Origin of the sequence: Lentibacillus daqui (assembly GCF_027186265.1) — a bacterium.
GTDB lineage: Bacteria > Bacillota > Bacilli > Bacillales > Amphibacillaceae > Lentibacillus_C > Lentibacillus_C daqui.
On record NZ_CP114176.1, the window covers coordinates 346,029 to 403,699 of the forward strand.

Sequence of the window (57,671 nt, forward strand, 5' to 3'; positions counted from 1 at the left end):
GATCATAACAGCGGGGGCTGGGCCAAGTATGATGGCTGCCAGCACATTCACCGCATGCTGTACTGGATAGGCTTTAGCAACTCCTGCAGGAAACCAGAGAATTTGGGATCCAATTGTTCCAATGGCTACAAAAACAGCCATCGTTGTTAATAAACGTGTCCGGTTCATCCAATTCCTCCTTTCCATGTTTCCATGGCATATAAAAAAAGCTAGATCCTTATGATGGACCCAGCTTGCGTAGAGAAAAGTTTATCGTGATTTGTCACAACTACTTCCCTCCGCTGGTATTAGCCAGATCAGGTCCATAAGGGTCGGAAAGAAATGCAACTTTCCTCTCAGCCCGCATGCGGGGCACCCCTAGTAGTGTAAATACTATGAAATTTGCCTGTTGCAATAATCTTAACAGAGAAGGATTGGTTTGTCACTTATGAATCACGTTTTATAATGTGAAGAAAAATTGTAACTTCTACCTCTATCTTGCCTGGCGGTTGGAGGGAGTTAAAATATGTTGTTACATTAGATGTAAGCGCAGCCTTAAAACAAGTAAAGGCGCAAACCTGCATAAGCTTCATTTTAAGGTTAAAAACCTGTTGACACTCCAAAATCATGAGCGTATAATATCATCTTGTTATCAAATTGTTTAGTGATAAGATATTTTTTAGTGAGATAATATTTATATAAGGAGGGAAGTCATGAAGAAGGATGATTTCCTTGAGTTGGAGGGCATTTTCCGGAAAATCACGAAGAAAATCCCCGGAGAATGGAGAAAGCATACGAAATCGGCTTTCTCCAGAACAGAAGCACTTGTCCTTTATAAATTATATTATGAGGGACAACAACGTGCTTCTGAGCTAGCAATGGTTCTTTCCATCACTACTGGCGGCTTGACAGGTCTTACCGATAAGCTTGTTGAGGGCGGATATGTGGAAAGGAAACGGACGGAAGAAGATCGCCGGGTTGTTTACCTGTCCATTACCGATAGCGGAAAGGAAATGGTCAAGGCTATGAATGCTGCCCGAAAAGCATTTATTGAAAAATTGTTCAATGGGATATCAACGGAAGAGTTAAATCAGTTTAAGAACACAGCCGCAAAATTATTACGGAATTTTGAGGATGTGGAAAATCAATAACTTAGGGAATAGGAGATGAAAGAAAAGCATGACTGAAACAACTACAAGTAATGCAACGAATATAAAAAAAGGCCCCATTCTTGCGGTTATTATTCTTGGTGCGTTTGTATCGCTGTTGAATCAAACGTTAATGAATGTGGCCTTGCCTTCGATCATGGAGGACCTGGATATAGGGGAAAGCACTGCACAGTGGATTACGACCGGATTTATGCTGGTTAATGGTGTGCTGATCCCAATTACTGCATTTTTAATGGAGAAGTTTTCAACCAGACAGCTATTTATAACTGCAATTAGCTTATTTGCTGCAGGTACATTAATCTGTGCCATTTCACCAACTTTTATTATCTTAATGACTGGCCGCGTTATTCAGGCAGTTGGCGCAGGGATTATTATGCCACTATTAACAACGGTTGTATTGGCTTTGTTCCCGGTTGAAAAGCGTGGTGGTGCAATGGGGATTATTGGGATTGCCATTATTTTTGCACCAGCTGTAGGCCCAACACTGTCAGGGTTTGTAGTACAAAATTATTCATGGCGGTTATTGTTCTGGATTATATTTCCAATTGCTGTATTAACAATTATCTTCTCGGTTATTTTCTTAAAGAATGTAACCAAACAGACATTTCCAGACATCGACATCCTGGCAATTGTTCTCTCAACACTTGGTTTTGGCGGTATCCTGTACGGTTTCAGTACTGCAGGTACAAACGGCTGGACCAATGCATCGGTGATCATTGGATTGATTGTTGGCTTTGTCGGCCTTGCCTTGTTTATTTGGCGCGAATTGGTTATGGAAGTTCCAATGCTGGATTTCCGGGTATTTAAGAGCGGAATTTTTTCGCTTACTACGGTCATTAATGTGGCACTTACGGTCGCTATGTTTGCGCCAATGCTTTTGATCCCGATTTATTTGCAGAATATCCTGGGTATTTCACCAATGAATTCCGGTTTAATGCTGATGCCAGGCGCAATCGTGATGGGAATTATGTCACCGATCACTGGTAAAGTATTTGATAAAATAGGTGCGCGGCCATTAGCAGTGTTTGGATTGGCCATTACAGTAGTAACAACGTATTTGTTCACCCAGCTAACCGACTCAACAGGCTATCTGTATCTGATTATTATATACACCATTCGCATGTTTGGTATGTCCATGATTATGATGCCAATTATGACGGCCGGGCTTAATCAGTTGCCGCAGCGACTTTATCCACATGGTACAGCAATGGTTAATACTGTTCGTGCTGTAGCTGGTGCGATTGGTACGGCATTCCTGGTTACCATCATGACGAACCAGGCAAAAAATAGTATTAAAGATATTATTATCAACAATCATTTTGACCCGAATAACGAGCAAGATATGTTACATGCTGCCAATCTTGCCCAGGTTCAGGGAATCAATGACGCATTTATGGTATCCACTGTATTTGCTGTGGTTGCATTGATCCTGTCATTCTTCATTAAACGTGGAAGAACAACACAAGAAGAAGAACCAGAGGTATCAGGAAAACGGAAACTCTCAACGGAAAGAGGGTAATGATAAGGGGACTGCACTCCACTACATTAAGATGTTAAAGTGGTGGGGATGTCCCCATTTTTATGCTCCCGTCCGTAAGCGCTTGTTTTTGGGAAGGCGCAATGCTAATACAATGACCAACACGCAAAATACAAGGCTGATGGTTGCAACAAGATGAAGATGCGCGATATCCAAATGACTGTTAAAGGCAATTCCCAATAAACAGGAAGAAAGAATCGACCCCAGATAGCGGCTGGTTTGGAACAGTCCTGATGCTGATCCAGTTTCCTCGGGTTTTACCTGTTCATAAAGCGCCGTTTGGGTAGAAATATTATTAAAACCATTGCTCATTCCAAGAACTGACATAATCACTAAAAACCAGATTAACGGCGAATTTTCCCGGAATGTAAGTAATAGGGCGGTACCAACGAATAAGAGCAAGGCACCGGTGACAAGCGGTAACTTGGAACCAAACCGGTCAATCATCTGGCCGGCGATCGGTGCGACAATGACACTAAAACCAGCCAAAGCCAGCATGATGATTCCAGTATGTTTCTCGCTATAACCTTGAACCTGTTGCAAAAATGTCGGGAACCCAAAAAAGTAACAATAATAGATCAGGTTAATGCTGGTAAATTGTAGATAAATCATGGTTACTGCAGGATTCTGCTTAAGTGATACCAAATCAATAAATGGCTCCCGTTGTCTGTTTTCCCAGAAGTAAAAGCCTGTAGCGGCAAGCAAGAAAATAATAAGTGCCAACCAATGGATCTTGTTTTCCAATGACAACAGGAATAATATTAAGCTGACCATTACGACAATAAACAAAGCGATTCCCACAAAATCAATCCGCTTTAATTCAAATTTCCCTTGTCCTTTTGCTGGCAGGATAAAGATAGCCATCACAAACGAGAGAATGATAAATGGGAAGTTAATCAGAAATATCGATGGCCAATCCCATGATGCGATCAAAAAGCCGCCAATGGATGGTCCAAATGCTGCTGACGTTGATGCGAAAATGGATAACATCGACAATGCTTTCCCTTGCCCCTTAGTTATATTGGTCCGAACCATACTCATCCCACTTGGAAATAAGGTGGAACTGCCAATTGCCTGAAGTGCACGGCACCCTAAGAGAAACGGGTAATTGGGTGAAAAAGGAGCTAAGATAGATGAACCAGCAACCAAAACCAGCCCGGTTAGAAATAGCCGTTTGGGTCCGAACATATCACTTAATTTACCCATAACCGGCTGGGCGGCGGCACTAGCCAAATAAAATATTGAAATCAGCCATGACGCATCCGCAAAATTTAAAGCGAATTCATGTTGCAATCTGGTCAATGCAACCGATATCATTGATGAATTTAATGGATTAAGCAGTGTCCCAAGACCAATCGTTAGCACAAGCAGCCACGGTTTCTGTAATGACTTTATCATGTGAATCACCTGTTCATCGTGTATGTAAAAGCAAGGAAATATAACCCATCTTGAATATCATTCCGAATATCTTTAATCATATGCTAAAGTAGAAATAGGCGAAAATATTTTGCTCAGAAACAGCTAATCAATGGATTCGGGGTGATTGTTATGGATGCAAACGGTAGCAAATTAACGAAGCGCATGCTAAATTGGGTGATAGACGCAATAGATAGAAGAAAAGCCGAGGTAGTCATGATTGAACAGCTAAAGGGTAGTACTTCATCGACACTGTTTCGGATTTCTTTACGGATGAATCGATGTTTACGACATGTTGTATTTCGTTTGTTTGATAACCAAGATTGGCTGGAGGAGGAACCTGATTTAGTACTGCATGAAGCTATGAGTTTGCGCTGTGCAGCAAAGACGGATATCGCCACACCAAACATCATTGCCTGGGATGAAACCGGCGAAATATGCGGATTCCCGGCAGTTCTGATGACCATGCTGGATGGCACTGTCCAGCTAAAACCGAATAATTTGGAAAAATGGCTGCGGAGTTTGGCATCAGCACTAGGCAAAATTCATGCCATTGATGCCAATGATTTCAATTGGGAATATTTCACCTACAATGATATTTCCTCCTTGGAAACCCCACCATGGACAAGCATTCCACAAGCATGGGAAAGAGCAATCGAAATTGTAAAATGTCCAAGGCCATCCGTTCACGAATGCTTCATCCATCGTGATTATCACCCCGCTAATGTTTTATATCTTGATGGAAAGGTGACCGGGGTAGTTGATTGGGTAAATGCTTGTAAAGGCCCCGCTGGTATTGATGTCGGACACTGCAGAGTGAATCTGGCAATGCTATATAATGTAGCAACCGCAGATCAATTCTTGGCAGCATACCAGCAAGATCAGGGTAGCAAATTTGTTTATGATGTGTACTGGGATGTTGTTTCGTTAATTGATATTCTTTCCGGTCCACCGGTAGTTTATCCGGGTTGGGAAGCATTTGGCGTTACTGGGCTTACGGATACGATGATGCGGGAGAGGCTGGATAAATATGTTGTAAGTTTGTTGGAGCGAGCTTCTTGAGTGGCGATGTGTAACTGCGATGATCAAATAAAAGCCACCATCTTTACTAGTAAAGTGGACCCCTTGTCAAGGACACTTTGAAAAAAACCACTAACTTTTTTTGCTTGTTCCTCTTATGCTTGCTTCATAGGAGGAGCGGTGGCAAGTCCAAGCATACGCTCAAAACTAAGAGCGTGTGCTTTTGTCATCCACTAAAAATATGAAGAGACATTGTTTATCAAGTTTGGAAGCATTAGAGTTTTCTGTTTTTCAAGATGAACATGCGTTACGAATTTTCCCTAATTGGATGGTAAGATATTTTGAATCTCTCACAGAAAAGGAACAATGGCAATATTTTCTAGCCTATCGAAAAGTTGCCGATCAAATGCTATCCGAATCATATCTTATTGATCAATTAAAATGGATATTAAAGTATCCATCCATCGAATTAGAGTATGATCTATATGTGAAAGCTCGAATAGACCCTGATTTTTATGAGGAGGAAGTCTTTCTACCAGAGAAATGGACCGAACTACAAGAAAAATACGAGACACGATTCCAACAAGCAATTAGTCTTTTAGAGGAACAACAACGGGAAGATCAGGTGTCTTCACAAGATGAGCCAGAGGATACACTCCCGTTTTAATGAATTCTGCATATTGATTGGGGGATAACTTTGCGAGACCCCATTGATAGCGTTCGTTGTTGTAGTAATCCATATAGTCATCAATTTTGATAGAAAGATCCGAAAAAGTAATTATGTAGCCAAGATTCCCTAAATCATCTTTCATGTGACCAAAGAAAGATTCTTGCGGTGCATTGTCCCAACAATTCCCTCGGCGTGACATGGATTGCCGTAATTCTTTATCATTCAGTAGCGATTGAAATTGCATACTAGTGTAGTGTACGCCCTGGTCGGAATGGATCAGGGTTTTCTGTTTTTTAGGAATCGCATGATGTTCAATTAAGTATTCAATCATTTCCAAAACAAAATCCACTTCTAACGATTCACTAAGTGCATAAGAAAGAATTTGATTGGTAAACGCATCTTTTATGGTAGATAAATAGGCTTTCTGACCTCGTCCAAAGTAGAGATAGGTAATATCCGTAAGCAAGACCGTTTTGGGACCATGAGCTTTAAATTGACGATTTAAATGATTAGGCTTCGTTGCATGTTCTTGCCTGGCTTTTGCCATTCGTTTGTAAGGATTAGGTTTCCTAATCGGACATATGAGATTATATTTATTCATCAGTCGTTGAATCTTCTTGCGGTTCATGACGATTCCTGTTTGAAGAAAGCGCATATAAATGCTTCTTGATCCCTTTGCATATCCGCGATATTGATAGACTTCTAGAATCAATTCAAAATCAGTGCGATCTTGTTTCTCACGCTCCTTACGCTTCTCTTCCTGCTTAAACCATGCATAATAACCTGAACGAGAAACCTGAGCAATCTCACATAACCACCTGATATTCAAGAGGTTATGATCTCTTTCCGTTAATGTTTGGATGAGTTGATATTTTTCTTGGGCAAAGCTTTGGCTGCTTTGCGATGGATAAAATTCATTTTTTTTAAAGCATCAATTTGTTGTTTTTGCAAAGCGACTTTATGTTTGAGATAGGCGATTTCTTCATCAGGTGTGCGTTCTTTCGTTTGACGGCGCCCAGAATGTTGCGTACGTAAATCCGTAAAACCTTCTGTTCTATCCGCCATTTTTCGTATCCTGCGAGAGAAACTCTTGATTCTTTCTTTCCCTATCACTTGTGTATCAAACCCTGCTTCTCTAAAGATTTGTGTAGGAAATTTCCCTTGATCTAATTCATGCATGAAATGTCGCTTATAGGCTTCAGAATAGGTAATAGCTTTGTTAGAGACCTTATCCACATAAGGATTCCTTTTTAGTTCTTCTATCTGTTTATCCGAAAAATAATGCACACCCATGTGATCAACTCCCACTTATAATATTTTAAAATGATTATTCAGATGAAATGAACCATTTATGCATAGTTTTGAGCCATAGGTTGCAGAAAATGGAGCCCCCTAATGGAAAACCACTCTTTTAAGAAGAGATTCAGAGCCACAGCGAAAGCTGCTTGCCATTGACTGTAACGCCCGATTCTTTGCATTTGATGGAAGGGGTCGGGGGCCCCGCCAGCAAATGCTTAGAATCGGTTTGTCCGTGTTATCATATTTGAGCAGGTGTGCCTATTTGGCATTATTTATGACAGACCTGCGATTATTCCTCAACACGGACAAAAGTTAAGTCAATGGTGGCGGACTATAGTATTTATGCTAGTTATGTGGCCGTGTCTCTCCTTTCCACAGTTATTGGCTCAAACATCCGCATTCAGTGGATCAAAAGTCCGCACTGCTGGCTCAAACTGGTCGCAATACTCATAAAATAAGTATACGACAAAGAACCCTATAAAACGGAACGGATAAGTAGTTTTTTATCCGTGTCTGTTTTATAGGGTTCAGTTTACTAGAATAGATGGTGGTTTTTATTTGATGGAGCATGCGGGGCTCGAACCCGCGACCTCTTGCATGCCATGCAAGCACTCTCCCGGCTGAGCTAATGCCCCATTTACTATAATCTGAACACATTAATTAATTATAGACCCTTCCCTATTATTTTTCAAGTGAAATTCCACAATTGAACCACTACAGCGTGATTAAAAAAACTAAACAAACCAAAATGTATACGTTACTCTAACAGTAGAGGACCCGGATGGCGATACAATCGTCTTTGTTTTCGTATTCTCAAAAATGACAAAAGGAACTTACACCAAAAGGAACTTACAATGAAATTAAAAACAAATATTTACAATACAGATGATACACCAATTGTTGCAGATCTTTACCTGGTGAAATCATCTTTAACCATAGAACAAGTAAGCCGTGGTGAACATGAATCCTTGTGGAATCAACTTGTCCAGGCTTACCATTACCTTGGACATCAAAAAATTATTAGACCACGTATGAAATACTTGATTTGGCTAGACGACCGCCACGTCAGTGCGATTAGTTTTAACCAGGCCGCATACAAGATGGCGGCCAGGGATCGCTTTATGGATTGGAAGGATGAAAAGAGGCAGGAACAATTCATTCCGTACTCCTACTCCGATAGCTGTCTTCCTGTTGGGTGGGAAACGTTATTCCTCAATGTCGTAATCAAATTTAATTCCAAAAAACTTGTTCAACTTCTCGCCCAACCTAATACATTCTATACATACCGTGTGATCTAGGATAGGTATACTTAAATCCAAATTGTTCATAAAGATTGTTGGCTGGATCATCGGCTATTAGACTCACAAAAGAGCCAGGGTACGTATTTTCATCGAGATAATCCATTATTTCCTTCATAACCCTTTTTCCAAGACCTTGCCCTTGGTAATTTGGCTTTACTACGATATCAACTATCTGAAATGAGGTACCACCATCGCCGATTACACGTCCCATACCAATTAAAGTTTTTTCATCATAAATACAAACTGCAAACAATGAATTTTTTAAGCCAACCGTTGCGGCCTCTTGTGACTTACCACTTATGCCTCCCTCTAGTCGTAATTCGTTGTATTCAGTAGGCCTCGGTGGTTCATGGATAATAGTGAAATTGTCATTCATTTTATATTCCTCCGATTACTAGTTTATAGTTCTATGAAAAGAGATTAGTTTCCTATTACTCTGAAATATACCCTTTAAAAAAGTCTACCTTAGCTTATGTTTGATTGCTTTTAATATAAGTTTTTACAGCTGGTGGTTGGTAAGTATGAAATTTTTCAATTAAAGATTCAGGTGATGAATCCACAAGGGCCATAGAACGGTACTTTTCATCTAAAAATTGCTGATCTGCCATATGATTAAAAAGAGAAACGAGAGGATCATAGTAGTGGTTAATGTTAAAGAGTCCACAAGGTTTTTGATGCAATCCTAGTTGAGCCCACGTGAATATTTCCATAAACTCCTCTAGCGTCCCTGGTCCTCCCGGCAAGGCAATAAATCCATCTGCCAAATCAGCCATTTTTGATTTTCGTTCGTGCATGGATTGGACAACAAATATTTCAGTTAAATTAGGGTGTGCAATTTCTCTATCCTCTAACACTTCTGGAATCACCCCAATTACTTGTCCACCGTTTTCTAAGACTGTATTTGCCACTGCTCCCATCAATCCAACGCTTGCACCACCATACACAAGTGTTATTCCTCTGTTCGCCAACTCCTTTCCCAACTAAATAGCACCTTTTTTATATGTATCAGAGGCTCCGTCACTAGACCCACAAAAAACAGCTAACCTTTTCACTTTCATCTCCTCCATATCGATTGAATCATCTGTTACTATTATATAGATTTTTTTGTCAAACTTAAATAGGAAGAGAGGGTTAACATTTTGAATACTACTGAATTTCAATCATGGATCAAAGAATATTACGAAACAAGAGGTTGGACCGAACTTGATATTTTCATACGTATAGGTTTTCTAACCGAAGAGACAGGAGAAGTGGCAAGGGCAATAAGAGCTTTGGAAGTTGGTCGTGATAGACCTGATAAGAAAACTGAAACATATGAAGATTTAACTCGAGAGCTGGTCGAAGAATTGGACGATGTTTTGGTAACATTATTGTTATTGCAATAAACTATGACATACCCCTTGAAGATATTTTTCAATCTCACCGATACAAGTTACAAAAACGTTATGAGAAAAGTAATCAATAATTCATTTTGTTTTTTAAAATTAAGCTTACAACCTATGTATTAAATAATCTCAAATTGGCTTGAAATGCTCCCGGAACGAGCAGTAAAAATTACAAAAGCAGGTGAAAATAGTTTATATGAAACTCTGGACATTGCAATATCAACGAATCCTCTATTTTACAGCTAGTTTTTTGCCTTTTTTGCTATAGGTTGCACCAATTCATCATTCATTCCCTTGTAAGATGACGTAACATATCGTGTCACGTAAATATACAGGGAGGAATGATTGCTTATGCTTGGCTTTGCAATGGTTCAGCTGGCTCGGCGTATGGGAGACAAACTGGATAGGAATATGCGGCAGGAATTGGTAAAATTATGTCATCCTTTTCGCTCTATCCCATGTTTTTTACACCGGCCAGTAGAACATATAAGGAAGAAGACGAAGCGGTTACCTGTTGTCATTGATTTTCATAACCAATCTTACCAACATGGTCTAAACGATTTTAAAAAAATTACCCGCATGTCTCCTCGTCCATTCCATTCGATTTGCAGCTGTTCAACCAAATTGTCCATTGATAAACTGGAACGACTGCTTGACAACTGCCAACATATCAAAAAGATTCATTATGATAGAAAGATGACAATATTACTTGATACTGCTTCTCCTGCAATTCGCTCTAACCAGTTACAAAAATCTGGTTTAACGGGAAAAGATATTACCGTTGCTGTGATTGATACAGGAATTCATCCACACCAGGATTTAAAAGGGCGAATCATTGCATTTAAGGATTTGGTGAAAAATAAAACCAAACCTTACGATGATAATGGACATGGTACCCATTGTGCAGGGGATGTAGCGGGGGATGGCTCTGCATCAAATGGAAAATATCGAGGACCTGCACCAGAAGCAAACTTGGTCGGTGTCAAAGTACTGAATAAAAAAGGTTCCGGATCTCTTTCCACTGTCATCGAAGGTATCGATTGGTGTATCCAAAACCAATCAAGGTATAACATTAACGTACTTTCGCTATCCCTTGGGTCCAAAGCACAGCAATCGGCAGAGAATGATCCAGCAGTGAGAGTCGTTGACAAAGCGTGGAACAACGGGATTGTTGTTTGTGTGGCGGCTGGTAATGAAGGACCTGAGGAACGAACTATTTCAAGCCCAGGAATCAGTCCTAAAGTTATTACGGTAGGTGCTGTTAACGATAACGATACCATTGATCGATCTGATGATGTGGTAGCTGACTTTTCCAGTCGGGGTCCAACCGTGAATGGTTTGGTTAAACCTGATTTGTTAACACCTGGTGTGAATATCATTTCACTTCGGTCGCCGGGGTCTTATCTTGATCGAATATATTTCGGTGCACGTGTTGGGAAAAATTATTTTTCTTTATCAGGGACGTCGATGGCAACACCAATTTTTGCAGGTGTAGTTGCACAGATTTTGCAAAAGGAAACAAATCTCACCCCGGATCAAGTGAAGCAAAAGGTCATACAGGCATGTGAAGATATCGGACAGCCCCCTAACGTTCAAGGTAATGGCTATTTAAATGCTGAAAAACTATTCGGATAATGAGAAGCGAGGCTGGGACATAACTAGCCAAAAATAGTAAATAAAAAGGTTCCAAGCAAATCAAAAGTTTGCTTGGAACCTTTTTTGTGGAGTTGTTTCTATCTTCCGGTACTAATTTACTGTTCGTGGCGGTGTACTTTCTCAAGTTCACCGCCATCAATGCGAAGGCTAATTCATTTTTCACTTTCTGTTTTCCTCTGACAGAAAAACGAGTGAAACCCAAATTAGCCTTCAAGAAACCGAACGCTGGTTCTACGTCAATTTTACGTTTTCCGTAAATTTCACCAGTTTTCTCGTCTGAAAGCTTCGCACGTACATATTCTTTTTGGGATTCCCACTTTTCATTCATGTAGACTTTTCGGTTGTTTCCTTCTTTTGCTTTCGTACATAAATCGCGGAGTGGACAGCCCGAACAGTCCTCACATTCGTACACTTTAAATTCACGGGTGAATCCGTACCTGTCTGTTCGTTTGGAATGATGACTAAACCGTATTTTCCGTCCATTTGGGCACAGAAAAGTATCTTCGTCCTCATTATAATCCCAATTATCTACATGAAAAGCGTTGTTCTTATGCTTCTTTTTCTTCTCCTTTCGATATTGATTGTATGTAATAAGTGGCGTTCGATTTCGATTCTCGATGATATCTTCATAATTCTGTTCACTGCCATATCCGGCATCCGCGACAATGTGTTCCGGCAGTTCGAAAAAGTTTTCTTCAATCGAGTCGAGAAAAGGAATTAAAGTGCGTGTATCCGTCGGGTTTGGGAAAACATCGTAAGCGAGCGCGTATTGACCTTCCGTTGCAATCTGGACATTGTAACCAGCTTTCAATTGACCGTTCTTCATGTAGTCGTCCTTCATGCGCATAAACGTCGCATCCGGATCTGTCTTTGAATAACTGTTACGGTCCCCGAATTTCTCCATATCGTTTTGATACTTTTGCTTACGAGTGATGAAATCGTTAAACTGCTTGCGAGCTTGTTTTGGAAATTTACGTTCGGAACGGATTTTCTTTCGTTCGCTACCAACTTCACAAGCTTCGATTTTTTTATCGTATTCCTCAACCTTTTCATCTAACTTTTCGACTACTTCTTCCATTTCTTTAACGGAAAGTTTCTCTTCTGTTTCTCGCTCTATTGCCGGGATGATCTCCTTCTCCAACAGCTCATCATACAGTTGATTGGACTTTTCGATTAGCTTATCACTATATTTTTCAACGGATTTCCGCCACACAAAGGTGAACTTATTGGCGTTCGCTTCAATTTTTGTACCATCAATAAAAATGGCTTCCTCTTCAATCAATTCCTTTTCCACAAGCTGATTCCGGAACTGGACAAAGCATTCACGTAGTATGTTTTCGATGAGTGGATGAGAACGGAAACGATTGATGGTGCGATAGCTGGGTTCGTGTCCTTGAGCCAACCACATCATGCGGATACTATCCTGTAATAAAGCTTCTATTTTACGACCAGAAAACACGGATTGCGTATACCCACACAAAATGATTTTCAACATCATGCGAGGATGGTACGCAGGACGGCCGGTTTGTCGTATTAAGTCATCGAAAACCTCTTCGGGAATACTCTCGACAAGATCATTGATCGCAAAAGCAATATCATTCTCTTTCAATTTAATTTCTAAATCTAGCGGCAAAACTACCTGATTCATGGTATAATGTTTAAACATAAGGACACCTCCAAAATTATTGTCAGGTAACTTTAATTTTATCAAAAGGTGTCCTTTTTGTTTACTAAAATAATGTCAAAAAAGGCGTGGGGCCTACACTTTTTTTAGTGTAAGCTCCTACGCCTTAATTTTTATTTACTGGAGTTTTGTCCCAGCCTCTTATATTATTCCAGTAGAAACATGGTACGGGTTATGAATTTATCATTGCTATGTTATAAAATAGAAGTGTTACAGGATCTTATGTGGGGGATTTCGTATGCAGCCATTTACAACTGATGTCATTAAAATCGTATCCAACATACCTGAAGGGCGGGTCATGACCTATGGACAAATTGCCAAAATCGCCGGTAGTCCCAGGGCAGCAAGACAAGTGGCTCGTGTTCTACATTCCATGAGCAGGAAGTATCATCTTCCATGGCATCGGGTTGTTAATGCGCAAGGCATCATTAGCATCAAAAATGAAGAATTACACGAAATACAAAAACTCTCTCTGGAAAGCGAAGGGGTCATTGTTGACAAGCAAGGTAAAATTGATTTGCGAATCTACCTACATAATCATACGTGTTAACCATGATTGGAATACATTATTTTCTGACTGGAATATTAACACGCCATATGGAGCAGATGGCGTGTTAATATTTTGAGTAAGCTAATAAATAGTTGGACAGAGCATGTTCTTCCTGCCCTGTCCTATATGTCTGTCTCTACACGATAAAGAAAACAATCACAGATAAACAAACGGATGTAATGGTCATCGCGATTAATGGCTTTAATGCCTTCGTCCGCAGATCACGCAAGCTGACATTTAATCCAAGGCCGACCATCGCAGCGGTGAGCAACCATGTCGTAATGTTGAAGACCGCATTCATAACGCTATCTGATACAGGGATGGAATGACCAAATACATAACTTCCTAACAAACTTAAAATAATAAATCCAACTAAAAACCATGGGAATTCAATTTTTGCATCTGACTGTTCAGATCCTTTGTTTTTCCGTTTCATTATATAGATGAAGATGAAGCAAAGTGGTACAAGTAAAAACACACGGCCCAATTTTGCGAGTAAAGCAATAGCTGTTGCCTGATCTCCAGCTGGTTCGGCTGCCAGGGCTACATGGGCAACTTCATGTAAACTCGAACCCGACCATATGCCATACTGAATAGCATCCAATGGCAAAAATGGACGTAATATGGTATAGCCCATCGCAAACACCGTACCCATGAGAGCGATAATTCCCACACCAATCGCCGTATCTTCATCCTTTGATTTTACAATCGGTGCAACTGCGGCAATGGCAGCGGCTCCGCAGATGCCAGTTCCAACTCCCAATAATAAGGAAATGTTTTTGTCCGCCTTGAATAACTTAGCAATCCAGATCGTTGCAAGGATGGCAAAAATAATCACCCCGGCATCACGGACAAGCAAGCCAATCCCGTCATGAAGTACAGTATCGATATTTAATTTCAGACCATATAAAATAATTGCCGCACGCAGCAGTCGTTTGGATGAAAAGGCAATACCTGACCGTAATGCTTCCGGATAACCAAAAATTTGTCGATAAACGACTGCAATAATAATGGCACATGCCAGCTGCCCAACATGGTCAAATCCAGGCACCAACGCTAAAAGGAAGCCCAATAAGGCAATCAAAAAAGTAAATGCAACACCACCAATCCATTTCCAAATTGGTGATGGTTCTGGTTTTTTTTCTTGTTGGATTGCCTCCGAAGATTCCTCAACTTCCTCTTGTCGCAAATTTTCCAATGCCATATCAACACCTCCTAGTATTAGCATAGGGTATTCCTTTCAATAAGGAAAATAAATCATTATAATAGGTATAATAAGTAAATTTATATAATAGAAAATGGGGTGGTGATGAGGTGTGGATCAACATTTACAAGTATTTGTAACAGTAGCTGAAAAGAAAAATTTTTCCCGGACAGCAGAGGAGCTCCATATGACCCAGCCGGCGGTAAGCCAGTATATCCGCACATTTGAGCAGAATCTCGGAACAAGATTGCTAGAGCGGACGAATAAATATGTTCGCTTGAATAAGGCTGGCGAGATTGTATACCATCATGCAAAGGAAATCCTTGGATTATATACGAACATGCAGCATTTGGTGGATGATTTGGTGAATAAAGCCAATGGTCCATTATCAATTGGGGCGAGCTATACGTTTGGTGAATATGTGTTGCCGCGTATTATTGCCAAGTTATTGGAGACATACCCGGATATTCAACCGGAAGTTACGATTGGCAATACATCGGAAATTGCCGATTTGGTGGCAACCCATCAGTTGGATGTTGGCATTGTCGAGGGCCATTTTAAGGATCAGCATTTGATGGTAGAGGAGTTTGCTGAGGATTACATGGTTGTTGTTGCTCCGGCAAATCATCCCCTGGCGACAAAGGAAAAGGTCAACATCCACGATTTGGAACAGGAGACATGGATTGTCCGTGAACAAGGGTCGGGTACAAGAGAAGCAACAGAGAACATGTTTCATCGTTTTGAACTCACGCCTGGAAAATTAATGAATTTTGGCAGTACCCAGCCGATTAAGGAAGCGGTGGAAGCAGGCTTGGGGATCAGCTTATTATCACAATGGGCCATCCAGAAGGAATTGAATCATGGGGTTCTCAAAATCATTCCATTGAAAGGACTGCCATTTACCCGCCAATTTTCGATCGTGACGAAATCGCCTTTTCAAACAAAAGCTTTAGAGGTGTTCATTCGTTTATTGCGTCATAACCGAGCACTGACCACGTTAGATGACAAATAATGGCTGGAACTGTGAATGCGTTTTGGCTCAGATATTTTTTTCATGTTGGCAGATCAGTATGTTTCGCTGGAGTTCGACAAAAAAACGCTACAGTTTGCCATAAAAAAGCTGGCCCCGGCAACGATTTCGCTGAAATTCACAATTTCAGCGAAAATATAAAAAACCACAGGCTAATCTGTGGTTTTTTAGGTCGTTATTTTATAGTTTTCATTTGTTCGTCGGCGAATCTGATAAAGTAATCCAGTGATTTCGGATTGGCCAATGATCCTTTGTTTACAACCTGCTCAACGTCTTTTCCCATTAATATTTTTTTGATAGGGACTTCAAGTTTTTTTCCATTCAATGTTTTGGGAACATCCGGAACTTGATAAATCGCTGTTGGCACGTGTCTTGGTGAACACTGTTCCTTAATTTGCCGTTTTATTTGTTGTTTGATATCCTCTGTCAATTCATAGCCATCCTTCATGATCACGAATAAAGGCACAAATGAATTACCTTGGGTGTCTGGAATATCAACTATTAAACTATCGGCTACAGATGACACCTGATCAACAGCCCGATAGATTTCACTTGTGCCCATTCGTACGCCCCCACGGTTAATCGTTGCATCTGAACGGCCATAAATGACACATGTGTGCCGATCGGTTATTTTTAGATAGTCACCGTGTCGCCAAATCCCAGGGAATTCATCAAAGTAACTGTCGTGCAGGCGGCTGCCATCGGGATCGTTCCAGAAATAAATTGGCATTGATGGAAATGGTTCCGTTAAGACGAGCTCACCAACTTCGTTCATGTGCGGCTTGCCCTGCTCATCGTAGCTTTCAATTTTTGCTCCCAACCCGCGACATTGCAGTTCCCCTGCATAAACAGGCAGGATTGGAAGGCCAAGGATAAATGCGGTACATATATCCGTTCCGCCACTAACGGAAGCAATCCACAAATCATGTTTTACATGGTCATAACACCATTGAAAACCTTCTGGCGGTAACGGTGAGCCAGTTGAACTAATGTTTTGCAAATGGCTTAAATCAAAATCTTTACCAGGTGTGATGCCGTCTTTCATACAACCGGTGATAAAGCTGGCACTTGTTCCAAACACGGTCATTTTGGTTTGTTCGGCAAATTCCCAAAGCATATTTTTGTCCGGATAACCAGGACTGCCATCATATAAAATAATCGTACTGCCGGTTAATAGTCCGCCAACAAGGAAATTCCACATCATCCATCCGGTTGTTGTAAACCAAAAGAATCGATCCTGTTCTCCAAGGTCGGCATGAAAAGTCAGTGCCTTTAGATGTTCCAGTAAAATACCACCCTGACTTTGAACAATCGGTTTCGGTTTTCCGGTTGTACCAGATGAGAATAACACCCACAGCGGGTCATTGAACGGAACATACTCATAGGTCAAGCTTAACTCCAGGCTTGTAGTGACAGCTTCTGCCCACATGGTTACATTTGTTAGTGTATCTGTTTGTGGATTGTCCTGTAAATAAGGGATCATAATGGTTGCCGCTAATGTGGGCAGTTCCGACTGAATATTCTCAACGACATTCGTACGGTCAAATTCCTTTCCGCCAAAACGGTATCCGTCGATTGTAATCATGACTTTAGGTTCGATTTGTTTAAAACGGTCAATCACACTTTGAGTTCCAAATTCGGGGGAAGCGCTGGACCAGATTGCACCAAGGCTGGCTGTGGCTAAAAATGCGACAACCGCTTCATAGATGTTGGGAACATATGCAACGACCCGATCTCCTTTTTGTACACCAAGGTGTTGCAATGTCCGCTGTAATGATGCTGTATCCTGATAAAGTGTATCCCAGGTAACTTCAGAGGTTGCACGTAACTCGGAGGAATGAATAATAGCTGGTTTATTTTTATCATAGTTTCTGAAAATATGTTCCGTATAATTAATCGTAGCACCTGAGAACCATTTCGCGCCTGGCATTTGATGCGTAGTTAAAACCTGTTCATATGGCTGTTTGGCCTGAATATCAAAATATTCCCAAATGGTTTCCCAGAATGATTCCAGTTCTGTTACCGACCAATTCCATAAGGAGTGATAATCCGGGAAATCCAAATTTTTATCTTGTTTAAGCCAGTTCATATAGGTATTGATATTGGAATGTTGTTTTCTGCTTGCATCAGGTTCCCATAGTAAGGTCCCTTCTTTGATTGTTGCCATTAAAAATTCCCCCTGTGAAAAAAGTGTTTACTAGAGGATGTTCAAAAAGTCCGGTAAAAATGACATGCCCCTTTAAAAGGGGTATGCCGACGCCTGAGCGCAAGCCCGTTTTTAGTCGGCCTTCCTTTGAAGCTCGTTAGCTTGCTTTTCCGCTCCTCATGTACCTTTTATGTACACTCCGGTGCTCAACGCTGCGCCGCCTAGAACTTCTCGGTCCTTTTTATCCTCTTTTTGAACACGCACTACTATATATTATAGGTAAACGCTTACCAGGTGTAAAGCAAATGCTCTATGCATGAAACCGAATAGCTTCAATCGTAGTGTCACGTTGAGGGGAAAAACCATTCTTTCATTCTCGTAAAGAAAGACTGTGGTTCATCTTTCTTGTTATTTTCGATTGCTTCATCATCATCGACAAAAATATTCTCTTTGTCGATAGCATAATCATAGGTTAAAACGGCGCCAATGTCAGAATCAGACTGCTCGTTTGTTACATTTGAATAGGGGATATGATATTTTAAAGCCAATTCCTTTTCCCGTTCAAAAAAACGGTAGGGGATATGCCCATTTAGTAATAATTTGGTATCCGGGTGTTCTTGCATGGCTTGTTCCAATTGCCGGATTGCTTTATCCGACATGACTTGTCCCTTCGTTAAGACCAGGACAACGCGTTCCCGTAATGTACCCAAATAGTGAATCCGCTCGTCCTGTTTTGGCATACGAACACCATACATTCCATCATTGAGATAGTCTTCCACTTTTTTCATTGTTATCATCCCAGACCAATGTTGTTACTTTTATTGTACAAAGGGAACAACTGCTTATACAAGTAGTATGTCATTCTTTCACAATAATGTCATTACTTCCGGGATTTCACCCATCGTATGCAGCAAATTTGCTAAATGTCTGTTCATCTTCTATCAATCCGCAAACACCGCATTGAACTCTAAATTCCGGACCATTATAATTAACATGATAAATCTCTACTTCATCGTCTGTATAATCATTGATTATGTCGCCCGTTTCAGCATCAAGTTTTACCGGGTGTGCAATCTGCTTGATGATATTAAATCTGGAACGATTGGTTTTACAATTTGGGCATCGATATGCTTGTCCCATACGATCACCTCCTGCACGTAGTATAACCGGTAGTTAGTGAAATATGAAAAAGGGACGGACTGATTCCCGTCCCTTAAATAACTATTTACTTTTAATACGTTTTTCTGCTGCTCGGCTTCTCGCTTGAGCTTCTTTATCCTCTTCATCAGCCAGTGCTTCAGAGAATTCAACATCAATTCCATCTGACTTCATGTTCTTTGGGGTCTGAGCAAGAAAGTTCTTACTGTTGGTTTTATTGTTATGGTCGTCTCTTCCCACAATTTCCACCGCCTTATGAAGGTAAATAGAATTTACAAGCGTAGTATATGTGCAATTTGTTGAATCATGTATTGGATGGAACTTTACAAGAAATTGACAGTACCGATAAACAAATTTAAAATCAAGATATCGATGTTCGTTAAGGGAGAAAAGGAAAATGGTTAAACAAAAAAACGCAAAACAAACGTTATATGATTACGCCAAAGTAATAATTGGCGCAACACTTGTCGCATTGTCTTATAATATATTTTTATTACCGGCCAAACTTGCAGCTGGTGGCATTTCTGGTGTCAGTACCATTTTGAACGGTATGTATGGTGTAAGTCCTGCACTTACACAATTCACCATTAATATTCCGATTTTTATCATTGGATGGTTTTTACTTGGCAAAGATTTTGGGGGAAAAACGCTTGTAGGAACACTTTGGGTACCATTTATTATTTATCTGACAGCAAACGTTCCATATACCATAACTAATCCATTTCTCGGTGCTCTTTACGGTGGGATCGTGCTTGGCGTTGGCCTGGGTATCGTTTATAAAGGGAATGGTTCTACCGGAGGGACTGCCGCTATTGCACAAATTGTTAAAAAGTTTACCGGGTTGTCCAGCGGATATTCCCAGCTTATTGTTGACGGGCTGGTTGTTATTTCATCCATCATTGTATTTAATTTGGAACTTACACTGTTTGCTTTAATGTGCATTTATGTGACAAGCAAGGTAATTGATATGGTGCAGTTACAAACGGCATCAACCAAGTTAATCTTGATCATTACGGAAAACGAAGAAAAAATCCAGGCGATTATCCGTAACAAAATAGATCGGGGATTAACCAAGATTCGTACGGTAGGCGGATATTCCAACGAAAACAAAACAATGATTTTATGCGTTACCGAGCAAAGGGAAGCAGTGAACTTGAAACATATTTTACAACAGGAAGACCCCACTGCATTTGTTGTTTTCATCAATGCATCAGAAATCCTTGGCCGTGGCTTCTCCCTTGATAAATATTATGGACAAAAATTTTAGCGAGACAAGGGAATGACTTCTCTTGTTTCGTTTTGATTTCTTGGTGTTAACCGGGAAATGCTGTTAGACTGTTCCCGTGCTTTTCCTTTCCAACCAACCGAGAAGGCTCTTTTCACAGTAAATTCACCCAATTTTTCTCAGCAAATCACCGAACTTAGACGAAATAACCTTGTCCACAAAACCAGCCTAAACCACACACCGCTAAACGTTCACTTCCGCTTTTTTATGTATACATTTTTTGATTATTTATAAACTAGGTAGAGGTTGATAATTATTTAGGGAGGTACATGTCATGCCTTTGAATGTAACGCAAAAGTTGATAAAGGACCACCTTGTTTCGGGGGAGATGATACCTGGCACGGAAATTGGTCTGAAAATTGATCAGACATTGACACAAGACGCAACAGGAACGCTTGTGATGCTCGAGTTGGAAGCAATGGAGCTTGATCGGGCTAAAACAGAAGCTTCGGCTCAATATGTCGATCATAATTTAATTCAGGTGGACAGTAAAAATCCGGATGATCATCTTTTTTTACAAAGCGCGACAAGGCGTTTCGGGATACATTACAGCCGTCCAGGAAATGGTGTGAGCCATCCGGTACATATGCAGCGGTTGGCCAAACCTGGAAAGACACTATTGGGATCTGACAGTCATACGTGTGCAAATGGCTGTATGGGGATGTTAGCAATGGGTGCAGGCGGGATTGATGTTGCGCTGGCAATCGCCGGTGAACCATTTTATGTAAAAATGCCAAAAGTATGGGGGGTTAAACTAACTGGCAAACTCCCGGATTGGGTAAGTGCAAAAGATGTCATTTTGGAAATGTTGCGCCGGCATGATGTAAAAGGCGGTGTTGGACGGGTTATTGAGTATTATGGTCCCGGGGTCGAAACGCTTAGTGCAATGGATCGTCATGTGATTGCCAATATGGGCGCGGAATTGGGAGCGACAGGGACGGTTTTTCCTTCCGACAACGAAATTAAACATTTCTTAAAAGAACAGGACCGGGAAGATGATTGGGTGGAACTAGTCGCCGACAAAGGTGCCACCTATGATATTGATGAAGAAATTGACCTGGCCAAGGTGGAACCTCTGATTGCGAAACCTTCCAGTCCGGGAAATGTAGTAACAGTCAAGGAGATTGCCGGCACACCAATATACCAATCATATATCGGGTCATCGGCAAACCCGGGTTTTCGGGATTTTGCAGTTGCAGCGGAAATGGTCGATGGCAGACATATTGCAGATGGGATTTCCTTCGACATCAACCCAACTTCCCGGCAAATGCTAACAGATCTTGTCAAAGAAAGTCATATTGCCAGTCTCCTCCAATCAGGCGCACGATTGCATCAGGCAGGGTGTAACGGCTGCATCGGGATGGGGCAGGCACCGGCTACCGGCAGAAATAGTCTCAGAACAACACCGCGAAATTTCCCTGGACGTTCAGGTACAAAGGAAGACAGCGTATTTCTTTGCAGCCCGGAGACAGCAGCGGCATCCGCTTTAAAAGGTGAAATAACGGATCCGCGAACACTGGACTTTGCTTATCCAAAAGTAAGGGAACCGAAAAAGCCGACCATCGATGTTAATTTGCTTGATAAGCCGCTCCCGTACGAAGAAGCAAAACAAGTTACATTGCAAAAAGGACCGAATATCGCATCCATACCGAAAATGGATAAACTCCCGGATCACCTGGAACTGCCGATCTTATTAAAAATGGGTGACAATATTTCCACTGATGAAATTCTTGCTGGTGGCGCACGAGTCTTACCATTTCGCAGCAATCTGCCAGAAATAAGTAAATTCGCTTTTGAAATCATCGATGACACGTACTATGATCGAGGTAAAAAAACGGTCGATCATGGGGGGCATGCGATAGTTGGTGGATTTAACTACGGACAAGGTTCCAGCCGTGAGCATGCGGCACTGGCACCGAGGTATCTTGGCTTACGTGTTGCTCTTGTGAAGGACTTTGCCCGCATCCACTGGCAAAACCTTGTCAACTTTGGTGTACTGCCATTGACCTTTGCAAATGAAGATGATTATAACACGTTGGAACAAGGGGATACATTGGAGTTAAATGATTTGCATAACAAAATCAAACAGGGAAATTCCTTTACGATTCAGGTGAAGGACAAAAATCAGGAAATAAAAGTAAACCATGCGTTATCTGAACGTCAAATTGACATCATGCTAAAAGGCGGCATCATCAATTGGGTGAAAGATCGTCAACAACTTGCATAGTCAGGAGGAAATAAGAATGGTTAACCGTGAACAAACATGTAAAGCGTGTGAAGGAACAGGCATGCTGGCAGATGATGAGGGCTGGCAATACAATTGCAGTGTTTGTAAAGGCACAGGCATTTTGCCGGAGAAGAATGAATCCAGAGAAGCACGAGTTATGACCGTTGACGAAAATAACCGGTTATTAGATTGAGTTTTTATAAAAAAAGAAGTAATCATCAGGATTTCCCGTTGATTACTTCCTTTTTATTCTAAGATTTATCTCGCCAATCTTTATTCGGCTTCATCTTCCTGTTCATCATTCCCATACCGATAATCAGAAGGATCAATTGGTTTCCAGTCATCATTTGGCTTGTAGAAACGTAATAAATCCCCAAATAGAAGCTTGTCGGAAAGTTCCAATTCATGGTTAACGGTATCTTTCGTTTCCTTCATCTTGTCTGTTTCTTCGATTACTTCACCAGTATCGTTGTCGTAATATTTACTGCCGATTTTACTGTATTCCGGTGTCATAAAGTCGCCATTTCGGAATGGAACAAAATCTTTATGATCCTTGGAAAAGAGATCTGTACCGAACTGAATGTAATCCTGTGCATCAATCCCTACCAAGTGGAGCAATGTAGGCATAACATCCATTTCTCCGCCATACGTGTGATTAACTCCTTGACCTTTAACACCAGGTATCTTAATCATAAATGGCACACGTTGTAATTGTGCATTTTCAAATGGAGTAATCTCCTCATCGGTAATTTGTTCCATGGCCCGGTTATGTCTGTCAGAAATACCATAGTGATCACCGTAAAGCATGATTACCGAATCATCATATAAGCCGGATTCTTTTAGGTCCTTAAAGAATTGCTCTAATGATTCATCCAAATAACGGGCAGTTTGGAAATAACGGTCAACAGATGGGTCACCTGTTTCTGCCGGATCAATCGTCGCATCTTCCGGATCAATGAGATACGGATGATGGTTGGTCAACGTGATCAAATGAGAATAAAACGGTTGTTCCATTGACTCAAGCAATGGAATGGATTCTTTAAAGAATGGTTTATCTTTTAGACCATAGTTGATCACTTTATCGTCACTCATATCGTAGTAACTGGAGTCAAAGAAATGATCGATTCCAAACTGTTTATAAATTTCATCACGATTCCAGAAGGACTTGTTATCCCCGTGAAGAACAGCTGAAGTATAGCCTCCCCGCTGATCCAAAATTGCTGGTAAAGCTTGATACGTGTTCTTACTCTTGGTTACAAATGCAGAACCCTGAGGGAGACCGTATATCGAGTTATCCATGATCAATTCCGCATCTGCTGTTTTACCTTGTTCTGTTTGATGGAAGAAGTTATCAAAGTACGTGAAATTTTTATCTCGGTCATGCACCAACGAATTTAAAAACGGTGTAACTTCTTCACCATTTAACTTATAATCAATCAAAAATGATTGGAATGATTCCAAATGAATTTTGATCACATTTTTGCCCTTTGCTACACCGAAAAGGTCTGAATTCGGTTCAGCATATTTATTTTTTGTATAGTTTTCCACTTCTGTAACATCGCTGCTATCGGCAAACACCCGTTGTGAAGAGGAGTGAATGCTTTGCAGTGCATCAAAAATCGCAAAGTTATAGGAACCAATATATTTGACAACATAGTTGCGGTCAAATGTCCTTTTAAGCAATTGTGGACGGTCGATTTCAGCTAGTCCCAAGTTTACTGTAAAGACAATAATACCAATAGTCATAATGGTTAAAGGTTTCCTCGCTTTTAGGCGGCTGACTGACCAATCCTTCCTGCTCCAAACAAACAAAGCTATAAGGATAATGAGATCCAAAAAGTAAAACACATCATACCACTCTGCCAAACTAGCGATACTTCCGCCTAAGCTGCCAAAATTACTAGTTTGTGTTAATGTTGGTAAAGTTATATAGTCACTGTTAAAACGATAATATACGACATTTGCATAAACAAGAAAGCTCATTAAAAAATCAATAATGATCATCCATATTCCCGCTCTTTTCCCCTTGGCAAATAACGCTATGGCCAGGAAAAACAAGGCTGAGCTTAATGGGTTAATAAACAATAGAAATTGCTGATACCCACCTTGGACATCCAAATTAAATTCAAATAAATATATGAAATAAGTTTTTAGCCATACCAAAATTACTGCAATGGAGAAGAACCCCATTTTTGAAGAAATCATTTTCTTCATTGCTTTTTCACCTCAAATTGGTTTGCTTAATTAAATAGTATCCTCAATCAATGTATTCTAAACCAAAAACCGAATAATTGCAAGGTGTATGCAGAAGTTACCATTAGGCTATAAAATTCAGAAATAATAGGTATAAAAAACTACCCGTCAACAATAGCGGGTAGTTTGTCCTTTGGCTCAGCGCCTTTAAATCTAATGCGGCATGGTTCCTTGAACTGGCGCATAACTGTTCTGGAATGCTTGCATATCCTGTTGCTGTAATTGTGGCACTTGATAATACTGATGCTTATTTTGATACAGGAATACCTCATACGCCATCTCGATCACATTCGGAATACTATCCTGAAAAATGCGTCTTAAGACAGGGTTGGTCATTTCCAATGCTGTCATAGTAAACGCAGATGCACAGGATTTTAATTGTCCCAGCATGAAGCCGGAAAGACATTGATCATTAATTTCATTGACTGACTGACTAGGCATTTTCGGTGCAGATGGTTTCATTCCGTAAGTCACATTATTGTTTTGTTCCATGTTATACGTCTGTGTTTTTACAGCCGGGTCTTTTCCCGTTTTGAATGTTTCACAGATCGTGTTGTAAAGTTGCGTGATAAAAGCGCTATGACGCTGGGCCATTCCCATTAATTCCTGGTCCTGGATGTGTTGTTCGTATAATAAATATTGTTCCATTAAACCTGTTAACGTGGATAATGCTTCATGGGCATCAAACATATCATGCCCGCCGAAATCTTGCTGTGATGGCAATTGAGGTGAACGTTGCATGTTTTGTTGTTGCTGATTTTGATTTAGCATCTTATAACCTCCTTCAAATTTTCGATGTTAGTTTATCCGCATATCATAAAAGTATGTGCTGTTAGAGGATGTTCAAAAAGTCCGGTGAAAATGACACTTCGAATTTCTTCGTTGGCTTGCTTTTCCGCTCCTCATGTACCTTTTATGTACACTCCGGTGCTCAAAGCTACGCCGCCTAGAACTTCTTGGTCCTTTTCATCCTCCTTTTGAACACGAATTTATATGTTCTATTTGTGCATAGCTATAAAAATTTTGTATAATAGAAATAGTTGGATAAAATACAGGAGGCGAGAAAATGAGATCAAAAGACCCAATTCAAATTGATGAACGAATTCATTTAATCGATGGTTTTGATTTGGGGGTTCCCCAGCGAACTGGTACATATGTGATCAACGAGGAAGAATTAACTTTGGTGGAAACAGGACCAAGTCCATCCATTAAACATGTAAAGCAAGGAATGAAGGATCTTGGCTTTTCCTTGGATCAGGTAAAATATATTATTTTAACTCACATTCATTTGGATCACGCTGGAGGGGCAGGGTTATTCATCCGTGATTGTCCCAATGCAAAGATCGTTGTCCATCCAAAGGGAGCGCGGCATCTGGCTGATCCCAAACGGCTGATCGCGGGTGCACAGGCGGTTTATGGGGATAGTTTCCAGGAATTGTTTGACCCGGTTATCCCAGTACCGGAAGATCGGATAATTATCAGAGGTGAAGGCGATACACTTCAAATCAGTCCGACTTGTACGTTGGAATTTTTTGATACGCCAGGTCATGCCAAACATCATTTCAGTATTTATGATCCTGTAAGCGATGGCATTTTTACCGGGGATACTGTCGGAATTCGTTATGAACAACTTATTCCTGATGGTGTTGATTTATTTTTACCATCAACATCTCCAAATCAATTTGATCCAGAGGCAATGAGACAGGCGATCTCTCGTATACGCCAAATGAATGTTGATCGCATTTATTACGGACACTTTGGCATGACAGAAAAAGTTGAAGAAGCCTTAAAACAAGTAACTGAATGGCTGGATGTGTTTGAACAAGAAGCAGAAGACACTTTTAAAGCAGGAAAGGGCTATGATGAGCTTGCTGGACGATTGCTGCAGCAGGTGAAGGAATATTTGCGAACACTATTGATTGATGATGACCACGGCGTATATGTCCTGATCAATATGGATATGCAAGTCAGTGCACTGGGATTAATTGATTATTTGCAGAAGAAATATAAAAAGGATTAGCTATGTAGTAAGGTATAAACCGAAATGTAGCAGCTCATTTTTCATAAAATGGGCTGCTGTTTTAGTTATCTCAAAAATTTTTTATTTTTTTCTTTACTGACAAGTTTGTTGAAGGATGGGATGTGTAAGCGCAACCATTTCTCGCGAACTTATCCAAAGTATCAAAAAAGTTAGAAATACCTGTTGACCCTTTTGAAAAAACAGTGTATGATAATTCGCAATATCAATTATAAAGATTCTTGACCATAATCTTGAACTCGATGACGGGAAAAAAGGAATAAGGTTCGTGTATTTTCAGAGATCCGGGGTTGCTGGAAGCCCGGAAATACATCTTACTCCGACATCTTCCCTGAGTGCTTTGCTGAACGGATTATCCTACTAGGCTTAGCCGGGTGTGTTGCACCTGTTACCAAAAGGAGCGAAATTGTTCAAAAAGACGGTTCTTTACTTGATTTGACTATTTTAGCTCCATAAGGCAGTATTCGCGAGGGTGCTGCAAACCTGGGTGGTACCGTGAAGAGAAAGGCTCTTTTCATCCCGATAAATTCTGATAATACGCAGAGTTTTGGGGTGGAGAGAGCCTTTTTTCATTCTCGACGCATTAACAGGATGTAATACCCCACCTTTAAGTGTGGTAAACCAAAAACCTAAGCAGGTGTGGGATAAACACCCCGTAAATCTAAAAAATGAGGAGGTATGATGAGGTGAAGGCGGAGGTTGAATGTGAATTTGTTAAATCAGAGAAGACGATGACTGGTGCTGAATTACTTATTGAATCATTGGTAGAGGCTGAAGTAGATACCTTATTTGGCTATCCGGGGGGAGCTGTGTTACCTATTTATGACGCATTATATCGCAGCAATGCCCCATTTAAGCACATTCTACCAAGACATGAACAAGGTGCGGTTCATGCAGCCGAGGGTTATGCCCGGGTAACCGGAAAACCTGGCGTTGTGTTGGCAACATCGGGGCCAGGGGCAACAAATTTGGTTACCGGAATTGCCGATGCCATGATGGATTCACTCCCATTAGTCATATTTACCGGTCAGGTTGGCAGTAATGTGATCGGAACAGATGCCTTTCAAGAAACAGACGTAATGGGTGTGACGACCCCAATTACGAAATACAATTGCCAGTTAAAGCAGCTTAGTGATCTGCCAAGAGTTGTTAAAGAGGCTTTTCATATAGCTAGTACGGGAAGGCCAGGACCGGTAGTTGTGGATATCCCCAAGAATATATCCACCGCTTCATTGTCAGAAAAGTGCAATAGTGAGGTGTGTTTACCAGGATATCAACCGACTACCAAGCCCAACCCATTGCAAATTATTAAGCTGACAGATGCGCTGGCAAATGCTAAAAGACCGGTGGTACTTGCTGGAGCTGGTGTATTATTTGGAGGAGCTTCAACCGAATTAAAGCAGTTTGTAGACCAATACCAGCTGCCGGTGACAACGACATTACTTGGACTTGGCAGTTTTCCGGGAACAAACCCGCTGAATTTGGGAATGGCCGGCATGCATGGAACATATGCAGCCAACATGGCAATTTACGAATGTGACCTGCTGATTAATATCGGGGCAAGATTTGATGATCGGTTAACGGGTTCACTGGAACATTTCGCGCCAAATGCCAAGGTCGCCCATATTGATATCGACCCGGCGGAAATCGGCAAAAACGTTCTGACCGATATTCCGGTTGTGTCGGATGCAAAAGAAGGACTCCTGGCATTGCTGAATCAATCAGTAAATCTACCGCAGCATGAAGAATGGAAGCAGCATTTACAGGATATGAAACAAGAATTCCCGCTATGGTATGAACGGTCAGGAGATTTATTGTCCCCACAGTGGCTCATAGAAGAGGTTTATCGTGCTTCCAACGGTGAGGCAATCATTACAACGGATGTTGGCCAGCATCAGATGTGGGCGGCCCAATATTATTTGTTTGATAAACCGAATAAATGGGTTACGTCAGGCGGGCTTGGAACAATGGGCTTTGGTTTTCCGGCAGCCATTGGCGCACAGCTTGGTGCACCAGATGAGCTGGTTGTTGCCATTGTTGGTGATGGCGGCTTCCAAATGACCATGCAGGAACTGTCGATGATAAAAGATTACCAGCTGCCTGTAAAAATTCTAATCGTCAACAATGGTTCATTGGGTATGGTTCGGCAATGGCAGGAAAAGTTTTATGATGAACGATATTCTGAATCCATTATCTCCAGCCCGGATTTCGTTAAATTGGCAGAAAGTTATGGCATTAGCGGTGTTCGTGTTGATAAAGAAGCAGATGTTCCAGGAATGTTAAATGACATCTTTGCCAATGACGATCCGGTCGTTGTGGATTGCCGGGTAACCAAAATGGAATGTGTCTTCCCTATGGTTCCAAGCGGGAAGGGGAATCACGAGATGATTGGGGTGAAGAAATGAAGCGGATCATAACAGCTACGGTGCAAAACCGCAGCGGTGTTCTCAATCGGGTAACAGGGATGCTGTCCAAACGCCAGTTCAATATTGAAAGTATTTCTGTTGGCGGATCGGAAACAGAAGGAATTTCCAAGATGACATTGGTTGTGGATGTAAGTGACTTCCAAAAACTTGAGCAATTAACCAAACAGCTGCATCGGCAAATTGATGTCCTTAAAGTTTCGGATATTACCGATAAGGCAATGGTGGCCAGGGAGCTGGCATTAATTAAAGTAGTAGGCAGTGGTCAAATGCGAGCAGAAATCCAGGGCATTATTTCACCATTTCGCGCTTCAGTCATCGATGTCAGCAAGGATAGCCTGATCATCCAGGTTACTGGTAAACCTGACAAAGTGGATGCGCTGATAGCATTGCTTCGTCCATATGGAATCAAGGAGTTATCCAAAACCGGAATCACGGCTTTCCCAAGAGGACAGCAGCAGAATGTAACAGAAATCAATTACTTATCGATTTGACCATCATTATGGTTTTAAAATATCAAATATACACAATATTGGAGGAGAATAAACATGGCAAAAGTACTTTATGAAAAGGATATTCAAAAAGAGGTATTACAAGGAAGGAAAATCGCAGTAATCGGTTATGGATCACAAGGGCATGCACACGCGCAAAACTTAAGAGATAGCGGGCAAGATGTAGTAATTGGCGTTCGCCCGGGGAAATCCCAGCAAAAAGCGGAAGAGGATGGATTCACTGCCCTGACAGTTGCGGAAGCGGTTAGTCAAGCAGACGTCGTGATGATACTTTTACCAGACGAATTGCAACCAAAAGTATATGAGGAAAGTATTAAAGATAATCTGAAGCCTGGCAGTGCGATTGCCTTTGCTCATGGATTCAATATTCACTTTACCCAAGTTGTACCACCATCGGATGTGGATGTATTCATGGTAGCGCCAAAAGGTCCGGGACATTTGGTGCGCAGAACATATGAGGAAGGCGCAGGTGTACCAGCATTATACGCTGTAGAACAGGATGTAACCGGAAATGCCAAACAGCTTTCCCTGGCATATGCAGATGGAATTGGTGCTGCACGGGCAGGGATTCTGGAAACATCATTCCAGGAAGAAACGGAAACCGATCTATTTGGTGAACAGTCTGTACTATGTGGTGGCTTGACAAGTCTGATTAAGGCAGGCTTCGAAACATTGGTTGAAGCAGGATATCAACCGGAAGTTGCTTATTTTGAATGTTGTCATGAAATGAAGCTTATCGTCGATTTGATCTATGAAGGCGGCTTTGAAAATATGCGTTACTCTTGCTCGGATACGGCACAATGGGGTGATTTTGTTTCCGGACCACGAATCGTGAATGAAGAAACAAAAGGTCGCATGAAAGAAGTACTTTCTGATATCCAATCAGGTGAATTTGCCAAAGGATGGATCCAGGAAAATCAAACAAATCGACCAAAATTCAATGCGATTAACCGTCAAGAAAATAATCATCTCATCACATCAGTTGGAAGGGAGTTACGTGAATTAATGCCCTTTGTGAAGCAACCAGTTCAACAAAAACAAAAGGATGTGAAACAGCATGTCAGAAATTAAGATTTTCGATACAACATTGCGTGATGGCGAACAATCCCCCGGGGTGAATCTGAACCAGCTGGAAAAACTGGAAATTGCCAAACAGCTGGAACGTTACGGTGTGGACCGGATAGAGGCGGGCTTTCCCGCTTCCTCCAAAGGGGATTTCAACGCGGTAAAAACAATCGCGGAAACCATTAAAGGAACATCGGTTACCGGGCTTGCTCGAACGGTAAAAACGGATATTGATGCATGCTGGGAAGCACTAAAAAGCGCAGAGGAGCCATGCGTGCATATCTTTTTGGCGACATCGCCCATTCACATGGAATATAAATTGAAGAAATCGCCGCAGGAAGTGATTGATACCGCGGTTGAGATGGTTTCCTATGCCAGTCAGAAGTTTCCACAAGTCGAATGGTCAGCAGAAGATGCATCACGTTCCGATTTGGAGTTTCTTGCCCGCATTATTGAACAGGTTATTGACGCTGGTGCAACGGTGATTAATTTGCCAGATACGGTCGGTTATGCAACGCCAAGTGAATATGGCCATATGTTTCGTTATATGAAGGAAAATGTGCCGAACATTGACCGGGTAAGACTTTCTTGTCATTGTCACAATGATTTGGGTATGGCGGTTGCCAACTCGATTGCTGCCGTGGAAAATGGTGCGACACAGGTCGAAGGAGCCATTAATGGAATTGGCGAACGTGCGGGAAATGTTGCTTTGGAAGAAGTAGCAGTAGCATTGAAAATTCGCTCCGACCATTATCCGTATGCAACAGGAATTAATTTTGCCGAAACAAAGCGGACCAGTGACTTGGTAGCTAAATTGACCGGTATGCATGTGCAAGCGAATAAAGCAGTGATTGGCCGAAACGCATTCGCACATGAGTCAGGTATCCATCAGGATGGGGTACTGAAAAATGCATCGACCTATGAAATCATTACACCGGAAATGGTTGGTGTCAGCTCGAATACGTTATTCCTTGGCAAACATTCCGGACGTCATGCATTTAAGGAAAATGTGGAGAAATTAGGCTTTGAACTGTCCGATGAAAAACTGCAAGAAGCTTTCAATCAGTTCAAACTGTTGACCGATCGGAAAAAAGAAGTAACCGATGATGATTTGTTTACCATTTTAACCGAGGTTCAAACAGATATGTCCAAGGTTGATAAATATCAGTTGGAGATGTTCCAGGTACAATATGGCACGGCGAATATCCCAACAGCGTCCATCAAATTGAAAACTCCTGCCGGGGAAACAGTGCAAGCGGCCTGTACCGGACAGGGCAGTGTGGAAGCATTGTATGAGACATTGGATTCATTAATTGAAGAAGAGTTGCAATTGGTAGATTATCAGCTTAATTCAGTTGGCCGCGGAAAAGATGCCCTAGCCGAATCACATGTACAGCTCGTGATTAATGGTGAACCAATGAATGGCAGGGGAGCCGCACAGGATGTTATTGAGGCATCGGCAAATGCGTTCTTAAATGCTGTCAATCGTTACATTGTACAACAACAGGCTAGTCAAAAGAAAGAAGCGGCTATAAAGTAAATAAAAACATGAGGGTGCCCGGCGGAATCATTAGCTGGGCGTCCAAATAAGACAGATTAAAAGGAGGGGAGCTTTTTGAATAAACAAATTATACTGCTTCCGGGTGATGGTGTTGGGAAAGAAATTATGGAATCGGCTAAAGTTGTCTTAAATACGATCGCCGCAGAATTCGGTCATAGTTTTACGTTTCACACGCATGCGATCGGTGGCGATGCGTATGACCAGTTTGGTACCCCTTTACCAGAAGATACAGTAAAGGCATGTCACAACGCTGATGCTATCTTGTTAGGTGCTGTGGGAGGAAGTAAGTGGGACTCCCTTCCTGCACATGTACGTCCAGAAAAAGGGTTGCTTGGCATTCGCAAATCACTTGGTTTGTTTGCCAACTTACGGCCAATCAAAGGATTTACCCCATTACTTCATGCCTCCCCATTAAAGGAAGAAGTGATTAAAGGCAGTGACATTATGATTATCCGTGAACTAACCGGCGGCCTTTATTTTGGCAGACCGAGTGAACGGTGGGAAAATGGCAATGCAGTTGTCGATACCCTATCCTATCAACGGTCGGAAATGGAACGAATTATTGACAAGGCGTTTCAAACGGCAAGACTGCGGAACAACCATTTAACATCAGTGGATAAAGCCAATGTGTTGGAATCAAGCAGAATGTGGCGTGAAATTGTTGAAGAAAAGCAGCAGGATTATCCGGATGTAACGGTTGAGCATCTGCTGGTTGATGCTGCGGCAATGAAGTTAATCACGGAACCGAACCGATTTGATACTATCGTCACCGAGAATTTATTTGGAGATATTCTTAGTGACGAAGCATCTGTCTTAACTGGATCGCTTGGCATGCTCCCATCAGCAAGTATCCGGTCTGATGGTAAAGGTCTTTATGAACCTGTCCATGGATCTGCACCGGATATTGCTGGAAAAGGAATTGCCAATCCATTAGGTATGATTTTATCGACAGCCTTGATGTTGAAGCATTCATTTCAACTGGAAACCGAAGCAAATGAAATTGAAGAGGCGGTTCAGCGGTGCCTTGATCAAGGCTATCATACAGCCGATTTGAAAATAGATGGTGGTAAACAGGTCGGTACGAAAGAATTAACCAATATCGTAATAGATAATTTGACAACGAAAAGCGTTTCGGACAGTATTTGCAGCATGTATGCTTAGGCAAAGGAGGGTTACAAAATGGGTAAACCAGAGACAATTATCGATAAAATTTGGAATAAACATGTCGTACATCAAGCAGCGGGAGAGCCGGATTTATTATATATTGATCTGCATTTAGTTCATGAGGTAACCTCTCCGCAAGCGTTTGAGGGGTTACGTCTGAACAACCGGAAAGTGCGCCGGCCGGATTTGACGTACGCAACGATGGACCACAATGTCCCAACCAAACATCGTGATGTGGTTAAAGATCAAATCGCAAAAAAACAAATGGAAACACTAAAGAAGAATTGTGAAGACAATGGTATCAAACTTGCCGATATGTTTCACCCCGATCAGGGTATTGTCCATGTCATTGGTCCACAGCTCGGTCTGACTCAGCCTGGAAAGACAATTGTATGTGGGGATAGTCACACATCAACCCATGGTGCGTTTGGCGCTTTGGCGTTTGGGATCGGTACGAGTGAAGTGGAACATGTTTTGGCGACACAAACGATCTGGCAAGAACGGCCAAAGACATTAAACGTCCATGTTGATGGGGAACTTGGTGTTGGCGTAACAGCGAAAGACCTGATTTTGGCGATCATTTCCAAATTCGGCGTCCGATTCGGAACGGGATACGTCATTGAATATACAGGTGATGCAGTTCGCAATTTATCGATGGAAGGCCGAATGACGGTATGTAACATGTCCATTGAAGCCGGTGCTCGGGCAGGGTTGATTAGTCCGGATCAAACAACGGTTGAATTTTTACGAGGTAAAGAATATGTTCCTGAAGGCGAGGCGTTTGATGCATTAGCCGAAGAATGGCTGGCACTGGCTACCGATCATGGAGCTGTTTACGACAAAACGGTAACGATTAACGCGGAAGAGATTGAACCACAAGTATCATGGGGAACCAACCCGGGAATGTGTGTACCGGTAAGCGGATCAACACCAGACCTAAACAGTGTGGAACACAAGGAGGATGTACAACGGGCCTTGGCTTACATGGGACTAGAGGAAGGTCAGCCAATTACGTCCATTGAAATTGATCACGTCTTTATTGGATCGTGCACCAATTCCAGATTGAGTGATTTGCAAAAAGCCGCCAGTATTGTTGAAGGCAAACAAGTGAAGCCTGGTGTAAGGGCAATTGTGGTACCTGGTTCCTTCAGTATTAAACTGCAGGCAGAAAAAGAAGGCCTTGATAAAATCTTTAAACAAGCCGGATTTGAGTGGCGTGAAGCTGGATGCAGTATGTGTCTGGCCATGAACGATGATGTGGTCCCGCCAGGCTCAAGATGTGCATCAACATCTAATCGGAACTTTGAAGGCAGACAAGGAAATGGTTCCCGTACTCATTTGGTCAGTCCGGAAATGGCTGCAGCGGCAGCAATTGAAGGTCATTTTGTGGATGTTCGTCAATTTACAGGCGTTGCAAGTTAGGAGGTGGCAGAAGTGGAAGCTATTAAACAACATGAAGGGTTGGTTTATCCGCTGAATCGTACCAATGTGGATACAGATCAAATTATCCCAAAACAATTTTTAAAACGAATTGAGCGAACCGGATTTGGCCAATTTGTATTTTACCATTGGCGGTTTGATGATGATGGTAACAAGCGTTCTGATTTTAGTCTGAATAAACCGGAATATCAAGATGCGTCGATCTTAATAACCGGTGAAAATTTTGGCTGCGGTTCGTCCAGAGAGCATGCACCATGGGCATTACTTGATTATGGATTTCGTGTGATCATTGCACCAAGTTTTGCGGATATTTTTTACAATAATGCGTTAAAAAATGGCATTATTCCAATCAAGATGGAAGAGGCACAGGTTAATAAATGGATGCAACAAGCGGAAAAGATCAAGCTGGTATTGCGTGTGGATTTGGAAAATCAGTGCATAACCGATACAGATAGTAAAGAGAAAGTATACTTTGACTTTCCAGCATATCATAAGGAAAAATTAATGAATGGCTGGGATGAAATTGCGTTGACCTTACAGCATGAAGACAAGATTACAGCTTTTGAGAATACCGGCGCATAAGTTGGCTGATAATAGGATAAGGTTAACTCAGTCTTTATGAACAAACACATTCTGATAAATCAAGGAGAGTGACACAATTGGGGATTGCGGATTAACAGGTGAAAAAGTTCATACTGCGATAGAACGTTTGACTCCCATCGTTCACCGTACACCATTGCTTACATCAGTGACAACAGATAAAATAGTGGGAAAACATGTTTATTGCAAGATGGAGAATCAGCAAAAAACAGGTGCGTTTAAGTTTAGGGGAGCAAGTTTTAAACTGATGCAACTGTCGAAGGAGCAGCTAAATAAGGGTGTCATCACCGCTTCAGCAGGAAATCATGCGCAAGGTGTTGCCCATGCAGCGGCAAAGTTAGGTGCCCGTGCAATGATTTATATGCCGGAGAAGACACCATTTGCCAAGGTAGAGGCAACCCGTAATTATGGCGCTGAGGTAGTGCTAACGGGTGAAACGTTCCAGGAAGCGTATGAAGCCTCGTTAAAAAGACAACTGCAAACCGGAGCTGTCTACGTTCATCCGTTTGATGATGAGGATGTGATGGCCGGACAGGGAACCATGGCAATGGAGATGCTCAGACAAGAAGACCGGATCGACACGATTCTTGTTCCAATCGGTGGTGGTGGCCTGATTAGCGGGATTGCTGTCGGGGCAAAACACGTTAATCGGAACATCAAAGTCATCGGGGTTCAAGCATCCGGGGCACCTGCCATGTATGAAAGCTATCATACGAATCAAGTGAAAAACGCCAAGACAGTCTCCACGATTGCAGAAGGGATTGCCGTGAAACAACCAGGCAAGCGTACATTGCCAATCATCAGAGAGTATGTAGACGATATTGTAACGGTAGACGATGAAGAAATTGCCGCTGCGATGTTATATATGCTGGAACGTAATAAAACATTGCTTGAAGGTGCTGGTGCAGCATCATTGGCGGCATTGTTCAAGTACCGGGAGCAAATTAAATCCCGGCACTGTGGTGTCATCGTCAGTGGTGGAAACATGGATATTAGTACGCTGCCAAACCTGCAACATCTGGCCAAGAAATTGCAATTCCCGGCATAAAATAAGTGCCTGCCACCGGAATCATGGTGACAGGCACTTATTTTTCGGTGGACAGTGGGATGGTTCTTCTGTCCCAGTCATTGCGATCGGACGGGGACCGGTCCATTGTCCTGCTTTTGCTATCGACCAGATTGAGAATGGTGTCAACCTAAAAAACGGGATATCGACCAAATCGAGTATGTTATCGACCGGATGGCGCGTGACATCAACCAAATTGAGCATAGCATCAACCCTGGAACAAAGTATATCAACCCTAAAGGCGGAACTATCGACTGAACCGCGCGAAATATCAACCTAAATCAGATAAAATTTCATAATGATGCATTCAAAGGAACCCTGTTTTAATTGCCAATCTATTTCGTATAGTTAAGCTCCCATGAAACTCCATATTTATCAATAACGATCGCATGCTTGGCACCCCAGAATGTATCCTGTAATTCCATCTGCACCTCACCATCATTGGCAAGAAAGTTGTAGATCCGGGTTATCTCTTCCTCGCTTTCAAGGTCTGGACCAAGTAAGATGTTGTTTCCATTTTCGATTTGATTGTCAAACACATCTGCAAAATAAATGATACAGCCATCATTAATATGCAACTCAGCATGGATATATTTGCCCTCATGCCCTTTGAACATTTCCATTCCGTCCGATGTTTGCACATTTTTGATTTCCCCACCAAAGGCTTGGTGATAATAGTTTACAGCTTCTTTGCAATTTTTAATTCGAATATGTGGTACAAGTTTTTTCATGATAATTCCTCCCAAGTGATTTTCCTATAGTCTAACCCGGATTATATTAAAAACAAAATGATTTGGGTGAAATGGAAAGTAAACTGTTATAAAATAGTTAAGTAAGTTTATGATGATTAACAGGTGTGAACTAATGATATTGGAGGGATGCAAATGGCTAAGAAACTTGGATTGGGATTGATCATCTTTATAATTATTATTGTGGGAGGTTACCTTTTAGTGCATCAAATGAACGCAAATAACAGGGAGTCAAATTCTGCCACCTCATCGCAAAAAGCGAAAATGTCTTCCAATCACAAAGCACCTTCAAAAACTGATCAGAAAACAAAAAAAATGATTGAAAATATGTCACTCGACGAAAAAATTGGCCAAATGATTATTGCTGGCGTGGATGGTACGCAGGCTGATCAGCAGGCCAAAGCGCTCATCAGCAATGATAAAGTTGGCGGCATCATTTTGTATGCCAATAATATGGAAAGTCCCGAACAAACACTACAATTGGTAAATGACCTGAAAGCGCAAAATAAAGGAAATCGCATGCCATTATTTTTAGGGGTTGACCAGGAAGGTGGCGATGTGTCCAGGTTGCCTGGCGAATTGACGCCGATCCCGAATAATGGTCAGATTGGCAAGCGAAATGATAAAGAATATGCTCGGTCCATAGGTGTGACTTTGGGCAAACAAGTGCAGGCCTTTGGATTTAATATGGATTTTGCCCCGGTGATGGATGTGAATAGTAATCCGGATAATCCGGTCATCGGCGATCGGTCATTCGGCGATAATCCGGAAATCGTAAGCAGCCTGGGTATTCAAACAATGCAGGGGATCCAGTCGGAAGGAATTATCCCGGTTATCAAACATTTTCCCGGTCATGGGGATACATCTGAGGATTCTCATGTACAACTGCCAAAAGTAGACAAAAATATCCATCAGTTACAGCAGACAGAGTTGCCTCCTTTTGAAAATGCGATGGAGCAGGGAGCGGATGCTGTGATGGTGGCACATATCCTACTGCCAAAATTGGATGCGGACTACCCAGCCTCGATGTCCAAGAAGGTGATTCAAGGAGTTCTGCGAGACCAATTACATGGTGATGGTGTGGTGATGACTGATGATATGACAATGGGGGCTATTATGGATAACTTTGCGATTGGAGAGGCAGCGGTGAAAGCCGTTCAAGCGGGAAGTGATATTGTGATGGTGGCTCATGATGAGGAAAATGTTATGCAAGCGGTAAAAGCATTAAAAGATGCAGTCGATAACGGAGATTTATCCGAGAAAAGAATTAATGAGAGTGTAGAACGGATTATCAAGCTTAAAAGAAAATATCGTATCACGGATGAACAAGTAGAATCGGCTTCAGTAGACAAATTATTAAAACAAAAATAAATAGGGTGCAAAAAACCATCGCACCCTATTGCCGCTTCAGTTCATGCACCCAAACTTCCATTTCCGGATCCCAAACTACGGCTTCATGAATGGAAGTGATCGCTTGTTTGTATGCTTCAAGACTTTGGTATCCTTCGTCTTTCGCATCTTCTTCGGTCACGTCTTTCAATTTTTGCGGGTAGACATTTTCTATTATAAATGTGTGCCCATCAAGCTTGGTAGTATCACCGGGGTCGGCATAGCGGTCATTCCGGCGTACAGAAGTTTTCTCACCCTTAATCAATTTTTCAATGTCCTCTGGAATGGTTACCAGTTTATGAATATCAAACTTTTCCGGCCATGTCTGGTTTTTAGTCATGCTGAGTCACTCTCCTTCTCCTGTTAATCTTCCTGAATCATTAATGGTATAGTTGCAAGATAAAAAATTAGTGAACAGCTTTTTGTTTCAACACGCTTTCAATCCCTTGCAGTGCCTCTTCAACATTATTCGCCCGGATATGGATTTTACGATCCTCCGGGTATTGTTTCGCCGCATATTCATATCGGGGATCATAATAATACTCCAGCAACAACTGTACTGCATTGGTATAATTGCCAAGCTGTAAATCTTCATCAATCTGCTTGGCTACGGGGGTATGAATTCGTTTTTTAATGATCCGGAATGCCTCCAGGAACTGTTCCGGTAAATTCCACGGCTGATAATCATCTAAAATATTGTGAATGCGTTCCTCCATTGGCATGTCGATAAATAATTGGAGGCCCTTTTCCTTTTTCTCATAAAAGAAGTCTGGCAGTGTTGCCTTGCCAATCCGTTTGCTTTCTCCTTCCACAAACACGAACGGTGCATCCTGATAGCGCAACATTGCTTGCACCAGCTGTGATTCAAATGCTTTCTGATTGCTTGGCTCCAGCCCGATTTGACCAAAAATCGAGCCGCGATGATTCGCCATCCCTTCTAAGTCTATGACCGGGTATCCGTTTTGTGCAAGTCGTTTTAAAATGGCAGTTTTGCCTGAACCGGTATAACCATTAAGTACGTATAGATCCGGTTTGAAGTCTGCTTTGGCCAATTCTGCCACGACCCATTGGCGGTACGTACGAAATCCTCCGCTTAATCGGTTTGCTTTGATGCCCATTAAATCAAGCACGGTTGCTGCAGTTTTACTCCGCATCCCGCCGCGCCAACAAAACACGGTCTTTGGCGTATCAATTTGGCGGAATGCCGCGATAAAGTCGGGGAGCTTGGCTGAGAATATCTCCAGCCCCCGTTCTTTCGCTGCTTCCGGTCCCACCTGCTTATAAATCGTACCAACCTCGGCCCGTTCCTCGTTATTAAAAACCGGGATATTCATACTCCCTGGGATGGTCGATTCATGGAATTCTTTTGGTGATCGGACGTCAATTAATGTATGTGCTTCCTTTTGTTGTAAAGCGAATAGGTCATCTAATGCTATATCGTGAAACATCGCTTTTGTCACTTCCTAACATCTAAACTACTGAACAGTGATTTGTCCATTTTTACCATCGGCAACTTCTCCGATGATTTTTGCGCCCGCACCTTTTTCTTGTAATTCAGCAAGGAGAGCATCGGCATCATCGTTTGCAACGGAAATAAACAGACCGCCTGATGTAACGGCATCACATAAAATCCATTTGTCCATTTGATCCATTGTTTCCGGGAACGTAATGATATCTTTTACATGATCAAAATTGTTTTTCGTCCCACCTGGCACTGCACCAGATTCACCAAGTTCTTTGACACGTGGCAAGACGGGAACCTGGTCTTTCATAATGCGGATTTCAACATCACTGCCTTGGGCCATTTCCGATGCATGACCAAGCAGGCCAAAACCAGTGACATCGGTACAAGCGTGAACATCATAGTTCGCCATTGTTTCCGACGCTGTTTTATTTAGAGTAGTCATCACCTTGGTAACACGATCGATTTCTTCTTCGGTAAGTAAATCCCTTTTAATCGATGAGGAATAAATGCCGACACCAATCGGCTTGGTCAAAATGAGCTTATCGCCAGGTTTTGCGCCGGTATTTGTTCTAACTTTATCAGGATGGACAACCCCGGTTACTGCCAAACCAAATTTAGGTTCTTTATCATCAATCGAGTGACCGCCAACAAGAGAAACCCCTGCTTCCGATAGTTTATCGCCAGCTCCACGCAATATTTCCGCCAGAATGCTCTTATCTAATGTCGAGATCGGAAATGCCACAATATTAAGGGCTGTAATCGGCGTACCACCCATGGCATAAACATCACTAATGGCATTGGCTGCAGCAACTTGGCCGAAACTGTATGGGTCATCAACGATCGGTGTGAAAAAGTCTACTGTCTGTACAATAGCTGTTTCATCATTTAATTTGTATACCCCGGCATCGTCACTTGTATCCAGCCCAACAAGCAAATTTGGATTCTGGACAGTTGGCGGCAATGAGCGCAAAACCTGTGATAAATCAGCAGGTCCGATTTTACAGCCACAACCACCTTTTGACGACAGACTTGTTAATTTTATATCAGGTGTTTTTTCCATCTTTTATCATCCTTCCCATGGAACACGGTATTCAATAGTTTCATTTTAACATACTACTGCAAGTGCGGGACAAGTGTAGGGTGCATTTGCAAATAGTGGGTTATTAAAAGATACTTTCACATCTACCATGACAGCCCGTCTCTCGGTCGAATCCTCGCATTTTTTCACGTCTGTCGGGATGAAGACTTTGCGGTAATAGTCGGTGCGTTTTGCTGAGGGTTCGACCTAGAATCGCTGAAATTCACGATGGACAAGATTAAAAAAATCATATACCCCCATTGACAATCAAAGTGTATGAACCGTATAATACATCTTAAGGGTGTATTAACGATTTAATACACAACTTTTTATGCTTATGGTGTATTAATCGGTTGATACACCATTCGAAAAGCTACATAACCAAGAATTATAGGAGCTGGGTCAATGAAAACCATGAAGTTCAATAACCGGGATCCTGTCTATGTACAAGTGATTCATCATTTTAAAGAAGAAATTGCGACAGGCATACTGGAACCGGGACAGGAAATTCCGTCACGGCGGGAATTAGCCAACAAGTTAAAGATTAATCCCAATACTGCACAACGAGCCTATAAAGAAATGGAGGAAGAAGGGTTGATTTATACCGAGCGCAATTTGCCCAGTCGAATTACAAAAGATGAACAAACGTTAAAAGCGGTAAGGGAAGAGCTGATTATACAGGCAGTTAATTCCTTTGTTGAGGCTGTCCATTCGATACAAGTACCGGTGGATGAGGTGCTGGATTTAGTGAAGGAAAAATACGCAGCAAAAAATGAACAGGAGGGAAAAGCGTGATTGAAGTTAAACATGTACAGAAAAAATTTGGTCGTAAACAAGTACTTAACGACATTTCCTTCACCGCTAATAAAGGGGAGATTACCTGTTTGATTGGTATCAATGGTGCAGGAAAGACAACGATTCTTAACGCGATTATGGCACTGACCCCAATTAACGGCGGGCAGATTTTAATTGATGGGGGAAAACTCAACAAACATAGCTATGAAAACATTATTTGAAACTGGTTCATTTTGAATTTGAGCGATTTGTCAAAATTTATTTTGCTTTAATCATGGTAACTGTTGTTATGCAGTTTGTTGGGGTTATTGTTAAAGCAAAAGGTTATCTCAATATGGCTAGCCACAACATTCATGAAGAACATGTTTCACAGGAAGTCGTTTTACGTGATAATGGGGCGATGTCATTTGATCAGATTACTAATTCCTTATGGTTTGTAGCGCCGATGATACAGAAATGCATGTATATGACTTGGACATACATGCTGGTAAAATCGTTGGTGAAGAGACGATCCAATCCCGTTCGGAAAAAATGGAAAGTGATGCATCAACAGGCATGTAGGTATTACCAAAAGATGCAGGTAATAGCGAACCGAACGATATATTTATTGTGAAGGAAGACAGTAAGGTTGCGCCTGAGGATGGGGAAGTGTCATATATCGGCAGTAATGTAGTTCGTTATGACTTGAAAACCAATCAGCAGGAAAAATTATCATTACCCAAAGAGTTGCGAGAAGGGGCAAAAGTCGAATCGGTTCATGGAACAACACTATATTTCACTAAGGCAAAAGGGAATCAACTAAACATCATTGCTTATGACACAAATGCTTAGAAAATAACAGAACATCAGACGATCAACCTGCCAAAATCCTATCAAGCGGAAGCAATGGGCCGCCCGCTTATAAAAGTAAGGGATGATCACCTCTATATTGTGAGTAACCAGCAATTCGGGCAGCAAGATACCTCGGTCATGGTCGTAGATTTGAAATCTGGAAAAACGGAATATGAGGGGTATCAAAACAGTTTAATCTAAATTATTTAAAATTAATTACTTTTTAGCAGGATTCTTGCATTTTATGTCGAACCTTGTAAGTAGAAATAAAATGAGGAGGATCGCTAACATGTATACCATCGATGAAGCATCCAGCATACTTGGTGTTCATCCCACTACATTAAGAAGGTGGGAAAAAGAGGGGAAGATAACATCCTCTCGAACCACCGGTGGCCATAGAAGATATGCTATAGAAGACCTTAGTGCTATCAAGCATGATTTGAAACCACTTCAAGACAAAATTGTTATTGGGTATTGCCGCGTCTCATCATCGGACCAAAAGGAAGATTTAAAAAGGCAGATCCATACCGTTTCGCAGTATTGTTCGGCAAATGGATATCAGTTTCGTATTATAAAGGATCTGGGAAGTGGTTTGAATGACGATAAAAGAGGACTAAAAGAATTAATCCGGCTGGCGCAAAGCAATCAGGTGGAGAAAGTTGTCGTCAACTATAAAGATAGGTTACTACGTTTTGGGTATGAATTGTTGGAACAAATATGTGCCTTCCATCATGTGAAAATTGAAATCGTCAACCATACAGAGGATAAAACATATGAGCAGGAGTTAGTCGAGGATATGCTTTCCATTATTACTGTCTTTAGCAGCCGCTTGTATGGAAGCAGAAGTCATAAGCGAAAGAAACTGCAACAAGCGGTGAAACAGGTCATCGAGGACAACGGCCATGCTTACGTATAATAAAAAGGTACGGTTGGTGGTTACAAAAGAAAACAAGCAGTTACTAGATTCTCAATCCAGAATGTGCAACTGGCTGTACAATCAATTGCTTGATGCGGTGGAGGAAGATTATCGCAATGGAAAAAAGAAAAAACTGCTTTCCGGCAGAAACCTGAGGAATGAAGTACCGAAAATAAAAGGGGAAAACCCATTTTTGTTTAAAGTCCATTCCTCCCCATTGAAAAATACGGCATTACGGTTAAAAGATGCCTATGAACGATTTTTTGATCCAAAATTAATGAATGAGAAACCAAAATATCGTTCATGGAAAAAGAAGTGGTTTTCGCTATATTATGATGAACCAAAAAAAGGCTTTAAATTATTGGATACCAATCTGCTTTCCTTAAGTTTTGGCAAGTTAACAGATGAAGAATACAAGGAATTAAAGAAAAAAGATAAAAAGGCTAAGAAGACCATCAAAATCAAAGTTGGACTCGTGGAAGCGGTAGAACTAAGCGAAACGGAGAGAATCAAAACCCTTCGCATTACAAAGGATCTGGATTCGTATTATGCCATTTTTACAATAGAAGATGTCAAAGAAATCACCAAGGTGAAGGAACAATCGTTTATTGTATTTGATCCCAACCATAAGAATCTGGCGGTGGGATTAGGCAGTGATGGAAAATCATATGAATTGAAATCGATGAATGCACTGTTGAAGTATTGGGATAAACGAATCGATGAAATCAAATCAAAACGGGACAAATGTGAAAAATTTAATAAGCTGGTATGCACCCCAAACGTCACCTATTTTGAGCCAAGCAAACGTTGGAAAAGACTTAATCATGCTTTGGAAAAGGCGCAATTAAAACGTCGAGAACAAATGAAGACGCTGTTATTTAGCTATGCGCATTATTTTTCCAAGCGTTACGATGCGATCTACATTGGTGATTATACTCCGACTCCCGATGTGGCGAAATACGGGACGATGAGAAGGGCCATGTTAAATCAAACACCAGTTGGACAGTTTCGCCGTATATTAAACTGGGTGCAAGCGAAAAGTGGCAAGCATTATCAAAAGATTGATGAACGGGATACAACCAAAACCTGTTGTGTCTGTAGTCATCAGGAGAAAAAGGACCCTTCCATTCGCAGCTTTACATGTGTAAACTGCGGTACAACGCTTTCGAGAGATATCAACAGTGCAGTTAATATCGGAAAGAAAGCCAAAAAGCGATTGCCTCGCGCAGGCTACATAGGTGTGGAATCCCCTATGTATACAGTGTGGTGGGATTTTAAACAGGCAAAGATTGCTTGTGGTTTGACCCCATCTGCTGGCCTCGGGAAGTAAATCCGAGGGTTGAAACAAACATTTTTCTTGGTAACAGAGAAGAGGTCTTTGGTTAATTTTAGGCTTAATTTCGGTTAGGTTTAAATAGACAAAGGAGTGCGGACAGTTGCAACGAAGGTTAACGATGATATCAAGAATCTCGAATTGTTTATTATCATTAACGACTTTTCACTTGATGGGGAAGCGGAGGACGATTGATTACGGTAACACATCTTAGCTATCATTTTATGGTTGGAAAAAAAGACAGACAACATATCCGGACTCTTGGAAATCTTCTATAGCTAAAAAAGATAACAGCAAAAATCCTGGCTTAGGTATATACTGGCCAGGATTTTTACTGTACTTAAATTTAGTTGCGTGCTGACAATTTCGAGTTGTAAACTTAATACACCTCGTAATTTTGCCCTGTCTGTGCCCCGAGTACACTCTTTTTATATGCTAGTGCAACACGTTGGGCAGGAACTGGGTCAAACCCTTGGAAGAGACTCTCCAACCGATCCCAGGATTCCTGAACGGCATTAGGGCTGACACTATTAATCCGGATTCCCCGCGGCATTTCGATGGCGGCCGATTTAACGAATGCCTTGACACCACCGTTGGCCATCGCCGCAGAAGCCCCCTGACGAATCGGGTCATCCATCATAATACCGGTTGTTAGTGTAAAGCTCCCATTATCGTTTACATGGTCTAATCCCAGAAGCACCAAATTGATTTGCCCCTTTAGCTTGCTTTCAATTCCCTTTTCATTCAATTCCGGAGTCAGTTCTGAAACAGAGGCAAAATTGGCACCACCAGAGGCATTAATAACCGCATCCACCCGTCCGACTGTTTCATACATGTTGCGGATGCTGGCTTCCGAGGTGATATCAACCTGTACATCGGCACCATTTCTTCCCGCCCGAATGAGGTCATGATCTTTTTCTAACGTTTCTACAACCTTTTTTCCAATGGTGCCACTAGCACCGACGATAAGTATTTTCATTGGTCTACTCCTCCTGTTCATCGTGCTGGTACTTACTAATGATAACATGCTTGAAAAAATAATGTGAAATCACTCAACATAAAGGCATCTGTAAATAAATTTATGTGCAATCACCTGACTTATGATTCTTATCAACAAGCAATGGCTGAATCATTCAGATGATCCAGCCATATGTTGATATATTTTATTTATTTTTTCCTCTAACAAATCCAGCGGAACGATTCGGGCCTCACGGATATATTCTTTTCCATCGATAAAAAATAATAGGATGGGCACGGTAAAAACGGAAAATGCTCCAGCTATTTCCGGTACCTGATCAGCGTTGATATGACCTAACGCCACTTCAGGGTAATTTTTCATTAATACTTGTACTTGTGGGAACAGACCGTGACATACACTGCAGTCGGGGCGTGATATAAACAGGAAGGAGAGTTGATGGTTTCGGATAAAGTCATTTATTGCGGAAAGCGAGGTTAGTTCTGTAAATTCCATCGTAAAAACCTCCATAAAAAAACGCCGCGTATAAATTGCAAAACATCCTTGCAAGCTAAGCGCTAACGTTGTATCATTAAAATATTACTGATGTTTTAATTTCAATCCACACAGTTTACACACACTAATTTTACTACATTTAAATCAAAATGTCAATATATAAGTCTTAACTCAAATGGGGGAGTTCGATGAGTGAAGAAAACGAAAATCGGGAAGCGGAACAACACCGGGTGAACCAAGTAATTGAGGAAATTCACCAACGACAGAAAAAGTTATATGCGAAGTCATCCGGGTTAAAGGAAAGTGTTATCGATCTGCGGCAAAACTTCTGGGAGGATGTGACCGTAAATCTGGATGAACCTGATGATGTTATCGAAACACAGGCAAGTATCAAACAACAAGCAGAACTATTATCCGAACGCGAACGATTCCATGGAAAAATAGGTGAGGAATTAAAAACGTTAAAACGACTAAAAAACAATCCCTATTTTGGCCGGATTGATTTTCGAGCGGATGGGGAAACCACAAGTGAGCCGATTTATATCGGGATTGCCTCATTGATGGATCAGCTTGACGAGGAATTTCTGGTATATGATTGGCGCGCCCCAATTTCCAGCCTTTATTACGATTACTCCCCTGGAAAAGCTGCATATCAAACCATGAGCGGTACCATTTCAGGCGAGATGACGCTAAAAAGGCAATTTATTATCCGTAACGGCGTCATTAAAGGGATGTTTGATACAGGTGTTACCATTGGCGATAAACTGTTGCAACAAGCGCTTGGTAATAATGCCAGTACGACAATGAAAAGTATCGTGTCCACAATTCAAAAGGAGCAAAATAAAATCATCCGTGACGAACGGCATCGTTATCTTGTGGTTCAGGGCGTGGCTGGCAGCGGCAAAACATCCGCTGCATTACAACGAATTGCATTTTTAATGTATAGACATCGCGAGACATTACATGCTGATAATGTTGTCTTATTTTCACCAAACCCGTTGTTTAGTAGTTATGTAGCCAATGTCCTGCCTGAACTCGGAGAAGCGAATGTGCGACAAACGACTTTTTATGAATATTTGGTAGACAAAATCGGAAGTAAGCTAACCGTTGAGTCACCATTTCAACATATGGAATATAAATTAACGGGAGCACAGGATGAAGATTATCAAACAAAAATGGCATGTATTGATTATAAATCAGGTATCACGTTTAAACAGCATTTGGATGCGTTTATAACAAGTTTAGCGGAAGAAGGATTAATTTTTAAAAATATATCATTTCGTAAACAGGTATTTGTTACCAAAGAACAAATCCAAGACTATTTTTATTCCCTTCATCCGGCTATTGCCATTCCAAATAAATTAGAGCTTGTTGCCAAATGGTTGCTAAGTGAAATACAGAAGCAACAGCGTAAGGAAAAAAACAAGGATTGGGTCATGGAGCAGGTTGAGTTATTGGATAAAGAGGAATATTTGCAGGCCCATTACCATATGCAAAAGCAGGATCAGGATGAGTTATATGCGGATGAAACGGAAGAAGACTTTTTGCGGGAAAGAGTGGTAAAAAAAGCCTTTTCCGGATTGAAAAAACGCGTAAAGCAATTCCAGTTCGTGCATGTTCTGGCAACCTATCGGAAATTTTTTACCGATTGGTCGCCGGCAGTTGCTCCAAGCCATTGGCAGGAAATAAAGGAACAGACTATTGCCGCCCTTTCTAAAGGGTACTTGGCATGGGAGGAGGCAACTGCATATGCATATTTTAAAGGGTGTCTGTTAGGTGACAGTGCCGATCGATCAGTCCGTCATTTATTGATTGATGAAGCGCAGGATTATTCGCCATTTCAGTTTGCCTACATCAAGCACCAATTCCCTTATACAAGGATGACGCTGCTAGGAGACGTGAATCAGGCAATCTACACGCATACTATTCAGGGAAGCCCGCTTGCACCAGCCCAAGCGGATGAAAGTTATGAACGAATTGTCTTGACTAAGAGCTATCGATCCACCAAACAAATTGTGGACTTTACAACCCAGTTTGCTCCCGAGGGTGAAATGATCGAGCCATTTAACAGGGAGGGCAGGAAACCGCTGTTGGTTACTTACCAGGGAAATGCCGCTGATCCGCTGGTTAAAACAATACAGAAATTGAAAGAGAATGGTCATGAAACGATTGCACTTATTTGTAAAACGCAGCAAGGTTGTGACGAACTGTTTGAACAGTTACATGGCAGATGGGCTGTAACGCGGATCAATGAAGAAACCCGCTCGTTTCAAAAGGGCATTTTACTATTGCCGGTGTACTTAGCGAAAGGAATTGAATTTGATGCAGTGATTATTCCGGAAGCATCGGCCAAAACGTATACGACAGAAGCAGATCGGACGTTATTTTACACGGCTTGTACAAGAGCAATGCATGAACTGGTGATGCTAACGGATAGTACGCGCAATCCATTTATATTGGAAGCACAAGAAGATAAATATGAGGTGTTAAACGCGTAGATAAGGGAGTCCCTTCAACATCGTGTTGGAGGGATTTCCGTTCTATATCGGAAAACTATTTTTTTCGATGATTCATGTTTGTACTTATAGTAAAATATAGATAGGATAGAAGGAATTCTTTGATCCCCCTTTGATAGATAAGGGCAAAAGGAGTGATACCCATGAATGGCGGGAACTGGTATGATTGGATAACACCAACTAATCCGTTTGTGGCAGTGCTGTTAAGTATGCTGCTGATTTTAGGAGTTGCAATTATTGCCTGGTTTGAGGATAAGAAAAACTTTAAAACCCCTTTGTTAATATTAATTACAGGATTTATCTTTGCGATTATTGGCGTACTTTTTCTGCATTCGATTGGGTTTTATAAATAGGTTTGGGATTTAATCAAACGAGATCAAGAAGAGAAATTGTAGAAAAGGTGTGAAAAGATTATTTGATTATGTATCAATTAATGGCGGAGAAGGTGGGATTCGAACCCACGCGACGCGAAAACGTCCTAACGCATTTCGAGTGCGTCCCCTTCAGCCGGGCTTGGGTACTTCTCCGGATGGTGCTGGTGAAAGGATTCGAACCTTCGACCCCGTCATTACGAGTGACGTGCACTACCAGCTGTGCTACACCAGCATCTAAAGTATGACTTTTTTTGTAAAGCACATAGAGTATCATAATACATTTTAATCATTTCTTCAACTATTTTGCGGTGATTTTTTAAAGTTAGAGAGCAGAATTCGGTTAATTTTCGGCGTGCGAGTCATGACTTAAAGTGGGAACAATTGCGAACCGCCGATAAAAGTGCTGAAACCGTCGATAATTTACCCGAAATCGCCGTAAAACTGGTTGAAACCGCCGTTAAATAGCCGGCTATGAATAACCAAATCATTGTAAACGATAAAACCCCAGCAGATATATATAATGAGCCGGGGTTTTCATTTGGGAAATCATGATCACACTTTAATTGTTAAACATCTCCAAAGAAAAATCTACTTTCTTATTCTCCTGCTCCTCATAGCCTTTCATATAATTGATCCTGCGCTGGGCTGAAGCTTGGCTGACCTGCTCATCGGCATGGTAGGAAGATCGTACAAGCGGGCCTGATTCACAATGACGGAATCCTTTTTTTAAGGCAATTTCTTTTAGTTCCGCAAATTCATCCGGGTGGTAGTAACGTTCAACCCTTAAGTGTTTTTTTGTTGGTTGCAAATATTGACCGATTGTCATGATGTCTACGTTGTGTGCCAATAAGTCATCCATCGCTTGTAAAATTTCTTCTTTTTCTTCGCCTAGACCGACCATAATACTTGATTTGGTTGGTGTATTTGGTGCTATTTCTTTTACCCGTTCCAGCAATTGTAAGGAACGGTCGTATTTTGCAATTGCCCGTACGCGTTTAGTTAATCTGCGTACTGTTTCAATGTTATGGTTAAAAATGTCTGGTTCACTATCCATTAAAGTATGCAGGCTTTCGTAGTCACCTTTCATGTCCGATGGTAACACTTCAATCGTGCAGCCAGGGTTTTCACGGCGGATGGCTCTTACCGTTTCCGCAAATACCGCAGCGCCCCCATCATTTAGGTCATCGCGAGCGACTGCTGTCACAACAACATGTTTTAAGCCCATAATCGATACGGATTCCGCAACACGAGTAGGTTCTCCCCAATCCAGTTCGTTTGGTAATCCAGTTTTAACTGCACAAAAACGGCAGCCGCGGGTACAAGTGTCACCAAGAATCATAAAAGTTGCCGTTTTTCGTTCACTCCAGCATTCGTGGATGTTCGGACAGCGTGCTTCTTCGCAAACGGTATTTAATCGTTTATCACGCATGAGTTTCTTTAATCCACGGTAAGATTGGTTCGTATTGATTTTTGTTTTCAGCCATTCCGGTTTTCTTATGTATTCCTCCTGTTTAGCCATTAAGTACACGCTCCTTTGAATGATGTTTGAAATTCCAATCATGATTGCTGTATTTATCAGCAGCTAGCTGGTAGACTTCCTCCCATTGCTGATTGGTTAATTCAAATGGAGATAGTTTGATATCTACTCCAGTTTCAAAACCTTGTTTAAACGCGTCTTTCATAGTGCTCATGGATATGGATCGGTTTGTTTCTTGACGGATGGTTGTTGCTTTTGTATCAAATGCTGCTCTTTTTCTTTCTCGTATTTCCTCACTTGGAAAACGGAATAGATCGAAAAGTATCGTTTTGTTCATGGAATGTGGAATCGATCCATGCTGCAGCAATACTCCTTTTTGCCGGGTTTGTGCATTGCCGGATATTTTCTTCCCACCCGCCAGCAACTCGTATAACGCCGGTCTTTCAAAACACACTGCAGAACGGTTTTGAATGGAATGTCTTTGTTTGGCATAATCGACTGTGATTCCTAAATTGGCATACCCGTCAAAGATACCCTTGGATAGAACATAGTAAGCTTCCGTGATAGATGCTGGGATAAATGATTTGTTCTCCGCAATAACAAGACTGTAGGTTAACTCATCATCGTGCAGTACCGCACTACCACCGGTTAACCGGCGAACCACTGGTATCCTATACTGTTGCAATGCTGATGGATCAATCGTTTTATGAACATCCTGAAAATAGCCAACAGATAAACTTGGTTTTGCCCATTGATAGAAACGTAAAATGGGCGGGATTTTTCCTTCACTGTGCCAAATAAGCAACAATTCATCTAATGCCATATTTGTTGCAGCATCGTGTACTCCGGTGTCTAAAAATCCCCATGAATCTTGCAATCGAATCTCCTCCGTGTTTTTGGTGCTCCCTAAAAAGCAAACGATAAAACAAAAACTGCCCAAATGAGATGGCAGTCTGTTTGTATATAACATGTACCCATGCTACATTGACCACTTCCCCACGCCAGTATTACCCAGATCGGGTGCCAAGGGTTAGAACAAAAAAAGTTCTTCTCAGCCTTTGAAATGCTCCCCTAGTGAACTTGTTATATTGTTTCGATAAGTCCATGGTAAATGGAAAATGTTACATTGTAAAGCGGATTTGAAATTTTTGCTGTTTCGATAACTTTCATGCGATATAATGGGAAGTAAAAGCAATGCTAGAAGGAGAACGGTATGCTGAAAACAGGTAATGTAAAAGAATTAGTAAGTAAAGAAGAATGGTTGCCTACATTCCGCTTGTATAGCAATTGCGGACGCATTTAGATGAAGAAATGTACATGGATTATTTGGCAAGTATATGAGAAAGTGGAAGAAGGGAGAGGTTGGAGCCGGTTTTGCTAGGGTAGAAGAATTGATCACACGATGTTCAGGCCGAAATTTACCACGTGTTTCTTGGCGTGGCTGAATCGCTGATAGAAAGCTCAAAACCGCTGATAGGAATCCTGAAACCGCTGATAGAACGCCCGAAACCGCTTATAGGCAGCTCGGAACCGCTGATAGGGAGCCCGAAATCGCTGATATATTATCGGACTCATGATAAAAATGACAAGTTCCGTGTTGTTTCGTGGCTGTTTTTGGTAATCCTTACTGTCTCGGGCTGCTGAAAAAGTGTGATCATAGGTCTGTCGCAAATTAGATATAACGCATGAGAACATAACTGCATCGTTTTGTCGGCAGGTGGGTAGAAGGTTAAGGATACCAGGAAGGTTGATAAAAATGTAGATAGTGTAAAACCGGGGGATAAAAGTAACCTTGCACCTGGTGGTGGATTGGCTGCACATGAAATAAAAGGTGGACATTTGATTGAAAGACATGTTGGAAAAACGGATAAAGAGCTATTAGAGAGGATAAATAAAAATCCGAAAATTACTGGTTCATCTACCTTTAAAGATAGGGCTACGGCTGAGAAAATTGTTAATAATGTTTTGAACGATACAAACAATAAAGAAGTTATTCAATCTTGGCTAGATAATCCAAAAAGCAAGTCAACTTTAGTATTGACCTATCAGGGAACAGAGGTGATAGGAAGGGAGATAAAAAAGGCTCCGATTCGGTTAAAAATATGACAAATGCTAGAATTGTTTTGAAAAAGGATGGCGAAGGGAATTTTGTTCTAACTGGTTATCCAAATTAAGCAAATCAATACTAATTGAAAGGGGTGTGTTGTTTTATGTTACTCCCTAATAAACAGGAAGAGCCAGTTTTTCAATTTTTGGCTGGAACTTTTCATCAGGACATTGAATCTCCAGAACAAGCCTTGGAGGAATTGTTGGTGGATGAAACCAAAGAGTATTTAGAATATGCGATTGTTTTTTTGTCGGATTTTATAAACAGTAATTACTCAAATTTCGAAAAGAATGAATACATTCAGTGTTGTGCGGATGGTATATATTTTCCGGATCTTGGTTTAGAACCACTTCAGTAGCTAAACCAAGTAGTCCAACAAATAAAAGAAGTTGTGAAATTGTAAGATGGGGATGGTTCAGTCCGAGATGAAATATTATTTTTTTTCGTTTTTAATAACATTGGAATCATCCAGATTCGAATACAACAGCGGCTGATTAAATGAAGGCGAGTTGTTTATTATTGGAAAGCCAGTCAGTAAATAATTATGATGAGTACAGACCTTTAGCTTTTTGAGTTTTTAAGAAGCAAGAAGAGGAGAAAAGAGATTCACATAAGGTAAAACTAAATGATATAAGAATCGTAGTAGGAGACATACTCTACATTTTTATCATTCACGGTTTTTATTCGATGATATAGTATCAGGAGAATGGAAATGAGACAGAAACTTATCGAAAGGCCAAACAAATAATTTTATCTCATGATGATATTGCTGATTTCGTCGGAGGATGTACAACTGAATTAATAAGTAAGGCTGGAGATATGTTAGGATTAAAGTTTGCTAGTTTGTGTACGGATTACTTGCAGACTTTTGGAGCGGGGAATTTTGGATCACAAGAGGTTTACGGAATTATTAATGATGATTTTCTTTGGTAACTTTTTATTAGATCTAATAAAGCTAGAATCTGTATGCTGGACCTTTTTGGGAAGAGCATATCCCCCTATGAATTATTAGATATTGTAAATGAAGAGAACAGCATTGAATCATATACATTTGTTTCTCGAAAAGAACACGGTTTTCCTTACCTTGTCAATCCCCCCCCAATCAAATGTTTGTTCAATAATGAAATTTAATAAAATACTAGATATTATAAAATATGAGGAGGAATTATTATTTCACAGTCAGAAGAGGCAAGGAATATCGATGACAACACCTGGTTGGAATGGGTTAAACAGATTCAAGCAATTGCTCAGACAGGCTTAGCATACACTCGTGATGTTTATGATCAAGAGCGTTACGAACAATTACGTGAGCTTAGTATCGAAATAATGAGCAATTATACTAAAGTAGATAAAGAGACAATAAGGTTGGACTTTGCCAATGATACTGGATATGCAACGCCCAAAGTAGATATTCGCGGGGTCGTTTTTAACGAACAAAATGAGATATTATTGGTAAAGGAAAAGTCGGATGCACAATGGTCTTTACCCGGTGGCTGGGGTGATATTGGCTATTCACCATCAGAGGTTGCAGTAAAAGAAATAAAAGAAGAATCTGGTTATGCGGTAAAAGCATCAAGATTGCTCGCTGTATTGGATAAAAGTAAGCATAATCACCCACCAGATCCCCATTATGTGTATAAGATTTTCATTGAATGTAAAATTGTTTCAGGAAAATCAGAAGCTGGTGTGGAAACTAGCGATGTAGGTTTTTTTGATATAAGTAATTTACCCGCCTTATCGATTAAAAGGAATACAAAAGAACAGATAGAATTAATGTTTGAATTTAATAATGATCCAAATAAAAATATTGTTTTTGATTGATTTAAATAGGGTTATGGCTTTTTGTTAATAATTTGGCTGATAAAAACAATACACCAACCGTCAGCGTAGTTGTGGGTGTGTTTCTTGAAAACAAGTAAATTAGATGGTGAATGTTAAGTTAGTGTTGTAATTGTAGCACTCACTTATTTTTCAGGATATTGATTAGACATATAAACACCTATCTTCACTTAAAAGATAGGTGTTTATATCACTTGCTTCCGGATTATTAAACTATCTCGTGTGGCTCCAACAATTCTTTTGTTATGGTTTCAAGATTATTAATTTTAACCTGGGTGAAGGGTTTTTGTATTAGTCTTCCGGTAATTTTAAATAGCAACCCGCTTTTTTCTATATCGTAAACTTATGCTAGGAACTTAACATGGATTGTAGTTTTAAACCCAGTTTAGAATTCTTAGTGGCCAATGAAATAGATCTTTTTTTTCCAAAATTGGTGATTGGTAGACCGAATACCTGTTGATGCCCGATATTTTTAGCCATCAATTTGGGAGTAATCGTTATCCCCATTCCGGCAGATACGGCACCAAAAATAAAATCGCCAAACGCGACTTCACTAACAATGTTAGGCTTGTGACCCAAAAGTTCCATTTGTTCAATAATATGTTTACGGGTGTCACAAGGAGCTTGATGGACTATAAGAGGTTCTTTACACAATTCGGAAAGTTCAACAGTGTTTCGGGATCGAAAAGGATGATCTAACGGGAACACTGCATAATAGGGCTCTATAAACAATTCATAATTACATAATGAGTCTTTGATGGATAGTGTATCTACAAGGATTGCATCAAGTCTTCCCTCCTGTAATGACTGTACCAGTTCTTCAGAAGTGTTTTGAATCATTAATTTTATCGATTGATCCGAAAGTCGCCCCTTGATCCTTGGAGGTAGATAATAGGTCGCTAGACTGGGAAGACTGCCTATAACTATGGGGGCTGTCCGATGAAATTGTCTTAATTCTTGGCGAACCGCAGTTATTTCAGCAATAACAGGTAAAATTCGGGTGTATAAATGCTCGCCCGCTTCTGTCAGTTCAATCCCAGTAGTAGTCCTATGAAATAATTTCACATTAAAATAACTTTCCAGATTATTGATATGTTTGCTTAATGCCGGTTGGGAAATGTTACTTGTACTGGCAGCTTTTGTTAAACTCTTTTTTTTGGCAGCTTCAACAAAACTTTGTAACCACGCGATTTGCATCAAATTCACTCCTTTTTGATATAACAATCTGTTATGCCCCTAAAAAATAATGATAGTTCCGTTTACCGTTTCTGTTTGGTAATCTTACAAATGTATTAGCTTATTCAATCATAACATATCGTTCTTATGATAGTTGCTCAGAACAATCTTCCAATTTCCTGGTGACGTCTTGAATTACATTGGCTGAACATCAAATAATCGATATGTTGTAAAAAAAGGAGGGTTAAATTATGAGAAAGGCTCTTTTTCTCACGCTAGGCATGTTCACTCTAGGGTTTGATGCCTATGTGGTGGCTGGATTGTTACCTGATATTGGAACAACGTTTAAAATAAGTGATTCGCAAACAGGACAGGCAGTGACTGTCTTCACGCTTTGCTATGCTATTGCAGCCCCAATTTTTGCAACTTTATTAGCTGGGAAACCAGCGCGTAGGATTTTAGTGTTGGCACTTGCGATATTCTCAGTAGGTAACGGAGCTAGCGCACTAGCCCCTAATTTCCCTTTCTTGTTAATAGCACGTGCAGTTGCAGGTGTTGGGGCAGGATTATACTCGCCGTTAGCCGCCGCAGCCGCCGCATCACTTGTTTCCGAACAAAAACGGGGTCGCGCTTTAGGTATGACTTTAGGCGGCATGAGCATGGGGACTGTTGTGGGTGTTCCACTTGGGTTGATAATTGCTAAGCATTTAGGCTGGCATGGAACATTAGGGTTAATTACTGCTTTAGGCTTTATCCCCATGTTTGGAATTGCCATTTGGTTTCCAAACTTTTCGGCATCGGTTCCACCATCCCTGCGTAAACGTTTTGCAATGATGGCCAATGGGCGCGTTGCTGCAACCGTTGGTATCACTTTTCTAACGAGCATAGCAAGCTTAGGTCTCTATACGTATATGGCGCCAATGCTGCAGGACTTGGCAGGAGTTCATAATGTCACACCTTATTTGTGGGCATGGGGAGTCGGAGGTGTGGTTGGAAGCTTATTTATTGGTAGCCTTATTGACCGAACAGGTCGACCTGGACTACTTATGGGCGGAATATTGATCCTATTAGCATTATCCTTGTTTTTCCTGCCATTAGTTATAGGTATTCCTGTATTGGTATTCTTACCTTTTGTTGTTTGGGGGGCAACGGGATGGGCGTCACAGGCACCCCAACAGCATAGGTTACTTCGTTTACAGCCTGATCATGGCCCAGCTGCAGTCGCCTTAAACAGTTCCGCTAATTATTTGGGGAGTTCAGTGGGATCTGCACTTGGGGGGATTATTATGGTAGCCGGCTTAACACCTTCCCAACTCC

54 protein-coding genes, 3 tRNA genes, 4 pseudogenes and 2 riboswitches (2 of these 63 cut by a window edge) are annotated in these 57,671 nt (G+C 41.2%); of the genes and pseudogenes, 35 read left to right on the plus strand and 26 right to left on the minus strand.

Features of this window, described 5'->3' with window-relative positions; genetic code table 11:
• Positions 1-168, minus strand: partial view of an energy coupling factor transporter S component ThiW gene (gene thiW / locus O2S85_RS01845; protein ID WP_269411079.1) — the beginning only. The gene continues 321 nt to the left of window position 1, outside the view; the window shows 168 of its 489 coding nt (coding positions 1-168); the start codon lies at positions 166-168; its stop codon lies off the left edge, out of view.
• A gap of 88 nt (positions 169-256) precedes the next feature.
• Positions 257-369, minus strand: a riboswitch (TPP riboswitch).
• Between the two features lie 323 nt (positions 370-692).
• On the opposite strand from thiW, the gene O2S85_RS01850 reads away from it, so the two are divergent.
• Complete coding sequence (locus tag O2S85_RS01850) at positions 693-1,130, plus strand: MarR family winged helix-turn-helix transcriptional regulator (RefSeq protein WP_269411080.1); 438 nt, start codon at positions 693-695, stop codon at positions 1,128-1,130.
• A 28-nt stretch (positions 1,131-1,158) separates the two neighbouring features.
• On the plus strand, positions 1,159-2,667 hold the full coding sequence (locus tag O2S85_RS01855; protein WP_269411081.1) for a DHA2 family efflux MFS transporter permease subunit: 1,509 nt from the start codon (positions 1,159-1,161) through the stop codon (positions 2,665-2,667).
• Between the two features lie 60 nt (positions 2,668-2,727).
• Here O2S85_RS01855 and O2S85_RS01860 read toward each other — a convergent pair whose 3' ends face one another.
• Positions 2,728-4,083, minus strand: a complete 1,356-nt coding sequence (locus tag O2S85_RS01860; protein WP_269411082.1) for an MFS transporter — start codon at positions 4,081-4,083, stop codon at positions 2,728-2,730.
• A 150-nt stretch (positions 4,084-4,233) separates the two neighbouring features.
• On the opposite strand from O2S85_RS01860, the gene O2S85_RS01865 reads away from it, so the two are divergent.
• Positions 4,234-5,163 carry a phosphotransferase family protein gene (locus tag O2S85_RS01865; RefSeq protein WP_269412432.1) on the plus strand — a complete coding sequence of 310 codons (930 nt, stop codon included), beginning with the start codon at positions 4,234-4,236 and terminating at the stop codon, positions 5,161-5,163.
• A 199-nt stretch (positions 5,164-5,362) separates the two neighbouring features.
• A complete protein-coding gene (locus O2S85_RS01870) occupies positions 5,363-5,788 on the plus strand; it encodes a hypothetical protein (RefSeq protein ID WP_269409552.1) in 426 nt (141 codons plus the stop codon).
• Here O2S85_RS01870 and O2S85_RS01875 read toward each other — a convergent pair.
• The 3 genes from O2S85_RS01875 to O2S85_RS01885 all read right to left on the minus strand — a co-directional run bounded on the left by O2S85_RS01875 (position 5,712) and on the right by O2S85_RS01885 (position 7,725).
• Positions 5,712-6,620 carry an IS3 family transposase gene (locus O2S85_RS01875; protein ID WP_269409551.1) on the minus strand — a complete coding sequence of 303 codons (909 nt, stop codon included), beginning with the start codon at positions 6,618-6,620 and terminating at the stop codon, positions 5,712-5,714. The genes O2S85_RS01870 and O2S85_RS01875 overlap by 77 nt on opposite strands.
• A 20-nt stretch (positions 6,621-6,640) precedes the next feature.
• Positions 6,641-7,084: an HTH domain-containing protein gene (locus O2S85_RS01880; RefSeq protein WP_269409550.1), complete on the minus strand. Its 444-nt coding sequence runs from the start codon at positions 7,082-7,084 to the stop codon at positions 6,641-6,643.
• Positions 7,085-7,652: 568 nt separating this feature from the next.
• A tRNA-Ala gene (locus O2S85_RS01885) sits at positions 7,653-7,725 on the minus strand.
• 174 nt (positions 7,726-7,899) lie between these two features.
• Between O2S85_RS01885 and O2S85_RS01890 the strand changes: the two genes are divergently transcribed.
• Positions 7,900-8,388 (plus strand): Druantia anti-phage system protein DruA, encoded by a 489-nt coding sequence (locus O2S85_RS01890; RefSeq protein WP_369420055.1) that lies wholly within the window; start codon positions 7,900-7,902, stop codon positions 8,386-8,388.
• Here the strand turns inward: O2S85_RS01890 and O2S85_RS01895 are convergent.
• Together O2S85_RS01895 and O2S85_RS01900 are read right to left on the minus strand one after the other, a co-directional pair.
• Positions 8,357-8,767, minus strand: coding sequence for a GNAT family N-acetyltransferase (locus O2S85_RS01895; protein WP_269411084.1), 411 nt, complete (start codon positions 8,765-8,767; stop codon positions 8,357-8,359). The two genes, O2S85_RS01890 and O2S85_RS01895, sit on opposite strands and share 32 nt — an antisense overlap.
• Before the next feature lie 94 nt (positions 8,768-8,861).
• Positions 8,862-9,443 (minus strand): annotated as a pseudogene (locus tag O2S85_RS01900) (LOG family protein).
• 87 nt (positions 9,444-9,530) lie between these two features.
• On the opposite strand from O2S85_RS01900, the pseudogene O2S85_RS01905 reads away from it, so the two are divergent.
• A pseudogene (locus O2S85_RS01905) lies at positions 9,531-9,856 on the plus strand (MazG nucleotide pyrophosphohydrolase domain-containing protein).
• Between the two features lie 271 nt (positions 9,857-10,127).
• Entirely contained in the window at positions 10,128-11,411 is a 1,284-nt protein-coding gene (locus tag O2S85_RS01910; protein WP_269411085.1) for a S8 family peptidase, read from the plus strand.
• On the opposite strand, the gene O2S85_RS01915 is transcribed toward O2S85_RS01910, so the two are convergent.
• A complete protein-coding gene (locus O2S85_RS01915) occupies positions 11,362-13,098 on the minus strand; it encodes an IS1182 family transposase (RefSeq protein ID WP_269411086.1) in 1,737 nt (578 codons plus the stop codon). The genes O2S85_RS01910 and O2S85_RS01915 overlap by 50 nt on opposite strands.
• 256 nt (positions 13,099-13,354) lie before the next feature.
• Between O2S85_RS01915 and O2S85_RS01920 the strand changes: the two genes are divergently transcribed.
• Positions 13,355-13,666, plus strand: a complete 312-nt coding sequence (locus O2S85_RS01920; protein ID WP_269411087.1) for an MGMT family protein — start codon at positions 13,355-13,357, stop codon at positions 13,664-13,666.
• Between the two features lie 136 nt (positions 13,667-13,802).
• On the opposite strand, the gene O2S85_RS01925 is transcribed toward O2S85_RS01920, so the two are convergent.
• Entirely contained in the window at positions 13,803-14,870 is a 1,068-nt protein-coding gene (locus O2S85_RS01925; protein WP_269411088.1) for a YeiH family protein, read from the minus strand.
• Between the two features lie 112 nt (positions 14,871-14,982).
• Between O2S85_RS01925 and O2S85_RS01930 the strand changes: the two genes are divergently transcribed.
• Complete coding sequence (locus O2S85_RS01930) at positions 14,983-15,882, plus strand: LysR family transcriptional regulator (RefSeq protein WP_269411089.1); 900 nt, start codon at positions 14,983-14,985, stop codon at positions 15,880-15,882.
• 193 nt (positions 15,883-16,075) lie between these two features.
• Here the strand turns inward: O2S85_RS01930 and O2S85_RS01935 are convergent, their stop codons facing one another.
• From O2S85_RS01935 to O2S85_RS01950, 4 genes are all read right to left on the minus strand, one after another.
• Positions 16,076-18,067 carry an acetoacetate--CoA ligase gene (locus tag O2S85_RS01935; protein ID WP_269411090.1) on the minus strand — a complete coding sequence of 664 codons (1,992 nt, stop codon included), beginning with the start codon at positions 18,065-18,067 and terminating at the stop codon, positions 16,076-16,078.
• A gap of 323 nt (positions 18,068-18,390) precedes the next feature.
• Positions 18,391-18,834 (minus strand): YueI family protein, encoded by a 444-nt coding sequence (locus O2S85_RS01940; protein WP_367747970.1) that lies wholly within the window; start codon positions 18,832-18,834, stop codon positions 18,391-18,393.
• Positions 18,835-18,940: 106 nt separating this feature from the next.
• Positions 18,941-19,186 (minus strand): DNA alkylation repair protein, encoded by a 246-nt coding sequence (locus tag O2S85_RS01945; protein ID WP_269411091.1) that lies wholly within the window; start codon positions 19,184-19,186, stop codon positions 18,941-18,943.
• A gap of 81 nt (positions 19,187-19,267) precedes the next feature.
• Positions 19,268-19,444: a YfhD family protein gene (locus O2S85_RS01950; protein WP_269411092.1), complete on the minus strand. Its 177-nt coding sequence runs from the start codon at positions 19,442-19,444 to the stop codon at positions 19,268-19,270.
• A gap of 157 nt (positions 19,445-19,601) precedes the next feature.
• Here O2S85_RS01950 and O2S85_RS01955 point away from each other — a divergent pair, with 157 nt between their 5' ends.
• The 3 genes from O2S85_RS01955 to O2S85_RS01965 all read left to right on the plus strand — a co-directional run bounded on the left by O2S85_RS01955 (position 19,602) and on the right by O2S85_RS01965 (position 22,909).
• Positions 19,602-20,471 carry a YitT family protein gene (locus tag O2S85_RS01955; protein WP_269411093.1) on the plus strand — a complete coding sequence of 290 codons (870 nt, stop codon included), beginning with the start codon at positions 19,602-19,604 and terminating at the stop codon, positions 20,469-20,471.
• Positions 20,472-20,763: 292 nt separating this feature from the next.
• Positions 20,764-22,716, plus strand: coding sequence for an aconitate hydratase (locus tag O2S85_RS01960; RefSeq protein WP_269411094.1), 1,953 nt, complete (start codon positions 20,764-20,766; stop codon positions 22,714-22,716).
• A 16-nt stretch (positions 22,717-22,732) separates the two neighbouring features.
• Positions 22,733-22,909, plus strand: a complete 177-nt coding sequence (locus O2S85_RS01965) for a hypothetical protein (RefSeq protein WP_269411095.1) — start codon at positions 22,733-22,735, stop codon at positions 22,907-22,909.
• A gap of 80 nt (positions 22,910-22,989) precedes the next feature.
• On the opposite strand, the gene ltaS is transcribed toward O2S85_RS01965, so the two are convergent.
• Together ltaS and O2S85_RS01975 are read right to left on the minus strand one after the other, a co-directional pair.
• Positions 22,990-24,930, minus strand: coding sequence for a lipoteichoic acid synthase (gene ltaS / locus O2S85_RS01970; protein ID WP_269411096.1), 1,941 nt, complete (start codon positions 24,928-24,930; stop codon positions 22,990-22,992).
• 192 nt (positions 24,931-25,122) lie between these two features.
• Complete coding sequence (locus tag O2S85_RS01975; protein WP_269411097.1) at positions 25,123-25,740, minus strand: spore coat protein; 618 nt, start codon at positions 25,738-25,740, stop codon at positions 25,123-25,125.
• A 295-nt stretch (positions 25,741-26,035) separates the two neighbouring features.
• Between O2S85_RS01975 and O2S85_RS01980 the strand changes: the two genes are divergently transcribed.
• From O2S85_RS01980 to ilvA, 9 genes are all read left to right on the plus strand, one after another.
• Positions 26,036-26,989 (plus strand): MBL fold metallo-hydrolase, encoded by a 954-nt coding sequence (locus tag O2S85_RS01980; RefSeq protein ID WP_269411098.1) that lies wholly within the window; start codon positions 26,036-26,038, stop codon positions 26,987-26,989.
• 704 nt (positions 26,990-27,693) lie between these two features.
• The gene (gene ilvB, locus O2S85_RS01985; protein ID WP_439649426.1) at positions 27,694-29,412 is read left to right on the plus strand and encodes a biosynthetic-type acetolactate synthase large subunit; all 1,719 of its coding nucleotides are present in this window, start codon (positions 27,694-27,696) and stop codon (positions 29,410-29,412) included.
• A complete protein-coding gene (gene ilvN, locus O2S85_RS01990) occupies positions 29,409-29,924 on the plus strand; it encodes an acetolactate synthase small subunit (protein ID WP_269411099.1) in 516 nt (171 codons plus the stop codon). The genes ilvB and ilvN overlap by 4 nt, the downstream gene beginning before the upstream one ends.
• A 54-nt stretch (positions 29,925-29,978) precedes the next feature.
• Entirely contained in the window at positions 29,979-31,013 is a 1,035-nt protein-coding gene (ilvC, locus tag O2S85_RS01995) for a ketol-acid reductoisomerase (RefSeq protein WP_269411100.1), read from the plus strand.
• Entirely contained in the window at positions 31,000-32,547 is a 1,548-nt protein-coding gene (locus tag O2S85_RS02000) for a 2-isopropylmalate synthase (RefSeq protein ID WP_269411101.1), read from the plus strand. The genes ilvC and O2S85_RS02000 overlap by 14 nt, the downstream gene beginning before the upstream one ends.
• Positions 32,548-32,622: 75 nt before the next feature.
• A complete protein-coding gene (gene leuB / locus O2S85_RS02005) occupies positions 32,623-33,729 on the plus strand; it encodes a 3-isopropylmalate dehydrogenase (RefSeq protein ID WP_269411102.1) in 1,107 nt (368 codons plus the stop codon).
• A gap of 18 nt (positions 33,730-33,747) precedes the next feature.
• Positions 33,748-35,154 (plus strand): 3-isopropylmalate dehydratase large subunit, encoded by a 1,407-nt coding sequence (leuC, locus tag O2S85_RS02010; protein ID WP_269411103.1) that lies wholly within the window; start codon positions 33,748-33,750, stop codon positions 35,152-35,154.
• A gap of 12 nt (positions 35,155-35,166) precedes the next feature.
• The gene (gene leuD, locus O2S85_RS02015) at positions 35,167-35,754 is read left to right on the plus strand and encodes a 3-isopropylmalate dehydratase small subunit (RefSeq protein ID WP_269411104.1); all 588 of its coding nucleotides are present in this window, start codon (positions 35,167-35,169) and stop codon (positions 35,752-35,754) included.
• 118 nt (positions 35,755-35,872) lie between these two features.
• Positions 35,873-36,820: a threonine ammonia-lyase gene (gene ilvA, locus O2S85_RS02020; RefSeq protein ID WP_269412435.1), complete on the plus strand. Its 948-nt coding sequence runs from the start codon at positions 35,873-35,875 to the stop codon at positions 36,818-36,820.
• A gap of 353 nt (positions 36,821-37,173) precedes the next feature.
• Here the strand turns inward: ilvA and O2S85_RS02025 are convergent, their stop codons facing one another.
• Positions 37,174-37,569: a VOC family protein gene (locus O2S85_RS02025; RefSeq protein WP_269411105.1), complete on the minus strand. Its 396-nt coding sequence runs from the start codon at positions 37,567-37,569 to the stop codon at positions 37,174-37,176.
• 153 nt (positions 37,570-37,722) lie between these two features.
• Here O2S85_RS02025 and nagZ point away from each other — a divergent pair, with 153 nt between their 5' ends.
• Entirely contained in the window at positions 37,723-38,958 is a 1,236-nt protein-coding gene (gene nagZ, locus O2S85_RS02030) for a beta-N-acetylhexosaminidase (protein ID WP_269411106.1), read from the plus strand.
• A gap of 25 nt (positions 38,959-38,983) precedes the next feature.
• On the opposite strand, the gene O2S85_RS02035 is transcribed toward nagZ, so the two are convergent.
• The 3 genes from O2S85_RS02035 to selD all read right to left on the minus strand — a co-directional run bounded on the left by O2S85_RS02035 (position 38,984) and on the right by selD (position 41,501).
• Positions 38,984-39,316: an ASCH domain-containing protein gene (locus O2S85_RS02035; RefSeq protein ID WP_269411107.1), complete on the minus strand. Its 333-nt coding sequence runs from the start codon at positions 39,314-39,316 to the stop codon at positions 38,984-38,986.
• 67 nt (positions 39,317-39,383) lie between these two features.
• A complete protein-coding gene (mnmH, locus tag O2S85_RS02040) occupies positions 39,384-40,424 on the minus strand; it encodes a tRNA 2-selenouridine(34) synthase MnmH (protein ID WP_269411108.1) in 1,041 nt (346 codons plus the stop codon).
• A gap of 27 nt (positions 40,425-40,451) precedes the next feature.
• Positions 40,452-41,501 carry a selenide, water dikinase SelD gene (gene selD, locus O2S85_RS02045; RefSeq protein ID WP_269411109.1) on the minus strand — a complete coding sequence of 350 codons (1,050 nt, stop codon included), beginning with the start codon at positions 41,499-41,501 and terminating at the stop codon, positions 40,452-40,454.
• A gap of 423 nt (positions 41,502-41,924) precedes the next feature.
• Here selD and O2S85_RS02050 point away from each other — a divergent pair, with 423 nt between their 5' ends.
• The 6 genes and pseudogenes from O2S85_RS02050 to O2S85_RS02075 all read left to right on the plus strand — a co-directional run bounded on the left by O2S85_RS02050 (position 41,925) and on the right by O2S85_RS02075 (position 45,391).
• Entirely contained in the window at positions 41,925-42,314 is a 390-nt protein-coding gene (locus O2S85_RS02050) for a GntR family transcriptional regulator (RefSeq protein ID WP_269411110.1), read from the plus strand.
• Positions 42,311-42,529, plus strand: a pseudogene (locus tag O2S85_RS02055) (ATP-binding cassette domain-containing protein); the annotation flags it as partial. The gene O2S85_RS02050 and the pseudogene O2S85_RS02055, both read left to right, overlap by 4 nt.
• 59 nt (positions 42,530-42,588) lie before the next feature.
• Complete coding sequence (locus O2S85_RS02060; protein WP_269411111.1) at positions 42,589-42,927, plus strand: hypothetical protein; 339 nt, start codon at positions 42,589-42,591, stop codon at positions 42,925-42,927.
• Positions 42,924-43,145, plus strand: a complete 222-nt coding sequence (locus O2S85_RS02065; protein WP_269411112.1) for a hypothetical protein — start codon at positions 42,924-42,926, stop codon at positions 43,143-43,145. Before O2S85_RS02060 ends, O2S85_RS02065 begins: the two co-directional genes overlap by 4 nt.
• Before the next feature lie 289 nt (positions 43,146-43,434).
• Entirely contained in the window at positions 43,435-44,061 is a 627-nt protein-coding gene (locus O2S85_RS02070) for an IS607 family transposase (RefSeq protein ID WP_269411113.1), read from the plus strand.
• Positions 44,048-45,391, plus strand: coding sequence for an RNA-guided endonuclease InsQ/TnpB family protein (locus O2S85_RS02075; protein WP_269411114.1), 1,344 nt, complete (start codon positions 44,048-44,050; stop codon positions 45,389-45,391). The genes O2S85_RS02070 and O2S85_RS02075 overlap by 14 nt, the downstream gene beginning before the upstream one ends.
• 382 nt (positions 45,392-45,773) lie before the next feature.
• Here the strand turns inward: O2S85_RS02075 and O2S85_RS02080 are convergent, their stop codons facing one another.
• Both O2S85_RS02080 and O2S85_RS02085 read right to left on the minus strand, forming a co-directional pair.
• The gene (locus O2S85_RS02080) at positions 45,774-46,373 is read right to left on the minus strand and encodes a short chain dehydrogenase (RefSeq protein WP_269411115.1); all 600 of its coding nucleotides are present in this window, start codon (positions 46,371-46,373) and stop codon (positions 45,774-45,776) included.
• 150 nt (positions 46,374-46,523) lie between these two features.
• On the minus strand, positions 46,524-46,865 hold the full coding sequence (locus tag O2S85_RS02085) for a thioredoxin family protein (RefSeq protein WP_269411116.1): 342 nt from the start codon (positions 46,863-46,865) through the stop codon (positions 46,524-46,526).
• A gap of 188 nt (positions 46,866-47,053) precedes the next feature.
• Here O2S85_RS02085 and helD point away from each other — a divergent pair, with 188 nt between their 5' ends.
• Positions 47,054-49,363 carry an RNA polymerase recycling motor HelD gene (gene helD, locus O2S85_RS02090; RefSeq protein WP_269411117.1) on the plus strand — a complete coding sequence of 770 codons (2,310 nt, stop codon included), beginning with the start codon at positions 47,054-47,056 and terminating at the stop codon, positions 49,361-49,363.
• 161 nt (positions 49,364-49,524) lie between these two features.
• Positions 49,525-49,734: a hypothetical protein gene (locus O2S85_RS02095; protein ID WP_269411118.1), complete on the plus strand. Its 210-nt coding sequence runs from the start codon at positions 49,525-49,527 to the stop codon at positions 49,732-49,734.
• Positions 49,735-49,815: 81 nt separating this feature from the next.
• On the opposite strand, the gene O2S85_RS02100 is transcribed toward O2S85_RS02095, so the two are convergent.
• The 4 genes from O2S85_RS02100 to O2S85_RS02115 form a co-directional block, all read right to left on the minus strand.
• Positions 49,816-49,908 (minus strand) — tRNA-Ser (locus tag O2S85_RS02100).
• 3 nt (positions 49,909-49,911) lie between these two features.
• Positions 49,912-49,987: transfer RNA gene (locus O2S85_RS02105), tRNA-Thr, on the minus strand.
• Positions 49,988-50,314: 327 nt separating this feature from the next.
• Positions 50,315-51,274 (minus strand): lipoyl synthase, encoded by a 960-nt coding sequence (gene lipA, locus O2S85_RS02110; RefSeq protein ID WP_269411119.1) that lies wholly within the window; start codon positions 51,272-51,274, stop codon positions 50,315-50,317.
• Positions 51,267-52,109 (minus strand): lipoate--protein ligase family protein, encoded by an 843-nt coding sequence (locus O2S85_RS02115; RefSeq protein ID WP_269411120.1) that lies wholly within the window; start codon positions 52,107-52,109, stop codon positions 51,267-51,269. Before O2S85_RS02115 ends, lipA begins: the two co-directional genes overlap by 8 nt.
• A 99-nt stretch (positions 52,110-52,208) precedes the next feature.
• Positions 52,209-52,315: riboswitch (TPP riboswitch) on the minus strand.
• A 726-nt stretch (positions 52,316-53,041) separates the two neighbouring features.
• Between O2S85_RS02115 and O2S85_RS02120 the strand changes: the two genes are divergently transcribed.
• The 4 genes and pseudogenes from O2S85_RS02120 to O2S85_RS02140 all read left to right on the plus strand — a co-directional run bounded on the left by O2S85_RS02120 (position 53,042) and on the right by O2S85_RS02140 (position 55,160).
• Entirely contained in the window at positions 53,042-53,338 is a 297-nt protein-coding gene (locus O2S85_RS02120) for an RNase A-like domain-containing protein (protein ID WP_367746326.1), read from the plus strand.
• A 104-nt stretch (positions 53,339-53,442) separates the two neighbouring features.
• Positions 53,443-53,697: a contact-dependent growth inhibition system immunity protein gene (locus O2S85_RS02125; RefSeq protein WP_269411121.1), complete on the plus strand. Its 255-nt coding sequence runs from the start codon at positions 53,443-53,445 to the stop codon at positions 53,695-53,697.
• A gap of 607 nt (positions 53,698-54,304) precedes the next feature.
• Positions 54,305-54,428 (plus strand): annotated as a pseudogene (locus O2S85_RS02135) (SMI1/KNR4 family protein); the annotation flags it as partial.
• Between the two features lie 126 nt (positions 54,429-54,554).
• On the plus strand, positions 54,555-55,160 hold the full coding sequence (locus tag O2S85_RS02140; protein WP_269411122.1) for an NUDIX hydrolase: 606 nt from the start codon (positions 54,555-54,557) through the stop codon (positions 55,158-55,160).
• A 366-nt stretch (positions 55,161-55,526) separates the two neighbouring features.
• Here O2S85_RS02140 and O2S85_RS02145 read toward each other — a convergent pair whose 3' ends face one another.
• Entirely contained in the window at positions 55,527-56,402 is an 876-nt protein-coding gene (locus tag O2S85_RS02145) for a LysR family transcriptional regulator (protein WP_269411123.1), read from the minus strand.
• Positions 56,403-56,605: 203 nt separating this feature from the next.
• Between O2S85_RS02145 and O2S85_RS02150 the strand changes: the two genes are divergently transcribed.
• Positions 56,606-57,671 carry the 5' portion of an MFS transporter gene (locus O2S85_RS02150; protein ID WP_269411124.1) on the plus strand. Its footprint extends 119 nt past the window's final position, so only the first 1,066 of its 1,185 coding nucleotides appear in the window; the start codon lies at positions 56,606-56,608; its stop codon lies beyond the right edge, outside the window.

What these genes read in the sequence shown, in the direction of transcription:
- O2S85_RS02075 (WP_269411114.1), top strand. Translation starts at nt 44,048, where the DNA reads ATGCTTACGTATAATAAAAAGGTACGGTTGGTGGTTACAAAAGAAAAC.
- O2S85_RS01910 (WP_269411085.1), top strand. Translation starts at nt 10,128, where the DNA reads ATGCTTGGCTTTGCAATGGTTCAGCTGGCTCGGCGTATGGGAGACAAA.
- O2S85_RS01915 (WP_269411086.1), bottom strand. Translation starts at nt 13,098, where the DNA reads ATGTTTAAACATTATACCATGAATCAGGTAGTTTTGCCGCTAGATTTA.
- lipA (WP_269411119.1), bottom strand. Translation starts at nt 51,274, where the DNA reads ATGGCTAAACAGGAGGAATACATAAGAAAACCGGAATGGCTGAAAACA.
- O2S85_RS01865 (WP_269412432.1), top strand. Translation starts at nt 4,234, where the DNA reads ATGGATGCAAACGGTAGCAAATTAACGAAGCGCATGCTAAATTGGGTG.
- O2S85_RS01965 (WP_269411095.1), top strand. Translation starts at nt 22,733, where the DNA reads ATGGTTAACCGTGAACAAACATGTAAAGCGTGTGAAGGAACAGGCATG.
- O2S85_RS02060 (WP_269411111.1), top strand. Translation starts at nt 42,589, where the DNA reads ATGGTAACTGTTGTTATGCAGTTTGTTGGGGTTATTGTTAAAGCAAAA.
- O2S85_RS01975 (WP_269411097.1), bottom strand. Translation starts at nt 25,740, where the DNA reads ATGCTAAATCAAAATCAGCAACAACAAAACATGCAACGTTCACCTCAA.
- O2S85_RS01870 (WP_269409552.1), top strand. Translation starts at nt 5,363, where the DNA reads ATGAAGAGACATTGTTTATCAAGTTTGGAAGCATTAGAGTTTTCTGTT.
- O2S85_RS02035 (WP_269411107.1), bottom strand. Translation starts at nt 39,316, where the DNA reads ATGACTAAAAACCAGACATGGCCGGAAAAGTTTGATATTCATAAACTG.
- O2S85_RS01920 (WP_269411087.1), top strand. Translation starts at nt 13,355, where the DNA reads ATGCAGCCATTTACAACTGATGTCATTAAAATCGTATCCAACATACCT.
- selD (WP_269411109.1), bottom strand. Translation starts at nt 41,501, where the DNA reads ATGGAAAAAACACCTGATATAAAATTAACAAGTCTGTCGTCAAAAGGT.
- nagZ (WP_269411106.1), top strand. Translation starts at nt 37,723, where the DNA reads ATGGCTAAGAAACTTGGATTGGGATTGATCATCTTTATAATTATTATT.
- ltaS (WP_269411096.1), bottom strand. Translation starts at nt 24,930, where the DNA reads ATGAAGAAAATGATTTCTTCAAAAATGGGGTTCTTCTCCATTGCAGTA.
- O2S85_RS01855 (WP_269411081.1), top strand. Translation starts at nt 1,159, where the DNA reads ATGACTGAAACAACTACAAGTAATGCAACGAATATAAAAAAAGGCCCC.
- O2S85_RS02085 (WP_269411116.1), bottom strand. Translation starts at nt 46,865, where the DNA reads ATGGAATTTACAGAACTAACCTCGCTTTCCGCAATAAATGACTTTATC.
- O2S85_RS01935 (WP_269411090.1), bottom strand. Translation starts at nt 18,067, where the DNA reads ATGGCAACAATCAAAGAAGGGACCTTACTATGGGAACCTGATGCAAGC.
- O2S85_RS01960 (WP_269411094.1), top strand. Translation starts at nt 20,764, where the DNA reads ATGCCTTTGAATGTAACGCAAAAGTTGATAAAGGACCACCTTGTTTCG.
- O2S85_RS01980 (WP_269411098.1), top strand. Translation starts at nt 26,036, where the DNA reads ATGAGATCAAAAGACCCAATTCAAATTGATGAACGAATTCATTTAATC.
- O2S85_RS01945 (WP_269411091.1), bottom strand. Translation starts at nt 19,186, where the DNA reads ATGGGACAAGCATATCGATGCCCAAATTGTAAAACCAATCGTTCCAGA.
- O2S85_RS01895 (WP_269411084.1), bottom strand. Translation starts at nt 8,767, where the DNA reads ATGAATGACAATTTCACTATTATCCATGAACCACCGAGGCCTACTGAA.
- O2S85_RS01850 (WP_269411080.1), top strand. Translation starts at nt 693, where the DNA reads ATGAAGAAGGATGATTTCCTTGAGTTGGAGGGCATTTTCCGGAAAATC.
- O2S85_RS01860 (WP_269411082.1), bottom strand. Translation starts at nt 4,083, where the DNA reads ATGATAAAGTCATTACAGAAACCGTGGCTGCTTGTGCTAACGATTGGT.
- O2S85_RS01955 (WP_269411093.1), top strand. Translation starts at nt 19,602, where the DNA reads ATGGTTAAACAAAAAAACGCAAAACAAACGTTATATGATTACGCCAAA.
- O2S85_RS02000 (WP_269411101.1), top strand. Translation starts at nt 31,000, where the DNA reads ATGTCAGAAATTAAGATTTTCGATACAACATTGCGTGATGGCGAACAA.
- O2S85_RS01880 (WP_269409550.1), bottom strand. Translation starts at nt 7,084, where the DNA reads ATGGGTGTGCATTATTTTTCGGATAAACAGATAGAAGAACTAAAAAGG.
- helD (WP_269411117.1), top strand. Translation starts at nt 47,054, where the DNA reads ATGAGTGAAGAAAACGAAAATCGGGAAGCGGAACAACACCGGGTGAAC.
- O2S85_RS02080 (WP_269411115.1), bottom strand. Translation starts at nt 46,373, where the DNA reads ATGAAAATACTTATCGTCGGTGCTAGTGGCACCATTGGAAAAAAGGTT.
- O2S85_RS01940 (WP_367747970.1), bottom strand. Translation starts at nt 18,834, where the DNA reads ATGAAAAAAGTGGAAGACTATCTCAATGATGGAATGTATGGTGTTCGT.
- O2S85_RS02070 (WP_269411113.1), top strand. Translation starts at nt 43,435, where the DNA reads ATGTATACCATCGATGAAGCATCCAGCATACTTGGTGTTCATCCCACT.
- ilvC (WP_269411100.1), top strand. Translation starts at nt 29,979, where the DNA reads ATGGCAAAAGTACTTTATGAAAAGGATATTCAAAAAGAGGTATTACAA.
- leuC (WP_269411103.1), top strand. Translation starts at nt 33,748, where the DNA reads ATGGGTAAACCAGAGACAATTATCGATAAAATTTGGAATAAACATGTC.
- O2S85_RS02125 (WP_269411121.1), top strand. Translation starts at nt 53,443, where the DNA reads ATGTTACTCCCTAATAAACAGGAAGAGCCAGTTTTTCAATTTTTGGCT.
- O2S85_RS01925 (WP_269411088.1), bottom strand. Translation starts at nt 14,870, where the DNA reads ATGGCATTGGAAAATTTGCGACAAGAGGAAGTTGAGGAATCTTCGGAG.
- O2S85_RS02025 (WP_269411105.1), bottom strand. Translation starts at nt 37,569, where the DNA reads ATGAAAAAACTTGTACCACATATTCGAATTAAAAATTGCAAAGAAGCT.
- O2S85_RS02050 (WP_269411110.1), top strand. Translation starts at nt 41,925, where the DNA reads ATGAAAACCATGAAGTTCAATAACCGGGATCCTGTCTATGTACAAGTG.
- O2S85_RS02095 (WP_269411118.1), top strand. Translation starts at nt 49,525, where the DNA reads ATGAATGGCGGGAACTGGTATGATTGGATAACACCAACTAATCCGTTT.
- ilvN (WP_269411099.1), top strand. Translation starts at nt 29,409, where the DNA reads ATGAAGCGGATCATAACAGCTACGGTGCAAAACCGCAGCGGTGTTCTC.
- mnmH (WP_269411108.1), bottom strand. Translation starts at nt 40,424, where the DNA reads ATGTTTCACGATATAGCATTAGATGACCTATTCGCTTTACAACAAAAG.